The sequence below is a fragment of the Bacteroidota bacterium genome (assembly GCA_013696965.1).
In the GTDB taxonomy this organism is placed as follows: Bacteria; Bacteroidota; Bacteroidia; order JACCXN01; family JACCXN01; genus JACCXN01.
Map to the genome: position 1 here is coordinate 1 of JACCXN010000021.1, position 46,224 is coordinate 46,224.

Sequence of the window (46,224 nt, forward strand, 5' to 3'; positions counted from 1 at the left end):
AAAATTCCAAGATCCCTTCTGGCAAAATCAAGTTTGCCAAGCTGTGGTTTTCATCTCTTTGCACGTAGAATATTTTTTGCAAAGAAATGATTTTTGTTCATTCCCCCCAACTTTTCCGCTTGATCCCCGACTTCTTGTTATCCAAGCAATTGTAATTAAATAAAAAAAGCCTGAATTTTATTCAGGCTTTTTTTGAAGGGTGGAAGACCGGGCTCGAACCGGCGACCTCTGGTACCACAAACCAGCGCTCTAACCAACTGAGCTACAACCACCATAAATTTTGGAGTGCAAATATATTATTAAAACCAGATTATACCAAATCTAAGCTAAAATAAAACGTTATAATATTATTATATTTGACGATCAGTTGAAAATGACTAAAAACAAAGGACATATTACAAGTTCAACAGGCATAAATTGCCTGCCTTTTAAAAATTCCAATGCTTTTTGAGTTACAAAATAAAATGGCAGATAAAAACGAACATATAACACTCAACGTGGAGGGCATGACCTGCTCTAATTGTGCTTTATCAATTACGCGTACCCTTGCAAAACACGGTTTATCAAATGTAGATACAAATTTTAGCACGGGTGAAGTTACATTTGACATTATTGAAGGAAAAGACAAATTAGATGAGGCGGTTAATACAATTAACAAACTGGGTTACAAAGTAATTGAGAAGAAAGAAACGGATAAAAAAGGCCTTTCTTTGATAGAGAAAAAACTTTATTTCAGTTTGATTTTTACTGTTCCCTTGTTTTTTTCACACATGATTCTTTCCCATAATCATTTTTTAAATGATCCCTGGGTTCAGCTTGTACTTTGTATTCCTGTTTTTATTTTGGGTGTTTTACATTTTGGAAAAAGTGCTTGGGGTTCTCTTAAAGCAGGAATTCCAAATATGGATGTATTAATAGTTATTGGAACTTCAGCTGCCTTTTTATATAGCCTTGCCGGAACCATTATGTATTTTGGCACCCACCAGGTTCATGATTATATTTTTTACGAAACAGCTGGAATGATTATTTCCCTTGTTCTTCTTGGAAGCGTAATGGAATACAAATCGGTAAAACAAACAACAACGGCTATTAATGAACTTAGCAAAATGCAGGTTTTAACAGCAAAGAAAATAACAAGAAAAAACGAAAAGGAACAAATAAATGAAATAGCATACCATGAAATAAACAGGGATGATGTGTTAATGGTTAATACTGGTGATAAAATTCCAGTTGACGGTCAAGTAATATCAGGAACAGCCTCTGTTGATGAATCCATGATAACAGGAGAGAGTTTTCCAGTAGACAAGCAAAAGGATTCCCTGGTTATTGGTGGAACAATTTTGGTTAATGGAAATATCCGGATGGTAGCACAAAAAGTTGGTCGTGAAACAATGTTATCGCAAATTATAGAATTGGTGAAAAATGCCCAATTAAAACGTCCTGCCATTCAAAAGTTAGGGGATAAGATTAGTGCTGTATTTGTTCCAATTGTCGTATTAATTGCCCTTGCAACATTCTTTATATGGTTTTTCATTGTAGGGGTTACACTCTCCACTGCTCTAATGACAAGCATAGCCGTTTTGGTTATTTCCTGCCCATGTGCTATGGGGCTTGCAACTCCCACTGCCGTAATGGTAGGAATAGGAAGAGCTGCAAAAAATGGAATATTGATAAAAGGAGGAAGCACACTTGAAGAAATTTCAAAAATAAAAACTGTAGTTTTTGATAAAACCGGAACGCTTACAACAGGCAATTTTAGTATAAAAAAAATAATTCCAATTGAGGACGCTAATGAAAATGAAATACTAAATTTATTGTATAGCCTTGAAATCCATTCCTCTCACCCTATTGCCCGATCAGTTGTGGAAAGTTTAAAAAGCAAGGCGAATGTTATCGATTTTAAAGAGGTGTCCGAATTAAAGGGAATGGGAATAAAAGCAACAGATTTTACCGGAAATAATTATTTTTTAGGAGGAGCTCATGCAATCCCTCATTTGGGGGAGGATGAAAATTACAACCTTTACCTTACTAAAAATGACAAGCTAATTGCCGCGGTTGACATTGAGGATGAAATAAAACAAAATGCGGCTCTACTAATTCAAACATTAAAAGAAAAAAATATTCAAACAGTATTGTTAAGTGGTGATAAGAAAGAAAAATGTGAATCCTTGGCAAAAACATTGGGTATTGAGAAAGTATACAGTGAACAATTGCCCCAACAAAAACTTGATATTATTGATGAATTAATGAAAACAGGATATGTTGCCATGGTTGGCGATGGAGTAAATGATGCTCCCGCTTTGGCAAAGGCAACTGTTGGTATTTCTCTTGGCAATGCTACCCAGGTTGCAATACAATCAGCACAAGTTATATTGCTAAAAGGTAATGATTTAATGTTGGTGGATAAAGCATTAAATGTTGGGAAACATTCTGTAATAACTATCAAGCAAAATTTATTCTGGGCTTTTTTCTATAATATACTAGCTATTCCTATAGCCGCAATGGGCTTTTTAAGCCCTGTTATTGCAGCACTGGCAATGGCTTTTTCCGATGTTATTGTTGTTGGAAATTCCATAAGACTAAAATCCAAAAAGATCTTTTAATGAAGAATTACTCCATTTTTAAATCTTACAAAATCCTTTTCCTTTGCAAATGGTATCCAAACAGAGGGAATTTGTGTAACGGAATTTTTATTAAAAAACATGCCGAAGCAATTGCAAAACATGCAAAGGTTAGTGTAATATACATTGGGGCTGATGATCAAATGAGGAACCCTATGTATGAAATTGAGAATACTATTGAGGGAAATTTAAATGTTATTCGAGTTTATTATAAAAATTCAGATTTTGGTAATGGTATAATTGGCAAATCTGTAAAGGCTTTCAGATATTTTAAAGCATTTTATACTGCATTAAAAATTTATTCCAAAGAAAACGGAAGGCCACATGTGATACATGTAAATGTTTTAACTCGCCCTGCTATTGCTGCTTTGATCCTAAAAAAACTTAAAAATATCCCTTACATTATTACAGAGCATTGGACTGGTTATATGGCTGAACATGCAGAATATTCAGGTCTTTTAAAAAGAATAAGTACTCAGTTAACAGTTAAAAATGCAGCTGCTGTTACTACGGTTTCAGAAGTACTGTCAAAATCAATGCAAACTTGCGGTTTAAAAGGAAATTACATAACCATTCCCAATATAGTAGAAGTACAAAAAATTCCTTTTGGCAAAAACTCAATTCCTACGGCAATTAATGTTTCAGACATGGTAGATGAAATGAAAAACATTTCAGGAATTATTAAAGCAATGCCAGAGGTAATAAAAGAATTTCCTGAATTGAGACTGGAATTAATCGGTGAAGGTCCAGACAGGCAGGCTTTAGAACAACTTGCTCTAAATTTAAACCTGTTGAATAAAAATGTTTTCTTTTTTAATCAATTGGCCCACGAGCAAGTATTGAAAAGAATAGCCGTTGCATCCTTCCTAATAGTTAACAGCCATTACGAAAGTTTTTCTGTAGTTGCTGCCGAAGCTTTGGCTTGCGGAACACCAGTTTTATCAACCCAATGCGGAGGACCCGAAGAATTTATAAATGAGGACTGCGGGATTTTAATTAAGCCCGGGGATTTAAATGAATTAATCTGGGGAATTAAAACCATGGTTTTGACTTGTAAGAATTACACCTTAGAAAATCTACAAAAAAAAGCCGGGGAAAAATTTAGTCCATCTATTGTATCAAGCCAGTTTCTTGAGCTTTATCAAAAATATGCCGTAGTTTGGAAGGTAGGTAATTCAGAAAAAAAATTAATCATTGATCCTTTATGGACGGTACTTGATGTTGGAAGTGGAAACCGTCCTAATGAAAGGGCAAATGTACTACTGGAAAAGGAACTTGGTGAAACGATCCATAGATCAGGTGAAGTTGCATTAATTCCTGAGGGTAAAAAATTGGTTCAAGGTGATGCATTGGCAATGCCTTTTGAGAAAGATGAATTTGATTTTGTTATAGCCTCCCATATTGCAGAGCACATTGAGGATCCTGAAAAATTTTGCAAGGAATTATCCAGGGTAGGCAGAATGGGCTATGTTGAAACTCCCGGAAAATTATCGGAGTTGTTTTTCAATGAGCCTTTTCATAAATGGATTGTTTATAAAAAAGGAGATGTACTTGTATTTAAAGAAAAGACTGGTTTTAAATGCTTCAGTGAATTTTTCTACAGGTTTTATTATTTGAATGAAACCCGTGTGGGCCATAAACCTTTATATTCAAAATCATTTTTTATGATCCTGATTGTAAATCTCCTTCGAAAATCCTGGAAACACCTTCCAGCAACTTATACTAAATATGCATGGAAGGGAAATATTCAATACAGGATCATTCTTAAATAAAGCAATGTTAAAAAAGATTTCATCCACAATTGGGGTAAAAGCAATTACGGCAATATTCGCTTTTTTAACTCTAATTATAACGGCCAGAATTTTAGGTACGGAAGGCAGGGGTATTATAGGATTATTCATGGCAACAGTTTCTTTTGCTATCATGTTCAATTATTTGATTGGCGGATCCACCTTGGTTTATCTTTCATCCCGGCATCCAAACAATACGCTTATATGGTCTTCTTATATATGGGCTGTCTTTTCCAATGCACTTGCATTTGTTATTATTTCTCTTTCAAACTCCTCAATTGCTGAATATGCCAACCACATTTTTGTAATATCACTTCTTACCTCTCTTTTTCAAATAAATTTAAACATGCTTCTAGGTAGGGAAAATGTATTGAAATATAATTTATATAGCCTTTTAATGGTTTCTCTTAATTTTCTTTTGATATGCCTGTTATTTCTGATTTTGGAGTGGCATTCGATTGAATCTTTTATTTATTCTCTTTATGTGTCTTTGGCTGTATGTTTTATCCTAAGTTTGTTTGCATTAAAGGGATCTTTGGATTTGAAATTTGATAAAAACTTATGGATTACAGGAGTAACTGCAATGAGTTTTGGATTTATTTCTCAATTAGCAAACATCAGCCAGCTTTTAAATTTAAGGCTTAGTTTCTACCTAATTGAATATTATACTTTTACTGAGAACGTTGGAGTTTATTCAACCGGCACCACCCTAACCGAATCAATTTGGATGATTGCAGGTTCAATGGCACTGGTTCAGTATGCTATTGTTTCAAATTCAAGAGATAGAAGAGAATCCATGGAAATGTCAGCTAAAATGGCAAGAGTGAGTCTTATATTAACCCTTATGGCCTTAATACCATTGCTAATCCTGCCTGAAAGTTTTTATACTTACATCTTTGGAGAGGGTTTTAGGGGGATAAAAAATGTAATATATGCCCTTTCACCTGGTGTATTAAGCATTGGCTTTAGCATGGCTTTCAGTCATTATTTTGCAGGTGTAGGGAATTATAAAATCAATGCAATTTGTTCTGGCTCCGGTCTCCTTGTAACGCTTGTTTGTTCATTGTTAATGATTCCACTTTGGGGAATTGTGGGTGCTGGAATTGCCTCAAGTATTGCTTATCTTTTCATAAGCTTTTTACTGATTGTGTTTTTTATAAAGGATACAAAGATCAGTATTGGATTATTAATCCCTTCAACAAGAGATTTTGAAGCTTTAAGTGTATTAAAAAACAAGCTTTTGAGTTTTACCCGACCACCCCATCATTAAGGAAAATACTTTTTAAAATTCAGCATTTAGTTAGTTAAAATGCCGTTTGGATTAAAGGAAATAAAAAATTAGTTTCAATGTTAAGGATTGTAAAGCTTAATCTTTGGGATTAGTTATATAACTGTTTAATAATTTTCACTTTAGGAGTTGAAAATAGAGATGGGTTTGTTAGAAGAAAAAATTGACGATCTTTATTCTAAGCAACTTTTACATTAGCTAAACTTTTAGTTTACATAAAAGAAAACAGATCAGATAAGTGTTTAATAAAATTGCAAGTACGTTTATAACTCGTGGAATTTCGGCTCTGATTAGCTTTGCAGTGCTTATTATTACTGCAAAGGTACTGGGAGCAGAAATCAGGGGAAACATAAGTTTATTAATCCTAGGTATTTCATTCATCACAATGATAAGCCAGGTTGCAGGAGGACCTGCACTTATATATCTTATTCCAAAATCAAACATCTCCTCTCTGGTAGGTGTTTCCTATATATGGGCTGCTATAAGTTGTCTGGTTTTTTCATTTATTTTAAGCGCGACCAACTTTATCCCTGAATTTTTTTTCTATCATTTACTTTTCATTTCCTTACTTCAATGCTTAAGCCATCTGCATTTAGTTATATTACTAGGTAAAGAAAAAATAAACATACATAACCTGATTGTGTTGGCCCAGGTTTTTACACATATTATTTTTATGGCCTTTTTTGTTTTTATTTGGGATCAAAAAACCATAGAATCATTTATCTGGTCTATTTATATCAGCAACATTTTAACTTATATTTTAAGTCTCATTGCAATACAAAAATATTTTGTCAAGTTTAATTTATTTGAATTACCAGGGCTTTTAAAAACAATGTTTAAAAATGGCACTTATACATTAGTGGCTAACATTACTCTTTTGTTATCAGTTAGAATGAGTTATTATTATTTAAATTTATTTACAGGAACAGCTGCAGTGGGTATATTTTCAGCGGGAGTTTCGGTTACGGAATCTGTTTTATTATTAAGTTCAAGTGTTTCACTCATTATATTCATGCGAATTGCAAATTCCAGCGATACATTATTTGCACAGAATCTTACAATACGCTTATCCAAAATCTGTTTTATTTTAACACTGCCTTGCTTATTTCTCTTATTATTGTTGCCAAAAGATTTTTATAATTTCTTATTTGGTGAAGAATTCGCAACTATAAAAGATGTTATCATGGCACTGTCTGTTGGAATTGCTGCAATAAGTTTTTCCATGATTTACAGTCATTATTTTGCAGGTATGGGTAAATATCATATTAATGCCATAGCAAGTTCAATCTCCTTTAGTATTACCCTGGTAGCTGGTTATTTTATTATTCCAATATGGGGAATTACCGGAGCTGGGTGGGTTGCATCAATGGCATACCTTGCTTCTTCGGGTTTTCATTTTGTGGTGTTTTTAAAACATACGGGGGCTAATCCTTTGTATCTTGCCCCTACTTTGCGTGATATTTCTTTTTTCAATAAATATTTATTAAATTTCAACAGGAAAACTAATAGTTAATGTGCGGAATTGCAGGAATTGTAAATTTAAATAGAAGTGTAAATGTATCGAAGTCATTAAAACAAATGACCTCGACTATTGCCCACAGAGGACCAGATGACGAGGGGTTTGTGTTTTTTTCATCAAATGAAACATCCAAGGCAGGCAGTAAAAACACCCCTGAAAATATTTGGGCCACCAACCTGGATTATAAACCAATTGAACATATTGACAATGTAACCCGTGAATTTTCTATGGGCTTAGGTCACCGCAGGCTATCCATTTTAGACCTCTCACCTGCAGGCCATCAACCCATGTGCATCAACAACGAAAGCATTTGGATTACCTACAATGGTGAAATATATAATTTTATTGAATTAAGAACATCACTTGAAGAAAATGGTTATACATTCCATACCAATACAGACACTGAAGTAATATTAAATGCTTATAAACATTGGGGCTACAATTGCGTGGACCATTTCAACGGAATGTGGGCTTTTGTGATTTACGATAAGGCAAAGGACTGTCTTTTTGGATCAAGAGACAGATTAGGAGTAAAACCACTATATTATTACCTTGACCAAAATGCTTTTGTTTTTGCATCAGAACAAAAAGCCCTTGTTTCCTTGCCTTTTGTTAAAACAGGTATTAACCCAGCTGCTGTATTCGATTATTTTGTTTTGGATGAAATTGAATATGAAGAAGAAGGATTTTTTAAAAATATAATTGAACTTTCAGCTTCCAACTCTTTTACATTTGATTTAAAAACAGCAGAAATAAAAAAATGGTCCTATTATAATTTACCCTCAAATACGCAGCATGAATCCTATGGGGAGGAAAAAATGAAGGTATATTCCGAAAAATTATCCCAACTTTTGGATCAGGCAATTTCCTTGCGTTTACGCTCTGATGTTCCTGTAGGAACATGCCTTAGTGGTGGGCTGGATAGTTCTGCAATAACAGCCATTGCAACAAAGCATTTAAATGGAAAACCACTGGAAGTTTTCACAGCATCATTTAATGAAAAAAACATTGATGAAAGCCCTTGGGCACAAATGGTCGTAAACAGTACAGGAGCAATATGGAACAGGGTTTTTCCAAGCTCTGAAGAGTTAATGAATGACCTTGAAAATTTAACCTATTGCCAGGATATTCCCATTTGGTCAACAAGTACTTATGCACAATACCGGGTAATGCAACTTGTAAAAGAAAAAAACATTAAAGTTGTACTTGACGGACAAGGGGGTGATGAATTATTTGCAGGATATCCATCCCATTTGCCTTCTTTTTGGTGCGAATTATTAAACAATAAAAAGTACACACTTTTTTCAAAGGAATTATGCGCTCACAATGGTTTTTCAAAATCAGCAATTTACTTTATCAAGCAATATTTAAAGCAGTATGGAATTTACAAATTCCCCCCTTCCATTCAATCCTTTATCTTTAATAATTATTTTGATGAATTGAAATACTTAAAAAAAGATTTCAAGGAAAAAAATATTAACAGATTGAAAAAAAAGAATTCCAGGGAAAAAGTAAGTTTAAATGGCAGGCTGTTTTATGAGCTGAACAATAGTTTGTTAAAAAGTTATTTAAAATGTGAAGACCGCTGTTCAATGTATCATTCAGTTGAATCTCGGACCCCGTTTGCTGATGATCCAGCGCTCATTGAATTTTCTATGAATCTTTCGGGCTCATATAAAATTAAAAATGCAGTTCAAAAAGTTATTTTAAGAAATGCTGTTTCTTCCCTTTTACCTGAAAAAATAGTAAACAGGAGAGATAAAATGGGTTATGTGACCCCAAACAACAATTGGATTTCTGATTTAAAACCAAAAATTGCAACCATTTTTGACAATCCCCTGCTTTTGGATTTTCTTGATGTAGAAAAAATTAAAAAAGATTTTGACAAAATGTTTGACTCAAGAGACAAAAAGGAAAACGGTAAACTGTTTAAATTCATAAGTTTTGCAATGTGGGTAAATGTTTTTGAGGAAAACCTTAAAAAAACCTATTGAAATAAATTACCCTTTTTTTAGTTAACATACCCGGGAAACTCCAAGTGTTTGTTTTTTCTAAATTTGCATATTTATATTTATACAATGAAAAGACTAGCGCTTTTTTATATTCTTATACTTACAGTTAGTTTTTCCTGCAAAAAAGAAGATCCGATTCTTTCAAACAAAAACACCGCAATAACTATATCTTCCCCCGTTATTCGTTCACAATTGGAAAAAGGAAAAAAATATGATATTTCCTGGCATACTACCAAATCTGAAAAATTGAAAATTGAGCTGTTTAAGGGACAGCATTTTGTTCAGAATATATCCGTTTCTGAACCCAATACAGGTAATTTTCAATGGTTGATTACGCATGATTTAAAGCCGGATTCTTTATATAGGTTAAAAATAACCTGTTTGGAAAACAAAGAAATTACAGCATACAGCCATTTTTTTACCATTATTGGTGATAGTACTACAAAAAACATTATACCAGGAATAATTTATAACAACAATTGGATTAAAGGCAGCGATTGTTTAATTAACTGGGATGATAATATCAATGAAAATGTAAGGATAGATTTATTTTTAAATGGCATTTTATACATGAACATTGTTGAAGAAACCCTCAGTAATGGAACTTATGCCTGGTCAATCCCCACCAATTTACCTACTTCATCAAATTATCGTTTTAAGGTTAGCAGCATAATTCATACTGATTTATATGGGTTGAGTGATGTTATAAGAATATCCATGGAAAATGAGGTAAACCTTGTAAAAAATGGAAATTTTTCTAGCGATTCATTATGGTACTATTCTAATGCCCAGGTACCGGGGAGCAAAAGGTGGAATATACGTATTGAAAACAATTCAGGCGTTGCCCAGGTTGAATCTCTTCAATCATATGGGAGCATTTTGCAGGATTTGAATTTAATTCCTGGCAAGCAATACATAGTTAACTATACCTTAACTCCATTCAATGGTTTTATTGGAGGAGCAATCGTTAGTTCAAATAATATAAACAGGGCAGCAATTATCTGCATGATGGGTAGTAACACCGGAACAAGACGATATGCAACAGGTTCCTACAGTGATACAATAACTGCCAATGGAAGCTCTGTTAGTTTTAATATTATTGATCATCCTGCATCCTCACCAAATTCAGGGTTTTTATGCAAATTGGATAATGTTGAAGTCTTTGAAAATTAATCAGTTTATTAAAAACTACTAAAATGATAGAAGGAATAAAGCCAGATTTTAGTAAATTTAAAAAACAACATATAAAAATGGGTTTTAATCAAGCCGGAAACATTATTGCGAATATTCTTTTACTACTTGTTTTTATGACTTTAATTAATTCCTGTAAAAGGGATGAAATGATTTATGAAAACAATCATGATATAATTATTTCAACTCCCAAAGCACAATCAGTGCTTGAAAAAGGGGAATTTTACCAAATTAAATGGCAAACAGAAAAAGCTGAAAAATTAAGAATTGAACTTTATTTACAAAATACTCCGGTTCGGTTAATTTCTGTGTCTGAAAATAATTCAGGAAGTTATTCATGGCAAGTTCCTGATGACATAAAACCAGATACCAATTACCGGATAAGAATTACAGGAATTGACAACAATCAGCTTTCCGGATTCAGTCATTTTTTCATTATTTCAGGTGATTTTGGGACTAAATTTATTAATTGCTCTGATTTTATTTTCAACAATTGGGTAAAAGGAAGTGATAGCCTTATTTCCTGGACTGATAACATTGAAGAGGATGTTAAAATTGATTTGTTTTTAGATGGCGTTTTTCATTCAACCATTGCTCAGGCAACACCAAGCAATGGAAACTTTCTATGGTCTATTCCCCTTGCACTTGCTACCTCATCAAACTACAGCTTTAAAATAAGCAGCACAGTAAACCCTGGCATTTACAATTTAAGTGATGTATTTAGAATTTCATTAAACAGCGAAATTAACCTGGTTAAAAACGGCAATTTTATTAATGAAAACTTCTGGAATTATTCAAACCCGTTAACTAACCTTAAAAATCGCTGGAGCATTAACAGTGAATTAAAAACAGCAGAAATAATTTCTTTACAATCCAGTGGAAGTATTTTTCAGGAACTGGGATTAATTAATGGCCAAAAATATATCATTACTTATGCCTTAAGTAAATACAATGGTTATATAGGAGGGGCAAAAATAAATCCATCAGATACTTTCCGGGCTGCAATTGTTTGTTCCATTGGCACTAATTCCGGAGAAAATCGTTATTACGAAGGAATTTATACAGATACAATAATTGCTGCAGGATCTGCAATTAAATTTATGATATTTGAGCAGGCTTCCTCCTTTCCTAATTCAGGATTTTCATGCAAATTAGATAACATAGAGGTTTTTGCTGAATAATCTCAACATGATTTCTTTTTGACTGGAATTTGTTTCCTTCAAAATTCCTCATTTATGTTTTTGTAACTTTTTTTATGCCAATAATGCCTGATTCATCTGATACTTTGATAAAATAAATACCAATTGGAAATTCAACAATATTGACAATCATTTTTTCAGAAATTGAATATTTTTGATGGAAAACAACCTGGCCTAAATTATTAAGAATTTCTATTTCTTTTCCAACTATAAATTCTGACTCATAGACAATTACAATTTCGTTTTGTGAAGGGTTCGGAAAAACATGAATTTTATTCTCATTTAAATAGTATTTGGAAATATTTGTCTGTAAATCTTTGTTTGTAACAATATATCCACTGTCACCAACCGCAAACACTATTGAATCAGAATATGAGCTTATTGAATTTATAGGGTAATCAACATTTTGGAAAGTCCAAATTGAATTTCCGCTTGTTTCAAAAATCAATCCAGCCATTCCATTTGAAAAATTATCATAGGCAGCCCCTGAATAAAAAATGTAAAATTCATCCTTAATCTTGTATTTTTTGAAATTCAGAAGGAGTAATTCCGGTTTGATTTTTGAAAAATTTACTAAAATGGGCGGGGTCTTCAAATTTTAACTCGTAGGCCGATTCTTTAGCAGTTAAGCCTGAATTCAGAAGGCGTTTGGCTTCAAGGATTATTTGTTTATAAATCAGAAGACTTGCTGATTGATAGTTTTTCTAATACAAAACTACAGGGTTGTTTTTCCAACTTAATTTGATGAAATTAATTTATCTTTTGTTTAAATAAAATAGAAAAAAAGCAAAATTTGAAATTCTTTTTAAAGTTTTGTTAAGCAAATTAAGCCAGGCAGAAACATAATGGCCCAACCAGTTTATGTAAATAAAAAGAGAGGAAAAATCCTTTGATCTTCCCTCTCTTTTCTTTTGTAATCCTTTAAATATTACTCTTCAAAAGCAGCTAAAGTATTCTTAATAATGCTAATGCATTCCTGGATTTGCTCTTCCGTAATTACAAGTGGAGGTGCAAAACGAATTATATCTCCTTGAGTTTGTTTTGCAAGCAGCCCATTGTCTTTTAAAGCATAGCAAACATCTGCTGCATTTTTTCCACTTTTTGTAGGCTTTATAACAATTGCGTTCAACAAGCCCTTTCCTCTCACAGTAGTTATTAGTGGAGACTTTATTTCCAAAAGTCCTTTTCTTAATTGAGCACCAAGTTTTTCAGATTTGGCAGCAAGGTTTTCCTCAAGCACAACTTCAAGAGCTGCAATTGCCACAGCACCTGCAAGTGGATTTCCACCAAAAGTAGAACCATGATCACCTGGGCGGATGCAATTCATAATTTCATCATTGGCAAGAACTGCGGAAACAGGCAAAACTCCACCTGATAATGCTTTTCCTAAAATAAGTACATCCGGTTTCAAATTCTCATGGTCGCAGGCAAGCATTTTTCCAGTACGTGCAATACCAGTTTGAATTTCATCGGCAATAAACAACACATTATTGTCTTTGCATATTTTGGCACAGGCAGTTAAATATCCTTCATCGGGAACTACAACTCCTGCCTCACCTTGAATTGGTTCAACAAGAAATCCAGCCACATTTTTATCTTTTATTGCTTCCCTTAAAGCTTCAATATTGTTGTAAGGAATAACAACAAAACCTGGTGTAAAAGGACCAAAATCCTTTCTGGCACTTTTATCAGTAGAAGCAGAAATAATGGAAATAGTTCTTCCATGAAAATTCTTTTCACAAACTAAAATTATTGCTTGATTTTCAGGAATTCCTTTCTTTTCATAAGACCACCTTCTGCAAATCTTAATAGCAGTTTCAACAGCTTCAGCCCCGGTATTCATTGGTAAAACTTTATCAAAGCCAAAAAGTTCAGTTACATATTTCTCATATTGGCCAAGCACATCATTGTGAAAGGCCCTGGAAGTAAGTGTAAGTTTATCCGCCTGCTCCTTTAAAGCACTTATTATTTTTGGGTGGCAATGACCTTGGTTAACTGCTGAATATGCGGAAAGAAAATCAAAATATCTTTTGCCATCTACATCCCATAAAAAAACTCCTTCCCCCCTTTCAAGCACCACGGGTAATGGATGGTAATTGTGTGCTCCATGCTTTTCTTCAAGTTCAATAGCTTCTTTACTTGAAATGTTATGATTTATCATTGTTTCTCTGCTCATAAAAATAAATTTAAAAAATTATATTTGTTTCCTGCTTTTTTGCAGGGCTTTGTTCTTATTTTGGATTCACCTTATATCCCTTTTTTTCAAATTGACTTATTAAGCCATCTTCTCCTGCCAGGTGTGCAGCCCCCACCGCAATAAAAACAGATTTTTCTTTCATAATAACCTCTGCCCTTTCAGCCATGTTTATATTCCTTTTTGTAAGAAAAATTTCAACAAAATCATCCGACAATTCTTGATTTCTGGTCATTTCAAGCAATTTATCCAGGTCTGCGGCAATATAATCGGCCAACATTTTTTCCATTTCAAGTTCGCTCTGAACACTGTTTTTAACTGCATCAACAAGTCCTTCTGCCTGATCTTTGTATGAAATAGATCTAAAAGCATTAATTTGCTCCTCCATTGTTTCAAGACCTACAACAGGTTTATTTTGCTTTTTTGCCAGGGAATAAAAAAATAAATCAAGTGCTTCATTTTTGTCTTGCCTTAAATTGCGCTGTGATATCAAGCCAGCTAAAAACAAGGGCTGCATTTTATTGTATATTGCTAAATTCTGATTTAAAGAATCCTTGAAAAACCTACTTACTAATTTGTAATCGCCCTCAGATAAAAGTGATTGAATAGTAAAGCCGGAATCCATAACAAGTTTTTCCATCACATTTGAATGAATTACCTCTCCCATATCAAGTTCCATTGCAAAAGTCTGGCACTCATTAAAAGCTTCAATTACATTGTTTTTGAAATTAAACACGCGTTCATCGGCAGTATGCATAGTTCCATACAAAAAAGAAGAATATTTTAATCCATTTCCACTAATTTCCCATAACAATGATTTTTGGCTCTGTTGAGAAAAAACAGCAGGACCCAAAAGCATGAGTATCGGAAAAAACAACTGTTTTAAATTGCTATTCATCACTGTTAAATTTATCCTTTTTAAAGAAAATTGATTGTTTTTCTTTTACACTTCAAATTTAAGAAATAAACGTCAAAATAAAGTGTTTTTAATCTAATGAAAAGAAATAAGTTAAATTTGCCTCCATTATGAGAAGAAAAAGAGATAAAAAAGTACAAATACTGGAAAACATTACCATAACAGATGCTGGAAGCGAAGGTAAAACAGTAGCAAAGGTTGATGATTTAGTGATTTTTGTTGAGAATGCCGTTCCAGGAGATATAGTTGATTTACAAATAACCCGTAAAAAAAGCAGTTACAGGGAAGCCAGGGCAATTAAATTCCACCATCTGTCTGAAAAGAGAATTAAACCCGTTTGTTCTCACTTTGGTGTTTGCGGGGGCTGTAAATGGCAGAACATGAATTATGCAGATCAACTTTTTTACAAGCAAAAGCAGGTTTACGATAATCTAGAAAGGCTGGGAAGAGTAGAATTGCCTGCTATAATGCCAATTATTGCTTCAGAAGAAAGCCTTTTTTACCGTAATAAGCTGGAATTTACCTTTTCAAACAAAAGATGGATTACTGTGGAAGAAATGAAAACCGGTGCTGATTTAAAAAAGGATGCATTAGGATTTCATATCCCTAAAATGTTTGATAAAATCATTGATATCGACAAATGTTATTTACAAGCTTCGCCTTCCAATGAAATACGGGATGAGGTAAAAAAATATGCAATTGAAAACAATTATCCCTTTTTTGATATAAGAAAAAAAGAAGGCTTATTGAGAAATCTTATTATCCGAACCGCATCAACAGGTGAAATAATGGTTTTGGTTTCCTTTTTTTATGATGATATTGAAAAAAGGCAATCATTAATGGATCATCTGGCAGAGAAATTTCCAACTGTAACTTCTCTGCTCTACGTGATAAATCCAAAAGGAAACGATACAATTCATGATCTGGACATAATAACGCATAAGGGTGAAGGCTTTATTTTCGAGAAAATGGAGGATTTAAAGTTCAAAATAAGTGCTAAATCTTTTTATCAAACCAATTCCCAACAGGCATATAATTTATATAAAGTTGCCAGGGAATTTGCTGCCATTGAAAGCGATCAGATTGTTTACGATTTATACACAGGTACTGGTACCATTGCCAATTTTGTTGCATCCAAAGCAAAAAAAGTGGTAGGTATTGAATATGTTCCTGAAGCAATAGAAGATGCAAAAGAAAATTCAGAAATAAATAACATTAAAAACACCTCATTTTTTGCAGGTGATATGAAAGATATATTAAATGATGAATTTTTGGCAAAAAACGGAACACCTGATGTGGTAATAACTGATCCGCCACGGGCAGGAATGCATATTAATGTGATTGAAAAATTACTGGAAATAAATCCAAAACGCATTGTTTACGTAAGCTGTAACCCCGCCACACAAGCAAGGGATATTGCCTATCTCGATGCTAAATACCGGGTTGAAAAAATACAACCAGTAGATATGTTCCCTCATACCCACCATGTGGAGAATGTAGTGTTACTCACAAGCAGAAATTAATGGAATTAAACAACGAATTTTGGAATAACAGGTATATAAACAAAGATACAGGATGGGATTTAGGTTCTGTATCTACTCCATTGCAATATTATTTTGATCAGCTAAGCGATAAAAATTTGCGTATATTGATTCCCGGAGGGGGAAATGCTTACGAAGCTGAATATCTTTTTAACCATGGATTTAAAAATATTTTCCTGCTGGATTATTCAACCCTTGCTTTAGAAAATTTCCAAAAAAGAGTTCCTGATTTTCCAACAAATCATCTTATTTGTCAGGATTTTTTTGAACACAAAGGCCGCTATGATTTGATTGTTGAACAAACTTTTTTCTGCGCCATTGATCCTAGTTTAAGAAAGAATTATGTAAAGAAAGTTTGTGAATTATTATCTTCTTCGGGCAAAATTGCGGGTGTTTTGTTTAATGCTGTTTTGAACCAGGATAAGCCTCCTTTTGGAGGCAACAAAGAGGAATATGAAAAATTATTTCAAAACAACTTTGAAATAACAACACTTGAAATTGCTTACAATTCAATTAAGCCAAGAGCAGGGAGAGAACTGTTTTTTAATTTCAAAAGAAAAAGCTAAATCTTTAAGAATCATTGTTTTTATTTACATTTGAAAAAAATAAGGTTTATGTCAGTAACCCGAACACTTATACTTGATTCACATAAAATCAGTCAGAAAATTAACAGGATAGCCTGGCAGATATATGAGCATTATTACAAGGAAGATGAAATAATATTATCAGGCATTGTAGATAATGGATATATCCTTGCACAGCGTATTGCTAAGGTTTTAGAAGAAATATCTCCTATAAAGGTAAGTACAGTAAAAATTTCTTTGAATAAAACTTCTCCTTTAAGTGAAGCTGTTATTACAGAATTGAAAAGCGAGGATGTTGAAAACAAAGTTGTAATAGTGGTTGATGATGTACTTGACTCGGGCAAAACATTAATTTACGGAGTAAAACATTTTTTAAATTTTCCTATAAAGCATTTAAAAACAGTAGTTTTAGTTGACCGTAGCCATAGGATTTTCCCTGTACGTGCCGATTATGTTGGTCTCACACTGGCTACAACATTGCAGGAGCAGATAAGGGTTGAATTTCACGGTAACGGTGAAGATGGTGTTTACTTACAATAATTGAAATGAAAATAAAAGAAATCACATTGTTTCTAATTTTTCCCTTGTTATGTTTGACAGGCTGCAAGAATAATGAAACCGAAAAGGAAGTACTTGATTATACATGGAAAAGCGAACAAAAACTAGCTTATACAGATATTAACAATCCATTGCAAGGATATAGCCTGGGTGATAAAGAAGCACTGGATACAGCTTTTGCCGCATTTATATTACAATCAACCGGAAAAACTACTATCAATTATTCAGATGCAGAAGGAAATAAGATATCTCCTGAACAGGCTAAAGAACTACTTACACAAAGGTATGTTTTATTGGTTCCTGACCCTGAACAGCCGGAATTGAAAATTGAAGAAATGCAGGAAATACATTTAGCCCCAAATGATATAGTGCAGGTTTTATGCAGGGAAAACTGGTATTTGAATGAACCCGATTTCAAACTATCTAAAAAAATTACTCATATTGCTCCGGTGGTTTACGTTTATGATCACGATGGAGATGTAAGAGGAAAAAAAGTATTGTTTTGGATGGAGATGAAATAAAGTTGGAAAACTAAAAAATTTGCTTTGAATTTATGTTTCAAGCCATTTTATAGTCCTCTTTTTTTACTAAAACCTAGCCATTAAATAATAATTCTCAAATTAGCTAGTATCCTTGAAACCCTATATCAGGCTATTCGCATATCATTGGGTTTAAGAATTTGTTTATTATTCCTGCAGCCACAGCCAGGACTTTTTGGGCTATAGGTTCAATTGCTTCTTGAATTTTTAACCACAGCATTCCTTGTTAATTAAAATGAATGATGTTTTCTGTAAAAAAAATCATTAAAGAAAATTTTTATCAACATTAAAATTAAAAAAAGGGGCTCTTATGCTGTTAAAAGGAATGACACGTCCATTTAAAATAACTTTTAATAGCTAAAATGCGAATAAAAATGTACTTTTGATAGCTATACTATAAAGTTTTAAGCATTTAAAACTAGCGGAACATTTTCCCCTATTTTATTTGAAACATAATATGATGAGAGTGATGCTTAGGTGTTTTATTATCTCAGTATTTTTACTGTTGCTTTCATCCATTGTTAAATCCCAAACCTTTACTTCAGAAGCCGACATGAAAAAACATGTCAGAAAACTCTTTGATAATAAGGAATATGTTAATGCAGCTCCTTACTTTTCTCAATTATTAAGTCTTTACCCAAAGGATCCTGAGTACAATTTCAAATATGGCACTTGTCTTTTATTTTCTGATCATGATAAAGAAAAAGCTATAAAATTTCTTGAATTTGCTTCCACAAAAGAAGGTGTAGACCCAGAAGTGTTTTTTTATCTTGGAAAAGCATTTCATTTGGATTATAGATTTGAAAAGGCAATAACCGCATATAAAACATTTATTGAAAAGGGAACTTCTAAATCAAAGGCTGATCTTCAACCAGAAAGACAGATTGAAATGTGCAAGAATGGAAAAACATTAATTCGGAACATAACCGAATTAATTGTAATGGATAAAAAGGAGATTAAACAAATGGATTTTTTTAGAAGTTATGATTTGGATGACTTCGGTGGAAAAATAATTGTAAAGCCCGATGACTTTAAAACTCCTTTCGATATCAAGCAAGGAGAGAAATCTGTAATGTTTCTTCCAAATAATCCTGATAAAATATTTTTTGCTAGTTATGGTGAAAACAATAAAAATGGAAAAGATATTTATAATGTAATAAAGCTTGATAACGGTGAATGGAGCAAACCTAAAGCATTAGGACTAAAAATAAATACTCCCTTTGATGAGGATTATCCTTTTATGCACCCCAACGGCAAAACACTTTATTTTTGTTCTAAAGGCCATAATTCAATGGGTGGATACGATATTTTTAAATCGGAATATGATAAAGACAATGATTCATGGAGTACACCGGTAAACCTTGATTTTGCTATTAGTTCACCTGATGATGACATGCTTTTTATTACTGATAAAGAGGAGAAATTAGCTTATTTTTCCTCTTCCAGGGCGAGTATTGAAGGTTATATTACTGTTTATAAAATCAACATTGAAAGCAAGCCAGAGGAATATATTCTTGTGAACGGAAAGTTTTTCACAGAAATAAAGGATGTTTCAAAATCAGTTACTATTAAGGTGTACAGGATTTCTGACAATAAGTTAATTGGAAATTTTAGTTCGCAATCAGATGGTTCTTATGTTTTAAAAATTCCCAATGGAGGAAGGTTTAAATTTTTAGTTGAAGCAGCAAGGCATCCGGTACAAAGTGGAATTGTTGAAGTTCCATTTCAAAAAGATCCAAAAATGCTTAAGCAGGAAATGGAATTGGTGAGAAATGAAACTGGGGTTAAATTAACCATCCGGAATTTATTTGATGAAGAGATAAAAGAATCTGAGCAACTTCTTGCACTTGATATTATAAAACTCCAGGCAAAACTTGAAGTAAATTACAATCCTGATTTGGCAATAAGGTATGAAGAAAAAGAAGCGCATAAGGTTAATGAGATTAAGAAAAGTCAAGGGAATACCACCAACCAGGTAAAAGAAAATAATCCTTCGGTTTCTAATTCAGATATTACAAAAATAGCTTTTCAGGATGCAGAAGTTTTGAAAAATGAAGCAGAAGAATTCAGAAAAGAAGCTGACTTTGCTTTTGCTTTTGCAGAGAAGAAAAGCATTCAGGCTGATGAAAAACAAAAAGAATCTGAAAAAGCAAAAAAGGAAGCGCTTGCAAATCAGGATATGGCCCAAAGAAAAACAGGCCTGGATAAGGCTGAGGAACTTAAAAAAGCTTCAGTAAGCCTTACCAATCAGGCATCTGTAGCTCTAAAAATAGCTGAAAAATCAGACAATGATGCCAAAAGAAAAAAAGAAGAATCGGAAATTGCCTTGCAATATGCAAAGGAATTAGATTCTGCTGTTAATTCAACCTCCTCCAAAGAGGCGCTTGATAAACTAAAAACCCAAAAAACAAATCTCGAAAACTCTGCAAATGGTAATGGAGCCAAGGATATTTTAAGTCAAACACGTAATGAGCAAAAAGAAAAAAATAAGCAAGCTGAAAGAGCAAGGAAGGAAGCAACTGAAAGTAAAACTGAAGCTGATGAAATTAAAACTGAAATTCAGAATTTAGAGAAAGTAATTGAAAAAACAAAAGATAAAAAAGGCAAAGCCTCTCTTTCAGAACAACTCTCAACATTAAAGGAGGATCACCAAGAGGCTGAAACAAAAGCCAATGCAAATAATGAAAAAGCACTAATGCTTGAAAAGGAAGTAACGAGCTTAAACAACGAGGCAGGTTTAATAGAAAAAATGATAACAGAAATCAGTTTAAAAGGAAATCAAACTCTTTCCATGGATAAAAACCAGATTAAACAAATCAAGGAAAGAATTGATGAACAAAAGATTTCCGCTGCTAATGAACCCAACAAAAATTCTTTTTCTGAAAACAATACATTAACGGAAAATAATAAATCTAAAGAAGTACAGCAAAGCAAGCTAACAATAGAAGAAACGCCAGGAATTAATTCTGAAAAACAAAACAAGTTCAATGGTATTGTAAATAATAAGGGAGAAATAGTTGATTATGGAGCAGATTTCAAAAAACAATTGGAAGAAAACACAAATAAACCAAACGGAGTAGAAAAAGCCAAAACAAATGCAAGAATTACTAATCAGTGGGCAGAATCAATAAATGATGAAATAAATTTAAGAACCGAAAAAATTAAAAGCCTCAATGCAAGTGAACAAAAGCAAGAAGAAAAACGAATTGCTGAACTTGAAAAAGAATTGATTGTAAAAAAGAGTGAAGCTAAAAAACTCCAGGAAGCTTCAACAGCACTTGAAAAAATAGAATCTGAACAAGTGATTGCCAATAAAAAAGAACAAACAGAGAATGTTGAACCAACTTCGGAGGCTAGCAAAAAACATTTTGAAGGGGTTGCTCCGTTTGCAGAAAGAGTTGAAATTCCGAATCAACAAGGGGAAATTTCCGATTATAGCAACACCTACATTGATCAACTAGACAAGACTGAAACATTAGGAGATGATTTTAATAAGGAAAGAACGAAAGCCGAAATTTATAGTAACTGGTCCTCCACAATGCGTCAGGAGATGCTTATTCGAGAAGAAAACATCAAGAATTTGAAAGGCAAAGAAAAAAAGGCCGAACAAATAAAAATTGACCAACTGGCAAATTCAGCAATTTCCAAACAAATTGAAGCTGATGAATTTCTTGCAAAAGCTGAATTACTTCAAAAAAACAGGGAACAGGAAAAGGCACTTTCTTCCAGTAAAAAGATTGTGAACAGCAACGATAATCCTGAAAAAGAGGAAAAGAACACTAAAATTGAAAATCCTGAGGTTAATGAAATTTTTGAGGAAGAAATTAATTATAGCAATGAGGATGAACAGGCAGAAGTGAAAAAGGAAAATAATCCTAAAAAAAAGGAATTGCCAAGTGAAAACCTTAGTGCCGATAATCAAAACAAGGAAAAAACTAACATAGAAGAAAATCAGGATGCCAGGATAAAAGCAAACAATTCTGTTTTAAAGAATAATTATTCATCCACTTCTGCAAAAGAATCATTGAAAAAGGCTACATCGGTTATGGATGAAGCAAATAACCTAAGTGTTCAGGCTGATGCAATTAGATCTGGTGTTGCTTCTATTAGTGATCCTGATGAAAAAACAGCCCAACTCAAAAGGGCCAGTGAGCTTGATAAGCAGGCACAAATGAAAAAAAGTGAAGCTGCACTTGCTTTATCAGATGCAGGCAAAACAGAATTCAATGTGAATAAAATCAATATCGAAAAGAATTTTAACCCAAGCAAAGAAGGCCAGGAAACAGCAGTGGCTACAATGCTTTTAGAGGAGGCTGATTATTATATAAAGCAAGCTGAACAAACAAGACAAAAAGCATTAAGCAATGAAAATCCTGCTTCCCGGTTTAATTTTTTAACCCAGGCGATTGAAATGGAGAAAACGGCCATTGAAAAACAAGTAAAGGCAATGGAAATATTAAATATAAAACCTGATGCCTCATTGGCTGCGCTTGCATTAACAGAAAAAAACAATCCAATACAAACTGAGGAAGATGCCAATAAAATAAAGGTATTAAATGCAGAATCGGAAAGTGAATTTCAAAAAGCAGAGGAATTAGAACAAGAGGCAAAAGAACTTGAAAAAGATGCTCAATATTTATCTGAAAAGGCTGAAAACACAAAGAAAAAGAAAGAGAAGGAAGTTCTTGTGGAACAAGCCACTGAAAAATCAAAAGAGGCAAAGGTATTAAAAGATGAAGCCAGATTTACTTTTGAAAAGGCAGAGAAATTAAAAGAGCAGGCCGCAAGTATAAATCTTTCAAACAGCAAAACTAATTCATTAAATAATGAAAATACTTTTAAGGAAAAGGAAAATGCCTTAAACAATGAATTAGCAGCAAGTACTAAAAAAGAGAATTTGCGGGAAGAAAAATCACTTCAGCAAGAAAATGAAATTGAACTTAAGAAAGAGGAAATCAAAAAAGAAAATGAAGCTAAAAATGAATCTTCTAATGCAGTAAAAAAAGAAACCCAACAAATAAATCAAGAGCCGGTAAGGGAAAACCTCAATGCTATAAAATCTAAAATTGAGGAACAAAATCAAAAGGGAATACAATTTACTGAACAGGCTCAAATATTGGAAAAAGAGGCACAAGTATTGGCATTAGAAGCAGAACAGAGTAAAAAGAAAAAGGAAAAAGCTGAATTGTTGCAAAAATCGAATGAAAAGACAGAACAGGCAAACATAAAAAAAGCAAATGCTGGACGTGCTTTTGAGAATGTTAGAAATCTGGAAAAAGATGCAGCACTTGTAAAGGAATATAATGAACAGACGAATAATACTTCAAACAAGGAGAAGGAAACCCCTCAATCATCCATTCAGAAAAAAGAAGAATACAGGCAGCAAACAAATTCCTTGAAGAAAAAAACAGAGGAAGAAAGCAACAATGCAAAACAATATTCAGAGCAGGCCCAAGAGTTGGAAAAAGAGGCCGAGGCACTGGAATTAAATGCCCAAAAAAGTAAAAAGAAAAAAGAAAAAGAGGAGTTTAAACAAAAATCCATTGATAAAACAGAGCAAGCAAATTCGAAAAAGGAACTAGCTGAAAACGCCATGGATAATGTAAGGGAATTAGAAAAAGAAATGGCGCTTTTGAAAAAGAACAATCCGGAAGAAAATGGAACAGCTAATAGAGTAAACTCCAAATCTTTGGTTCAAAATCAAGAAGAATACAATAAAAACACAAGAATATTGGAGGGCAAAATAGCAGAAGAAAATAAAAAAGCAACACTATTTACAGAGAAGGCCCAAGAGTTGAAAAAAGAGGCCGAGGCATTGGCATTAAATGCCCAACAAAGTAAAAAGAAAAAAGAAAAAGAGGAGTTTCAACAAAAATCCATTGATAAAACAGAGCAAGCAAATTCGAAAACGGAACTAGCTGAAAACGCCATGGATAATGTAAGGGAATTAGAAAATGAAATGGTTCTTTTGAAAAAGAACACTCCGGAAGAAAATGGAACAGCTAATAGAGCCAACTCCAAATCTTTGGTTCAAAATCAAGAAGAATACAATGAAAATACAAGGGTATTGGAGGGCAAAATAGCAGAAGAAAATAAAAAGGCAACACTATTTACAGAACAGGCTCAAGAGTTGGAAAAAGAAGCGCAAGCAATGGCCTTAAATGCCGAACAAAGTAAAAAGAAAAAGGAAAAAGAGGAATTGACGCAAAAATCCATTGAGAAAGCAGAACAGGCAAATTCAAAAAAAGTACAGGCTGAAAACGCTTTTGATAAGGTAAGAGCATTAGAAAAAGATTTGGTGCTATTAAAAACAAATAAAACTAAAGAAAATGCTTCTATTAAAAATGGAAATGAGCATTCTAATTCTCCCATTCAGCAGCAAGAAGAATACAAGCAAAGAACAATTGTTTTGAAAAACCAAATTGTTGAGGAAAATAAAAAGGCAAGCCAACTAACAGAACAAGCTCAGGAGCTGGAAAAAGAGGCGGAAGTACTGGCATTAAATGCACAAGAAATTAAAAAGAAAAAGGAGAAACTGGAATTACAGCAAAAATCAAGTGAGAAAACAGAACAAGCAAATTCAAAAAAAGAACAGGCCAAAAATGTACTGACTCATGTGAAAATATTGGAAAATGAGGCTGCTGAAATAGTGGTTCTTTCGGAAAAAATAAATCAGGATGAAAAGGAAAAGGAAGAAAAGAAAATTGCCACGGAAGCATTAATTGCAAAATCAAGTATGCCTTCTGACATAAATAAATATGAGGTCCCAAAAATACTTACCGAAGAAATATTTGATAAAGCAGCCCCTACTGTTTATAATGCAAAAAATCCAATACCGGTTGATGCGGGATTTCCAGAGGGCTTAGTTTTTAAGGTTCAGGTAGGAGCTTTCAGAAATCCTATTCCTTACGATTTATTTAAAGGATTTGCCCCCATTATGGGTGAAACCACACCACAAGGTTTTACCAGGTATACTGCCGGAATGTTTAAAGCCCTTGCAACTGCTAATTTGGCAAAAGATGTTATTCGTGGAAATGGATATCCTGATGCATTTGTAGTGGTGTTTTACAATGGCAAAAGAATTTCAATGAATGAAGCACAGGCTTTAATTAACAGTGGGAAAATTAATGATAACAATGCATTGGCTGCCGGGAATTCTAAAACTAATTCCGAAACAACCTTAAATAAAAATGAAAGTTTGAATAATTCTCCACTTAACCAGCAGGAAAAAAACGAAATTAGTAAAACGGATGTGTTTGCAAAACAGGAAAAAACCTTTCCTCAGGACGTTGCACCTTATCATGAACTGAATGCTGTAAAAGGATTACTTTATACTGTTCAGGTTGGTGTTTATACCCGGCCAGTTCCTCCTGGACAGCTTTTTAATATTCAGCCACTTTATGTTGAAAAAACCTCAAATGGAATGTTAAGATACACTTCCGGAATTTTCAATAATACCACAAGGGCCAACGAAGCTAAAAATACAGTAGTTTCAATTGGAGTAAAAGATGCTTTTGTTTCTGCCTATTACAACGGGGCTAGAATATCTGTTGCAGAGGCAAGGAAAATTGAAGAATTAAATGGCAGTTCAGTTTTTATTCAATCAAATACAATGAATGTATTACCCGGTGTTTCAAACGATAATGCTGTTTTTGTTGGACCCATAGTTAATAAAACTGTTCAGGACGAAAGGCCATCAAAGATAACTAAAGCTAAGGATCAGGAAAGTTTAGTGGAACCTAAAGTGTACAATCAGGTTATAAACAATCAAGAAGAATTACCAAAGGAACAAAAGGAACAAATTTCCAACCCAATTAAAGAAAATAATCCAGTAAGTGATAGTAATGAAATAAAACCGAAAAACAATGCTTCATTACCTGAAAACAATGAATTCGAAAAACTACAATTGGATAAAAAAACTTTACCTGGCCTGGAATACAAGGTTCAGATAGGTGCATTTAAAGATGAAGTTCCACTTGAAATAGCTACGGTATTCTTTAAACTTTCATATCTGGGGATTAGCCATTATATAAATGATCAAGGTTTAACAGTTTACTCCATTGGAAATTATTTTGATTATTCTACGGCAAGCTCATTGAAAAGAAAAATTGCTCAGGACTACAATTTAAAAGATGCTTTTATTGTTCCATATTTGAATAAAGAAAAGATCAGTACAAACCAGGCTTTGGAATTGTTGAAAAAATAGTTAAATTTAAAGAAGTTAATTTTATGGTATCAGGTATTTTTAGTAGTAGCCAAATTTGTACAGAAGAACAAACCAGTATTGCCCAAAAAGTAACACTGAATAAAAATGTGGTATTGTACAATGATGATGTAAATACATTTGAATATGTTATAGAAGCTCTTATAGAGGTATGTAACCACAATAGCCTACAGGCTGAGCAGTGTACTTATCTTGTTCATTACAAGGGAAAATGTGCTGTAAAAACAGGAAAGATGATTGATTTAAGGCCAGTACAAATTGCATTGCTTGACAGAGGACTTACAGCATCAATTGAATAGCTAATTTATTAAAATCTATACGGATTATTAGATGAAAAAAAAAGCAATTGTTGCTACACTTTTTGTGTTTATTTTAATTGCTTGTTCAAAGGTGCCTATCTCCAACAGAAGACAGGTAAACATGCTTCCAGAGAGTACCTTGATGAGTATGAGTTTGACAAGCTACCGTGACTTTTTAAAACAAAAGGTAATTGTGCCTAAGTCAGATCCACAAGCACAAATGATAGAAAGAGTTGGAACCAATATTGCAAAATCTGTAACTACCTTTTTAAAAAGAAAAAAGAACACCAAACGGATAAAAAATTTCAAATGGGAATTTAATCTTGTAAATGATCCAACTGTAAATGCCTGGTGCATGCCAGGGGGAAAAGTTGTTTTTTATACAGGAATTTTGCCAATTACAAATGATGAAGCTGGTATTGCAGTTGTAATGGGACATGAAATTGCCCATGCTGTTGCACGCCATGGAAATGAACGCATGAGCCAGCAACTTTTGGTAGCAGCTGGTGGCATTAGCCTCGCAATTGCCCTTAACGAAAAACCAAAGGAAGCACGTGATATATTTTTATCCTCTTATGGTATAGGTACAACCCTTGGTGTTTTAAAATACTCACGTACACATGAATCTGAAGCCGATAAAATGGGATTGGTTTTTATGGCTATGGCAGGTTATAATCCTGAAGTTGCTGTTGGCTTTTGGGAGAGAATGGCAAACCAGGCTAAGGGAGCAAAACCACCTGAATTTATTTCAACTCACCCCAGTGATGAAAGAAGAATTAAAGACATAAAAGAGTTTTTACCCCAGGCGAAAAAATATTATAAGGTTTCCTGAACAATGCTAAGACAAATTGTATTGGACCTCCATTTTAATATTGGTTAAAATCCCTCCTAAGAAAAAAAATTAATTTCCGGATTGAAAAAATTAAAATTCATCCCTTAAATATTTATTACCATCGGTATTCTCCTATCTTTGTGCTTTTAAAAAGATATGACACTTACATTTATTGTTATACTCATTATAGCAGGTTTAATTCTTGTAATGCTCGAAATTTTAGTACTTCCGGGTATTGCCGTTGTTGGTATTTTAGGTGCAGCAATGATACTATTTGCAATTGTAAGTGCATATTCCATTAGTCCAACTCACGGGCATATTGCACTTGCTTCAAGCTTTTTAGTTTCTCTTATTCTAATTTATATAGCCATTAAAAATAAAACCTGGAAAAAATTAAGTTTAAATAAAGAAATAAGTGGAAGGGTGAACATTCGTGAAAACCTGGTGAAAGAGGGAGATTTCGGAATTACTGTTTCCAGGCTTAATCCTATGGGTACGGCTGTGATCAACGATAGTCTTTATGAAGTTGAATCAAAAGAAGGCTACATTGACGAAAACAAGGAAATCATAATAGTAAAAACAACTTCAAATAAAATCCTGGTTAAATTAAAACAGTTAAATTAATAATTAAATAAAATCAAAATTATGAATGAAGGAATTGGTATAATTATTTTAATAGCTTTTGCGGCTTTAATAGGTCTTTGGATGTTATTTTATTTCATCCCTGTTGGTTTGTGGTTCCAGGCAACATTGTCAGGAGTAAAAACATCTTTGCTACAGTTAATATTTATGAGATGGAGAAAAGTTCCACCTTCAGTTATAGTAAATGCAATGATTAACTCACGCAAGGCAGGATTAATATTAAACAGTGATGAACTTGAAGCGCATTATCTTGCCGGTGGAAGGGTGCAAGCAGTTGTTAATGCACTTATATCTGCTGATAAAGCAAATATTCCACTTGATTTTAAATCAGCCACGGCAATTGATCTTGCAGGAAGAGATGTTTTGGAAGCAGTTCAAATGTCTGTAAATCCTAAAGTAATTACTACACCTCCTGTTGCTGCAGTTGCAAAAGATGGTATCCAGCTTATAGCTAAAGCAAGAGTAACACTTAGGGCGAATATCCGTCAATTGGTTGGAGGAGCGGGAGAAGAGACTATTTTGGCAAGAGTAGGTGAAGGTATTGTTTCATCAATTGGTTCTGCAGTTTCACATAAACAGGTTCTTGAAAATCCTGATTCAATTTCCAAAGTAGTACTTGCAAAAGGACTTGATGCGGGAACTGCTTTTGAAATTCTTTCCATTGACATTGCGGATATTGATGTTGGAAAAAACATTGGAGCTGAACTTCAAATGGACCAGGCAAATGCAGATAAAAATATTGCCCAGGCAAGAGCAGAGGAAAGAAGAGCAATGGCTGTTGCTGTTGAACAAGAAATGAAAGCAAAAGCACAGGAAGCAAGAGCCAAGGTTATTGAGGCTGAAGCGCAAATCCCAATGGCAATTGCAGAAGCTTTCAGAAGTGGTAATCTGGGAATTATGGACTATTACAAAATGCAAAATATTCAAGCAGATACCGAAATGAGGGATTCTATTGCCAAACCAAGAAATGGTCCTAAAAAAGAGTAATTGTTTTTGAAATTAATTTCAATTGTTACTGGAATGTTAAAGAGGCTGACTGTAAAAAGTCAGTCTCTTTTTTTTATTAACCTGAATTCGATTTAAAAAACCCTGCAAGAGTAGCTGAAAGCTACCCAAATTTTCAGTCGTAGTTGAAAACTACGACCAGCAGTGGCTGACTAAAAAATTAACTCTTTTTTTTATTAACCTGAATTCGATTTAAAAAACCCTGCAAGAGTAGCTGAAAGCTACCCAAATTTTCGGTCGTAGTTGAAAGCTACGACTTAGCGGAGAAAAAAATAAATTTTGATTTTCTGCCAGCGGCTAGGTTAGTACTAGCGCTGGGCGTAGTTTCCAACCATAACTGTTCGAAATACTTTCATAAAATAAAAGTAAAGCCTTATCGAAAGTGGCTGTCAGAGTCTTTTAGATAGTTTTTAACTTTTGGATGTTAAATGTTTCGAACAGTTATGGTTTTCAACTACGTCCAATTTACCGGGTAGCTTTCAACTACTCTTGCAGCCTTTAATTTAATAATCGAATCAGGTTAGTATTAAAATTCAAATAACCTGAGAAGAAAAAAGTACGAATAAAGCTCTATTACCTCTGAATGAAGAAAATCTTACTGTTTTTAGAGGCAAATACACCCAGGCCATTTTGTACATTTGTATAAACAGGAGCGGGTTCGGCAAAGGGGTTCCCAGAGGTTTGCATATGTTTGGAAAGCGTTGTTTTATATTGAAAATACTCTTTACTAACAGATGAAAAATTAAGAAAAAGTTCATATTCTCCTTCCTCTTCCATATAACCTAACTCCGATGATCCAAACAAGATTTCAAATCTATATTCCTTTCCGCTAAAGTGATCATCGCCAAAAAGGATTTCTGTTGAACCATAACTATCTGATTCAATAGCCGGATCGTTGGTATGAATATAAACAGGGCTTACTCCCATATAGAGCAAAGTATCCATAAAAAAAACATTTGTAGCATAATAGTTTTTAATTCCTATCGGATCATGAATGCTAAAGGATATACTTGAAAGAATTCCAAAATTTGGATCGGTATAAGCAGATTTAGTATAAACAATATTGCTCACCTGAACGGATTGTGGAATCAGAATGCTTGCCTCTATTGGATCGTAAGGCACAGCATTAACAATAATTTTATAGTTGTTTCCAGAAATTGGTTTTTTATCATTTGAAATATATGTTCCCTCTCCTATAAATTCGAGCTTTTCAAGAAAAACATCATTTTCATAAACTTCAACCGAGGCAACATCTACATTTTTTATACTTGCCCTGTCTAGCACCCCAAGACTATTGCTAATATGGGCAATAAAAGTTTCGGAAGGATCAATTATAGAATTTACCACAAGTGTTGGTTTGTGTTCAGGAATATCCACAGTAACAATCATCTGGCAAGAACTGCTAAGAGAAACTACAATAAGGGTGATTAATGATTTTTTCAGCATAGCATATTAAAATTTAAAGTTGTAACTAATAGATGGCAATATGGGGAACAGGCTATATTGCTTTATTACCCGATTGCCCCCTTCATCATTACTAAAGGCGTAGAAATAGGGGTTCTTTCGGTTGTAGGCATTGTATACACTCACATTAATTGTTCTTTCTCCCCATTTTTTCACTTTTCTAAAATTCACACCCAGGTCCATACGGTGGTATGCTCTCATTCTAAATCCATTTCGGGATTCATAATGTTCAATTTCACTGCTATAATAATACGATGAATATTCAGGCATTGCTATATACCTGGCAATTGGTAATGTAATGGCATTTCCTGTCCCATAAACCCAAGTACCGGAAACATCGATATTATCCGTTATTTTATAATTTAACACAAAAGAAATATCGTGTCTCCTGTCGTATTTGTAAGGAAATTTTTCACCAAAGTTAATTTCAGGAAATTGCCTTTCTGTCCAGGATAAAGTATATCCAATCCATCCTGTAGTACGTCCTGTTTTTTTCTGAACAAAGAATTCAGTTCCGTAAGACCAGCCTTTTCCTGCTTCAACTTGTGATTCCCAATTTTGTGATTGATTGAAAAAATTTGCACCTCCTTTATAATCAATAATATTTTCCATTATCTTGTAATAGCCTTCAATACTCACTTCATAATCATTGTCCTTATGCCTTAATGTTCGTGCAAATCCAGCCGCAACTTGATCAGACACCTGGGGTTTAATTTTATCCGTTGAAGGAACCCATAAATCCGTAGGTAAACCAATTCCTGCATTTGCAAGCAAGTGGATAAACTGCATCATTTTAGCATAAGATGCCTTAAATGCAAGGTTTTCAGTAATAAAATACCTGCCCGAGAACCTCGGCTGGAAGGATTGGTAATAATTGTTTTTTACCGAAAACCCTGAATAATGCATACCAAAATTAGCTTTTAAACGGGCTGATATTCTATAATCATCCTCAATGTAGGCAGAAAGTTCATTTGCATATATTTTAGAAGTACCCAAAGTAGTATCAACTCCCGTAGACCCTGTACTTGCTGATTTATATTGAATGGCACCTGTATTAAAAGCATGATTAATATTACCAACACCAAACTTTATGTAATGGTTTGTGGATGGAATATAATCAAAATCAATTTTGCCGCTTATGTCTTCAATTCCGGTTAAAAATTTCAATGCGAAATCATTTGTATAGGTTTTATTAGGAGTAATTTCAGTGCTTTTGCTTAAAATTTCAGTATAAAAATTAAACCTGCTATAAATTAAGGAGGTGTTGCTGAATAATTTTGGTGTAATAATATGGTTCCAGCGAAGTGTGGAAGTAGAATTACCCCATCCAATTTTAAATTCATCGCTATAAATATTTTTATTTCCATCATAAGTATATTCACCTTTGTTTTTAGCATAAAACCTGTCATCACCGCTGTAAAAACTAAGGAATACATGGTCTTTTTCGGAAATTTTGTGGTTTATTTTGGCATTCAGATCATAAAAGTAATACCCTCCTGTGCCATTACCATCGGAGGCCTGATTAATAATTGGTCTTGCAAGTATATCAATATATGTTCTTCTTGCTGAAATTATAAAGGAAGTCTTGTCCTTAATTATTGGTCCTTCTAAGGTTAGCCGTGATGCAATAATGCCAACGGAACCTTCTCCTGAAAATTTTTGAGTGTTTCCTTCTTTAAGATTTATTTCAATAACCGAAGATAATCTACCTCCATATCTTGCAGGGAATCCACCTTTTGTCAATTGTACGTTTTTTATAGCATCTGCATTAAAAACAGAGAAAAAACCAAACAAATGTGAGGCATTGTATACAGGAGCCCCATCAAGTAGTATAAGGTTTTGATCTGGTCCTCCTCCCCTAACATATAGGCCACTAGCCCCTTCTCCTCCGGATTGAACACCCGGAAGAAGTTGTAAACTTTTTAGGACATCAACCTCTCCTAAAAATGCAGGAATAGACTTTATTTGTGAGATAGGTATTTCTATTACACTCATTTGAGATTTTTCCTCAATTTTTACTTCCCGCACCTCAACTATTTCAAATGTTTTTAATTCAATAGAAGGTGATAGTTTGAAATTTAATTGCACGTCTTTGGAAGACTGCATTGTAATTGCCTGGCTTTTATATCCTATATACCTTATGAGTATGGTTACAGAATCAGCTGATTGAACAGTAAAACTAAAAAAACCATAAAGATTTGTTGTAGTACCTGTTTTTAAATTAGGTTCATAAATGCTCGCCCCAATCAATTTTTCGCCAGTAGCTTCATCCGAAATATATCCACTAATGGTATATTTTTGAGCTTGGACCGAAAAAGAAAAAATAAGAGAAACTGCAATAAATACAAGGGAAACTTTATTTAGCATAGAATAACAAATAAATATATGTCAAATATAGTTATTTAATAGAAATGCTATATCTTTGCCAACTAATTTTAGTTGGGAAAGTTAAAATTCCCTGGTTAAGAAAAAAAATGCATTTGTAGCTCAATTGGATAGAGCACCTGACTACGGATCAGGAGGTTTGGGGTTCGAATCCCTACAAGTGCACTCTAAGGGAAAGCTCAGCAGCTTTCCCTTTTTTGTTGCACTTAAGTTGCTTGTTATCCAGGCAATCTGTTACTACTGAAGATGAATATATTGGTAAAGTTGTAGAAATTCCAGATGGTAATTTTTATATGGCTGGAGGTACTGGAAAATATGGTAATGGAAAATATAGTTACGATATAAAACATGATGGCAACCCTTATAATTTTTGGTCAATAATATCAATGGCATTTTCATTCCTGTTCCCCTAAATAGTATTGTATTTCCAGATTTTAATATATATGTTTGCCCGAACAATAAAAATCAAAAATATATGAATATTGCTATTATTGGAGCCGGAGTTTCTGGTTTAACAACTGCCTATTATTTAAGGCAAAATCCATTGTTAAAGGATGCTACAATTACCATTTATGAAAAAGCAGGCCAGGTTGGAGGTAATGCTGATACTTTCCAGGTTGAATTACCTGATGGTTCTGGTGGCAGTATACAAAGGTGGGTTGATATGGGAGTGAATGATTTTAATCTTGGAACTTATAAAGTTTTAACCCAGCTATGGCAGGAGTTTGGCATTATGAATAATAACATTCCCTGCCCAGGAAGTCCTTATTGCAGTCCATTAATTGATACAGAATCTTTTTCTTTGCCCGATAACAATTACACCTATCGATACTCTGTTGGTGCAGATGGTTGTGTAACTGTTCCTTATGGAAGCTCAGCGAATCAGTCAATTTTACAACAAGATATTGACAACTTTAAACAAGCCCTGGCAGATTGGTATAATAATAATTCTCAGGAAGGTGTAAACCCAATTACTGTAGGGGATTGGCTACTTACCCAAAAATTTTCGGAAGAATTTATTTTTTGTAATCTATATCCCCGCATCAACGGAATGTATTTTACATTGGAATCAAACCTTTCCCAATCCTCCACTCCTCCCCCATCAACTATGCCTTTATGGATGGTAGCTCATTATTATATTTTGCAAGAAGCATATGGCCAGGTAATCCAGCCATCCTTAGCTTGTTCAAGACAATACTTTGTGGATGGAAGTTCCCAATGGTTAAAGTTTCTGGCTAATAAGTTAACAACTGAATTGAATGTTACAATTAATTTTAATTGCCCTGAACTTACTGTTTCAAGAGTTGAATATTCAGAGAAAATAACTAAAATGGTGTTATCTAACAATGGCACAGGGCTTGGAATTTATGATAAAGTGATTTTTGCCACACATGCTGATGATACTTTCAATATGATTGACAACAGTTTTAAATCAGATGAAATGGTAGAAGCCTTGCAATCTTTTGAATTTTCATCCAGCAATATTATTGTCCACCAGGATCATTCCTTTTTAGCTCCTCAGGCCGATTGTAACAATACATACAATATTCATATTTACGATTATCAACCCACTACTGCTGAATATCCTTATACTATTTCCTATATAGCAAATTACCATCAGAACGATGTTGCCAAAGGAATTAATGACCCTCTATTTTTTATTACCCTTAATCCATATTGGGAACTTGATGCAAGTAAAATTCTTAAACAACCCGATGGATCTTTAGCTCAAACAACCCTCAGACATTGTAAATTAAATACAGCGGCAATGAACGCACAAGTTTTAATTGATGAAATACAATTAGAAGCCCAAACTGAAAGAAGTTATTATTTTGCAGGCAGTTTTGCCAGGGGTGCAGGATTGCATATGGAATGCATTATTCATGCCCAGGAATTAGCAAAAAAGATTGCAAATCCTTCTTATATTTCAAATCAAACGTATAAATTTAAGGGCGGGCAAAGGCATTTTGCACCTAAATATGTATTAGACGCACTTACCCGAATTAAAAAAGAGGAGATGATTTAATTTTTTTTAAAGTTAGAAAATATCCAATTTCTCATTACATCAAAAAGAAAGCCCACTAATGTAATGGGCTTTCTTTTTTTATCTTTATATAAGTTCTTAATTCACTATCGGAAGATAAACCCCACTCATTTTTTGAATATAGCCAGAGTATTTAATTTCTCAAGGAAATAGTTTCCATACAATTTAAAAAAGCATAAGGAAAAGTATTGTCTGGATCACCCGAATAAAAAGGTACAATTCCAAATTTATCCCATGGCTTATTCCTAAGTTAGAGGGCTATAATCCCACTTCGAATTCCAAACATAATTATTCCAACGCTGCACCTCTTACCCGTTTTTTTTAATATTGTTTGTTTGTGCCCTTCCACAGTTCTTGGGCTGATATTCAATTGCGTGGCCACTTCATGACTAGTAAACTCATGGGATAAAAGAGTAATGATTTCAACTTCTCTTTTTGAGAGTTTTACCTTGATTGTTTCATTTGGAGCTAATAATTCAAGCATAGTATTGAGTTTAATTTATGTTAATTGGCCCATACTATACATTTTTTACAGTCAACTGGTTATCCCAAAAAATATAATAATTCAAAGGTTTACAGCTTGATCTATTATAAGTATATCAAGGCTTTACAATTTATGATTACAAATTAAACGCATTCAAATTTATATTGCATGGACTAATTCCTGCATTTTGGGACATTGACTTTTGAAGGCTATATTCAAAACAGAGAACAATTTTCTTAAATAAAAAGGTTATTGGGCTATTTAATTACAAAAAGAAGGAATAAGTCAAAAAAACAATACACCGTATCTTGTACTATTTACGGGCATTTAAGCAAAGCAATGTCCCAAAGACAAAGTTTTAGTCCATAAAAAAAAGATGGCAATACTCTTATTTTGTCAAACACTTTAAAACCATATAAACATGAAAACTAGAGCCCTAATTTATTTGCTTTCATCAGCAGTATTGTTTTTTACTTTATCCGGATGTAAAAAAAATGATGACCTGTTTTTAAAACAGGAAAAACAAAGTATAAATGGACATGCAGTAATCACCTGTTTTGAAGAAGAAGAAGTTAAAGATTACCTTCTTACAAATAATTATTCTGATATCCATTTGGCTTTCAATAATACTTGTGATACCGCAATTGCTACAACATCTTTCCACTATAACACAAAAGTTTTTCTATCTGATGAAGTAATAACAGGACATGAAGATTTTTTTGATCCGGAAATCGTTTTACTAGTAACAGAATATTTAATTAATCGGGAATACGATGTTGTAGAAGTTAATTTTCCCACATCCATTGATACTGCTATTGTAAAAACGCAAAAACCCTATACTACATCTGTTTTTTTAGTAGGTGGTGGTATTGTTGGATCTGAAGATTCTTCCCAATAATCTTAATTATGCAACTTCTTCCATTGAAGAACTAAAGTGAGGATACTTTAATTTAAGCAAATTTTCAAAAGGAATCAGTTCTGCGGTTAAAGGTTCCCAAATTAAATCATCATTTCCTTTATGTAAATGATGATTTAATTTGTGTTTTTCATGCTCGTAATTAAATCCATTTTTATTTAATAAAAGAAGGAACCTGAATATTTGCAAATCACGTTTCCTGAAATCCTTATGTTTAGAAATACGTAAAATTTGCCTTTGTAAATTTTCAATACTTACAATTGCATCATCCTGCTTATTTAAAATAAGGCTTGTAATGATATAAAGAATTCTACTCCAAAAGTCCCAACCAATAGAGTCTTTTGAAACTTCTTCTTTAAACAGTATAGATTTTCTTGCTAACAAATAATCACCTTCAGCAAGGGCCATGTAAACCTTATAAATTCGAAACCTTGCAAGCTCAAATTCATTAAAAAGCAAGATATTGGTGTCATTAATTAGCTCGTTGATAATTTCTCGAGCTACTTTGTAATTTTCTGAATAGAAATAACATAAAAATTCATGTTCTAAAGCCAAATAAAAGTTACGAGTACCTGGATTCAAATACAATTTAGCATAATTTAAACATTTTAATGCTTCAGGATAGTTGTAAAGATGCATTTCTGATAATGTTAAATTAACATAAACAATTCCTAGCCTTTCTTTCCTTTTTAAAGATTTGTTTTCATTGATTAAACTTAGAATCTTATATCCTGTTTTCTTCGCATTTTCGAATTCTGAAGTTAAATTATATAAAGTAAATTCATGATAAAACTTATAATATTCTATTAATGCAGATTTTGTATAAATAACCTCTTTTCTGAGTAACTCTATTTCATATTGCAAATTATCTATTTTAGATTTTATTGCAGTCTTCCCATCCAAATGTTTCAAATAGTGATTCATTTGATCGGCCTTATTTAATGCATTATAACAATGCATGTAAAACTGAATTTTTTTGTCAATTTCTATAAAAACCTTTTCTCCTCCCTTTAGCCCTAATGTGGTTTTTTTTAATAATAAATACTCCAATAGGATTGGGTAAAATTCGAATTGAATGGAAGTGTTAATTATTTCATCGAGCAGCGTTTCAAGAAGTTTTATTTTTTTACCCTTAAAACGAAGTATTTGAAAAGCCAAAGCCTTTTTAAGTACATTCTTTTTTGCATTATCTACTGCATCAATGTGGGAATTACTTTCTTCTGAATAGGTATTGGTAAGAAAATCAATAATTTTATTCCTGGTACGGTAAACCAATTTCCTGTATTTTTCCTCTACGGCAACTGCTTTGTATAGTTTTTTCAGAACCTGTATTTTTTCCGGTTCATTTTCACTTACAGAAAAAATATCAAATAAGTTTTCAGTAAGTGAAAATTCTTTTGCAGATGATTCCGATTTGCTAATAGTGGCCTTAAACTCTACTTTTTCTTTTTCGGAAAGCAACTGTATTAGCTCATACAATTCTGTATAATACATCTTGGATAAATTTTAATTGATTTGAAGTAAAGTTTAAAAAAGCAGATAAAACTATTACAAAACAATCCAATTGTTTATATCAACAAGTAAAATTACATGTTTCTTTTTAAAAAACAACAGTAATAATAGTGAAAAGTCAATGGTAATGAGAAAAAAAGCAGCTAAAAAACAAAATAAAAGATAAACAGGATGCGGCATTTTTAAGTAAAAATGAACATGGCTTTGCTTTTATAACACAAATGCACTTTCAGTTTAAAAAATCAAAATATATGATTATTCTATTGGTTTTAAATAATTTACTGCAGAAAACAATCCCGTATTCTTAATAATTTCAGCATTAAAAAACAGGTAATTTTACCTATTTTTTAATTGAATTTATTGTTCCAATTTTGTCTAGTTTAAATCAGTTAAAATAACTGTGGTTATTAAGATAACAAACTAAAGGATGATTTAATTTATACGATGAAATAGCCAAGCACAAACATTCTACAAAAAGGAATGAATATTTCATGGCTATCCCCATAAATCGGGATGACAGTTAAAAAACAAATTATATACTTATGAAAGGTAAAGAAATCTATAATAGTACAGTTTCAATAACTTTTAGTATTAATAAAACCCAAACAATAGTTGAAAATATTGACAAAACTCATGCTTTGCAAATTTTCATTCAAAAAGCATTGGAACAAACTGGAAATACAGGAAGGCCGATAGATGATTGGCTGGTAACGTATAATGATTTAAATATAGATGCTAATAAAAAGGTAGAGGAATATAAATTCCCGGAAAATGCAGTGGTTTTTTTACGATTGAAATGTGGGCCAAGCTGGCCTGAAAATCCTCAGTACAAGATATTTTCATTGCGTCAGAAACAGAAACTTAAGCATTAAATATATTTATAAATTCAAATTTAAAAATCACCTCACATTGTGTTTAAATCCACCAAAAAAATTCCTTTTATCACTAACATGCTTGAATTTTTCCACACAATGTTGATGTGGAAATTATGATTTTATTTATTAATCTCTCTAATAGTGAGGCAAATTCAAATAACAGCAAGATGCCAAAGTACGATTCAACCATTTTGTATGATTTATTGGTAGCAAAAATCAAGACAATTTTAGTAAACTCGAAACACAATGAAGTGAATACTTTTAATCCTCCGGGAATCCCTGTATTGACAAATTACAGTTTAATTTATCCTGCAATAGAGTTTATTGTTTCAAATTTGAAAATTATAATTGATATTGAAGTTAGCAATACTCTAAGTGAGGCAATGAAAGAAAAATGGATAAGGCATGCTTCAAATTGCGATAATTTTATATTAATTGTACCCAAAGAAATGGAGAAAGAAGTTCAAAATTTTTGTGTTCATAATATTCCTAATTCTGAAGTAAGAACCTATACTTTTGAAATAAAAGACAATGAAATTGAGAATTTATTTATCAATTTTTAAAAATGATAAGCGGTGTTTTTCTCGAAAATCATTTGATTTAATTCAAATTATAAGAACTATAATAGAGTCATTCAAGGGAATCTCACCTTTTGTTAGAGTACTGCCAAGTTCTAGATTTTGCAAGCAAGGCATTTTCAATTCTTGCCCAATATTCCATGCTTCTATATACTTCGTGATTTTTAAACACTCTTTTTTTCAATCCACGAGCAGCCTATAAATCTGATTTTTTCAACTTTTGCATTTTTGCATTTAATGATTTGTTTCATGCTACTAGTTTTCTTTTTTACTTAGGCCACAAAAAATCAATAAAAAGCTTTAATTAAAAATAAGGAATGTGAAAATGGTTTGTCCAAATGTAATATTATTCGTTTTTTTGATGTCTGTATGCACAATGGTGCAGGAATTAAATAATAGAAGTGGCTTTTTTAATAAAACTTACTTCTTAAAAACTTAATTATAATTATTTCTCCTTTAGTCAGTTTATCCCATATCTTGTCACACCATTTCAAGCAGATAGTCATAAAAACCAATGTTAAAAAGCCTTCTTACTTATTCTGAAAATTTTGTTAAATCCTTTGCATCAGCAAATACACGGAATTTACTCCTAAATGAGATTGGCAGATATTATCAAAATTCGCTTAGCGATAAAACAGTTTCAAGTCAGGAAAAAGAAGAAGCTGTTGTAAAGGCTGTAAATTGGCTCTTAGAATCCCAGGAAAACATGAAAGATGCAGGATTTGGTTCTTATCATCTGGTAAAAGAATATTCTTCCTCTTATCCGGAAACCTCCGGCTACATTATTCCTTCCTTAATGGAGTATGCATTACTTCAAAAGAATGAACAAATAATTAAAAAAGTACTTCTTACAGCAGATTGGTTAATTTCCATTCAAAAGAAAAGTGGCGGATGGCAAGGTATGCGAATTGAGGATAACCGTCCTGAAACAGTTTTTAATACAGCTCAGGTAATTCGTGGGCTCATTACAGCTTATGAGTATACAAAAAAAGATGCGTATTTATCCTCAATTGTAAAATCATGTGATTGGCTTTGCAGTGTTCAATCTGAAAAGGGCTACTGGGAAAAATTTGCTTTTATGAATGTTCCAAGGGTTTACGACAGCTATGTTGATTTTCCTTTATTAATGGCAAGTAAGATTTGCGCAAACGAAAAATACAAACAGTGCGCCATTAATAACCTGTATTGGATCATTGAAAAAATGCAACTGCCGAACGGTTGGTTTTTAAATTGCGATAATACGATCAAACACAATGACAAGCCCATTCTACACACCATTTCCTATACAATTGATGGCTTACTTGATTCAGGTTTATTCCTAAGAGATGAAAATTTAATAAAAGCAGCAAGGATTCCCGCGGATGAGTTATTGGCCATATTTGAAAAAAAAGGGTATTTAAACGGACGGTTTAACAAAAACTGGGATGGCTCGGAATACATGATTTGCACAGGATCGGCTCAAATATCCATCGTTTGGTTAAAATTGTTTAAAGCCTTTAAAGATGAAAGATATCTAAAGGCTGCTCAAAAAATGAATAATTTATTGGTTGGCATTCAAAACCGGCAAGTAAAGGAATCATCCGCCACTTATGGAGCAATTCCCGGATCTTTTCCTTTATGGGGGAAATATGAACCATTTGCATTTCCAAATTGGGCAACAAAATATTTTATTGACGCCTTAATGCTTGAAGCAGATGTACAGGCAAAAGAAATTCTTCTGAAATAAATTCAATTTACAGCAACATTTTTAGTGGAATCTCAATTAAATAATCAATTATTATTCAGCGGTTTTTAAGAGAATAAAAGCACTTTAGTCTTTAAATAAAAAGGCAACAAAATATTTCAATGCAACGTTGATGCCTGATAGAGAAAATCAAACAGCATATTTTGAACAGGGATATGGCTTCAATGCTGTAAATATAATTATATTCGTGTTTTAATTCAAGGAACAAAGGAGTGGAAAATCTTCAAAATAACCAGATATTAATAAACGGGTTTCTGAATTCTGTTAATCAGCGCCCTGGATCCATTGCCCTGGATGTAAATAACTGTTTGTACACCTATGCAGAAATGCATGAAGCATCAGTTAATATTGCCAATGCAATTGTAAAACATCAACATAGTGCTAATAATTATACGGCCATATTGGCCTCCAATAGCTTAAGTGCCTATACCGGTATCCTTGGTGCATTACTTATTGGAAAGACATACGTTCCATTAAACAAAAAAAATCCAGTGTTAAGAACTTGGGATATGCTCAATCGATCTGGTGCAAACACATTGGTAGTTGGTAAAGAATGCCTGGAATATTTTATTGAATTATTACCGCTTCTAAAATCCGCCCTAACTGTGGTGCTTCCCGATACTGCAAACACCGATGATTTACAATTAAAATACCCACAGCACAAGTTTTGTTTTTCCAATGAACAAGACTTACAAAAAGAAGAATATAGTGAGTTAACACAGAATACCAATCCCATTGCTTATCTTTTATTCACCTCTGGAAGCACAGGAATACCAAAAGGAGTGCAGGTTACAAATGAGAATGTATGCGCTTATCTGAATTATATTTCCGATCGTTTTGATTTTAGTGCAACTGACAAATTTTCTCAAACATTTCCGCTTGCTTTTGATTTGAGTGTTCATGATATGTTTCTTTGCTGGAAAGTTGGCGCATGCCTGTGCGTTCCAAGTGAGGATGCCTCCCCTGCTCTATTATCCTCCTTTATTAAGGAAAAAAATATTACTGTATGGTTTTCAGTTCCATCCCTTGCATTGCTATTAATGAAAATGCGGTTGCTTAAAAACAATGTTTTTCCAAGCTTGCGCTTTAGCCTTTTTTGTGGTGAAGCCTTAACCGAAAAAGTTACTTTTCAATGGCAACAGGCAGCTTTAAATTCAAGAATTCTAAATCTCTATGGCCCTACTGAAGCAACTATTGCAATAGCCTGTTATGAGTGGAAAAAATCACAGGAATTGAATTTTTGCATCAATGGAATTGTGCCAATTGGTAAAGTATTTAACACACAAAATTTCTGCATTGTAGATGAAAATAAAAAACAGGTAAATTTTGGTGAAAATGGAGAACTTTTATTAAGTGGAACACAAATTAGCCCTGGATATTTAGACGACCAGGAGAACATTAAAAAACAATACATGAAATTACCCGGATTTGGAGATAACGTTTGGTATAAAACCGGGGATTTGGTAAGGGAAGATGAACAAAACAATTTGCATTTTTCAGGAAGAATAGACAGCCAGGTTAAAATCAGGGGATTTAGAGTGGAGTTATTGGAGATAGATAATGCAATAAGAAAAATAGTAAACAATGATTGGGTGGCAACAGTGGTTGAGGAGCATAATGATACATTATATTCGTTTATTTGCAAAAATCCATCTGAAACAGAAATAAGTGAAAGTGAAATTCTGGCATATTGCCGTACTGTTTTACCCTGGTATATGATTCCTGGCAAATTAGTATTTATTGAAAAAATGCCGTTGAATAACAATGGAAAAATTGACAGAAATAAGCTTAAAGATTTGATCAAATGCTAGATCATTGCTTTAATTTTAACAGAATATAAATAGTTCCTTTGTAATGAATATCCAAAGGAAACATAATACAGAGCGCAAATTTGTTCAGAACATAATGCAATCATGAATAAAATGGAAAAAGAAATAACAACATTTATTTTAGAACAATTGGATAAGAGATTAATACGCATAGGCATGCAGAGAAAGGAAATAACTCCAAATTTCGATCTTGTAAAATCCGGCTTGTTAGATTCCATGTCTTTTGTTGATTTGGTGGTGGAAATTGAAAAAAAATTCAATACAGAAATTGATTTCGAATTAGCCTTCCAAAATGCTGATTTTACAACAATATCAGGCCTTATTCAAACTATTGAAAAGCAATTAAAATGAGCATTAAAATAATAGATGATTCAAATGATCCATTGTTAATCCAGGTTAAACACTTGTTTCAGCAAATGTACGACCAACTAAACGATCAGATGCCTGAAAAGCAATTGAAAATTCCTTTGGTTGATAATGGCGCTGAATTGTGGTTAGAGGGAGTAAAAAAAATGCTTGGGCGACTGGGAAGAATTGTTGTAGCTATTAAAGATGATAAAGTAATTGCTTTTGCAAATGGGGTAATTTATTTTACTCCTGATTATTTAGGTGATTTAAAAGTAGGTTCAATTGCCAATGTTTTTGTTCTTCCACAAGCCAGGGAGCTAGGCTTAGGGCTGCGTTTAGTAACAGAATTAGAACAATGGTTTAAAAGCAAAAACGTACATTCAGTTAATCTTCAGGTTATTTTCGAAAATAACCAAGCATCTGATTTTTGGAAACACTGTAAATACCTGGAGGAAATTATTCAGTTTAGAAAAATATTTGCTTAGTGGAAATAAATAATATACCTTCTTCAAGCATTGCAGATATTCTGGATATTCATCCTGGAGATGTGGTAATGGTTTCTGCCGATGTTTCAAAACTTGCATTTTATGCTAAGAAAAAGGAAGGTGTTTTTGATCCCCAAAAATTCATTGAAAGTTTATCCAAAAAAATTAATCCCGGAGGAACTTTAGTTATTCCTACATATACACACCTTCTTGAATCAGGTGATAAATTTGATTTAAATTCTACCAGGCCTCTTACAGGAACACTGGCAATTGAAGCACTTAAAAACCCTGATTTTAAGCGGACGGCTCACCCCTTACATTCCTTTGCAGTTTCAGGAAAATACAGGGAAGAAATGTGTAACCTGACAAATAAAAGTTCGTTTGGCCCAGATTCTCCTTTCTCATTTTTACATCAAAAAAATGCGAAGCTGTTATTGGTTGACCTGGATTTACACAATTCATTAACCTTTACCCATTATGTGGAGGAAAATGAAAAAGTAAGATACAGGTATATGAAGAAAATGCATTTTCTATACACTGATATTTCTGGCATTACCGCAAAAAGGAATTACTTATTGTATAAAAAATTTCCCTGGATTACCATGGACTTTAATCCCTTGGAAAAAGTAATCAATCCGGCAGTTATTCAACAACAAATTATAAATGGAATTAATTTCAGAATACTTCAGCTTACAGAGGTATATGAAATAATTAAAGCAGATATTCATAAAAACCATGCAAAGCGTATTGCAAAATACAACTGGTCAATTTTTTTAAAGTTTATTGTAAAAAGCATTTTAAAGAAATTGAATTTATATTCCTCCTCCTCAGATAAAATTCGCAATGCTGATATATTGTAAACAAACAACCCCTCGCATTGAGTATATTTTCAGGTTTTTATTAACTGAAATGTCAGGAATCAGCCTTGATTTCACAAGTGATTTTGACTATTTTAATGCCTGCGATGGAGCAAAAATAAATTATTCTTCCCAGGCTTCAAAAACTGCTTACTCCATACATCCAGTAGGATTATTATTTGAATCAACAATTGAAAAACAACAAATTCAGGTATTTGAACACAATGGAGTAAAAGCTTTTTTCGAAACAGATAAAAGCGCTGAAATTCCTTTTGATTTATTTGCCGCTTCTTTTTATTTGATTTCCAGGTATGAAGAATATCTTCCTTTTAGAGCAGATAACCATCAAAGGTTTCCAGCCACTGAAAGCCTTGCTTTTAAAAACAATTTTTTAACTCAGCCTGTGGTAAATATCTGGCTTGAAAATTTAAAAAAAGTTTTATTAAGGCATTTTCCTGATTTGCAAATTCGTACCTCTGCTTATCAATTTATCTCCAGTATTGATGTGGACAATGGATATGCCTACATGGGAAAAAGTTGGTGGAAAACCTTTGGTGCATTTTCAAAACATTTTTTAAAATTCGATTTCAAAAAAATCAGGGAAAGAACTTTGGTTTTATGTGGATTTAAAAAGGATCCCTTTGATGAATATAATTTTCAACACGCCCTGCAGTTAAAATATAAATTTTCTTCCCTATACTTTTTGCTTTGCGGTAAATCCTCAAAAAATGACCATAACATTTTGCCTCAGGGAAAAGCCTTCAATAAACTTGTAAACAAGCTTGCCGGTTTTGCCGAAATTGGAATTCATCCTTCCTATACATCCAATAAATATCCTGAAAGGGTAAAAAATGAAAAGCAAGTATTGGAGAAAATTTCCAACAAAAAAATTACCAGGAGCAGACAGCACTTCTTAAAATTGAAATTGCCTAATACTTATTCTGTTCTAATTAATTCAGGCATTCAGGAAGACTACACAATGGGCTATGCCTCGCACCCCGGATTCAGGGCAGGCATTTGTACTGCTTTTAATTTTTATAATTTGGAACGGGAGCAAAGAACAGAATTGAAGGTTTTTCCCTTTGCAATTATGGATGTTACTTTTTCAGATTACATGAATTTAAATGCTTCTGAAGCCATTAACTTAATTATTCCAATTGTTGAAGAAATAAAAAAAGTAAATGGTCTTTTTATAAGCGTCTGGCACGACAGAAATTTTGAAAACAAAAACAAAATAAAAGGTTGGAATGAGGTTTATGAGGAAATGGTAACTGTTGCAAGAAGCAACCAATGTTGTCATTCCGAATGAATCGAAGCGCAATGGAGGAATCTCTTTCTGATTGCAGTGTTTGTTTCATGTACTATTTGCAAGAGATTCCTATGGTCTGAATGACAGTTTCTTTTTTTTAGAAAAAAAAAAGAAATTTTCCTCTAACATCATCTCATTAAATGCAGGGAACCTTGTTTAAAGGCTTCTCCATTTTCCAGAACTCCGGTTATGGTATAATAATAAACCCCCTGGCTGCATTCCTGGCCTGTAACTGTGTGGCCATCCCAGTGCATATCGTTTCCTTTTTCCCAAGCGTGAATTTGTATGCCCCAGCGGTTGACAATACTTACCTGGAATGTTTTTGCCCCTTTTACAACCAGAGTGAATGTATCGTTTTTGCCGTCACCATTGGGGGTGAATACATTGGGGGCAAGCACCAGTAAAGTGGAGGCTATGTTTATGGTATGCATTACTGTATC

Annotated in this window: 36 protein-coding genes and 2 tRNA genes; 28 read left to right on the forward strand and 10 right to left on the reverse strand. The window is 33.2% G+C overall.

The features are described from left to right. Window positions 1-197: 197 nt before the first annotated feature. Window positions 198-273 (reverse strand) — tRNA-His (locus H0V01_03795). Between the two features lie 191 nt (window positions 274-464). Here H0V01_03795 and cadA point away from each other — a divergent pair. The 7 genes from cadA (at window position 465) to H0V01_03830 (ending at window position 11,602) form a co-directional block, all read left to right on the forward strand. Next, on the forward strand, window positions 465-2,603 hold the full coding sequence (gene cadA, locus H0V01_03800) for a cadmium-translocating P-type ATPase (protein MBA2582496.1): 2,139 nt from the start codon (window positions 465-467) through the stop codon (window positions 2,601-2,603). Further along, a complete protein-coding gene (locus tag H0V01_03805) occupies window positions 2,603-4,393 on the forward strand; it encodes a glycosyltransferase (protein ID MBA2582497.1) in 1,791 nt (596 codons plus the stop codon). The genes cadA and H0V01_03805 overlap by 1 nt, the downstream gene beginning before the upstream one ends. A gap of 4 nt (window positions 4,394-4,397) precedes the next feature. Next, complete coding sequence (locus H0V01_03810; protein ID MBA2582498.1) at window positions 4,398-5,681, forward strand: polysaccharide biosynthesis C-terminal domain-containing protein; 1,284 nt, start codon at window positions 4,398-4,400, stop codon at window positions 5,679-5,681. A 256-nt stretch (window positions 5,682-5,937) separates the two neighbouring features. Next, on the forward strand, window positions 5,938-7,212 hold the full coding sequence (locus H0V01_03815; protein ID MBA2582499.1) for an oligosaccharide flippase family protein: 1,275 nt from the start codon (window positions 5,938-5,940) through the stop codon (window positions 7,210-7,212). Further along, on the forward strand, window positions 7,212-9,212 hold the full coding sequence (gene asnB / locus H0V01_03820; protein MBA2582500.1) for an asparagine synthase (glutamine-hydrolyzing): 2,001 nt from the start codon (window positions 7,212-7,214) through the stop codon (window positions 9,210-9,212). The genes H0V01_03815 and asnB overlap by 1 nt, the downstream gene beginning before the upstream one ends. Before the next feature lie 84 nt (window positions 9,213-9,296). Continuing rightward, window positions 9,297-10,403 carry a hypothetical protein gene (locus H0V01_03825; protein MBA2582501.1) on the forward strand — a complete coding sequence of 369 codons (1,107 nt, stop codon included), beginning with the start codon at window positions 9,297-9,299 and terminating at the stop codon, window positions 10,401-10,403. Window positions 10,404-10,426: 23 nt separating this feature from the next. Further along, window positions 10,427-11,602 (forward strand): hypothetical protein, encoded by a 1,176-nt coding sequence (locus H0V01_03830; protein MBA2582502.1) that lies wholly within the window; start codon window positions 10,427-10,429, stop codon window positions 11,600-11,602. 52 nt (window positions 11,603-11,654) lie between these two features. Here H0V01_03830 and H0V01_03835 read toward each other — a convergent pair whose 3' ends face one another. The 4 genes from H0V01_03835 to H0V01_03850 all read right to left on the reverse strand — a co-directional run bounded on the left by H0V01_03835 (window position 11,655) and on the right by H0V01_03850 (window position 14,712). After that, a complete protein-coding gene (locus H0V01_03835) occupies window positions 11,655-12,215 on the reverse strand; it encodes a T9SS type A sorting domain-containing protein (GenBank protein ID MBA2582503.1) in 561 nt (186 codons plus the stop codon). Then, window positions 12,133-12,300 carry an AraC family transcriptional regulator gene (locus H0V01_03840; GenBank protein MBA2582504.1) on the reverse strand — a complete coding sequence of 56 codons (168 nt, stop codon included), beginning with the start codon at window positions 12,298-12,300 and terminating at the stop codon, window positions 12,133-12,135. Before H0V01_03840 ends, H0V01_03835 begins: the two co-directional genes overlap by 83 nt. Window positions 12,301-12,548: 248 nt before the next feature. Next, window positions 12,549-13,781, reverse strand: coding sequence for an ornithine--oxo-acid transaminase (rocD, locus tag H0V01_03845; GenBank protein MBA2582505.1), 1,233 nt, complete (start codon window positions 13,779-13,781; stop codon window positions 12,549-12,551). 70 nt (window positions 13,782-13,851) lie between these two features. Then, the gene (locus H0V01_03850; protein ID MBA2582506.1) at window positions 13,852-14,712 is read right to left on the reverse strand and encodes a TraB/GumN family protein; all 861 of its coding nucleotides are present in this window, start codon (window positions 14,710-14,712) and stop codon (window positions 13,852-13,854) included. 128 nt (window positions 14,713-14,840) lie between these two features. On the opposite strand from H0V01_03850, the gene rlmD reads away from it, so the two are divergent. From rlmD to floA, 9 genes are all read left to right on the forward strand, one after another. Next, entirely contained in the window at window positions 14,841-16,253 is a 1,413-nt protein-coding gene (rlmD, locus tag H0V01_03855; protein MBA2582507.1) for a 23S rRNA (uracil(1939)-C(5))-methyltransferase RlmD, read from the forward strand. Further along, a complete protein-coding gene (locus tag H0V01_03860; protein ID MBA2582508.1) occupies window positions 16,253-16,837 on the forward strand; it encodes an SAM-dependent methyltransferase in 585 nt (194 codons plus the stop codon). Before rlmD ends, H0V01_03860 begins: the two co-directional genes overlap by 1 nt. Before the next feature lie 48 nt (window positions 16,838-16,885). Continuing rightward, window positions 16,886-17,395, forward strand: coding sequence for a phosphoribosyltransferase (locus H0V01_03865; GenBank protein ID MBA2582509.1), 510 nt, complete (start codon window positions 16,886-16,888; stop codon window positions 17,393-17,395). A gap of 5 nt (window positions 17,396-17,400) precedes the next feature. Continuing rightward, window positions 17,401-17,934, forward strand: a complete 534-nt coding sequence (locus H0V01_03870; GenBank protein ID MBA2582510.1) for a hypothetical protein — start codon at window positions 17,401-17,403, stop codon at window positions 17,932-17,934. Window positions 17,935-18,505: 571 nt separating this feature from the next. After that, the gene (locus H0V01_03875; GenBank protein MBA2582511.1) at window positions 18,506-26,158 is read left to right on the forward strand and encodes a PD40 domain-containing protein; all 7,653 of its coding nucleotides are present in this window, start codon (window positions 18,506-18,508) and stop codon (window positions 26,156-26,158) included. A gap of 23 nt (window positions 26,159-26,181) precedes the next feature. Continuing rightward, on the forward strand, window positions 26,182-26,475 hold the full coding sequence (locus H0V01_03880) for an ATP-dependent Clp protease adaptor ClpS (GenBank protein MBA2582512.1): 294 nt from the start codon (window positions 26,182-26,184) through the stop codon (window positions 26,473-26,475). Between the two features lie 31 nt (window positions 26,476-26,506). Then, window positions 26,507-27,307, forward strand: a complete 801-nt coding sequence (locus H0V01_03885; GenBank protein MBA2582513.1) for a M48 family metallopeptidase — start codon at window positions 26,507-26,509, stop codon at window positions 27,305-27,307. A 156-nt stretch (window positions 27,308-27,463) separates the two neighbouring features. Next, the gene (locus H0V01_03890) at window positions 27,464-27,931 is read left to right on the forward strand and encodes a hypothetical protein (GenBank protein ID MBA2582514.1); all 468 of its coding nucleotides are present in this window, start codon (window positions 27,464-27,466) and stop codon (window positions 27,929-27,931) included. A 21-nt stretch (window positions 27,932-27,952) separates the two neighbouring features. Then, window positions 27,953-28,936: a flotillin-like protein FloA gene (gene floA / locus H0V01_03895; protein ID MBA2582515.1), complete on the forward strand. Its 984-nt coding sequence runs from the start codon at window positions 27,953-27,955 to the stop codon at window positions 28,934-28,936. A gap of 591 nt (window positions 28,937-29,527) precedes the next feature. Here floA and H0V01_03900 read toward each other — a convergent pair. Beyond that, window positions 29,528-30,400 carry a DUF4249 domain-containing protein gene (locus H0V01_03900; GenBank protein ID MBA2582516.1) on the reverse strand — a complete coding sequence of 291 codons (873 nt, stop codon included), beginning with the start codon at window positions 30,398-30,400 and terminating at the stop codon, window positions 29,528-29,530. Window positions 30,401-30,406: 6 nt separating this feature from the next. Then, window positions 30,407-32,785, reverse strand: a complete 2,379-nt coding sequence (locus H0V01_03905) for a TonB-dependent receptor (GenBank protein ID MBA2582517.1) — start codon at window positions 32,783-32,785, stop codon at window positions 30,407-30,409. 109 nt (window positions 32,786-32,894) lie between these two features. Here H0V01_03905 and H0V01_03910 point away from each other — a divergent pair. The 3 genes from H0V01_03910 to H0V01_03920 all read left to right on the forward strand — a co-directional run bounded on the left by H0V01_03910 (window position 32,895) and on the right by H0V01_03920 (window position 34,829). Continuing rightward, window positions 32,895-32,968 (forward strand) — tRNA-Arg (locus tag H0V01_03910). A 50-nt stretch (window positions 32,969-33,018) separates the two neighbouring features. Then, the gene (locus H0V01_03915; GenBank protein MBA2582518.1) at window positions 33,019-33,216 is read left to right on the forward strand and encodes a hypothetical protein; all 198 of its coding nucleotides are present in this window, start codon (window positions 33,019-33,021) and stop codon (window positions 33,214-33,216) included. A gap of 62 nt (window positions 33,217-33,278) precedes the next feature. Continuing rightward, the gene (locus H0V01_03920; GenBank protein ID MBA2582519.1) at window positions 33,279-34,829 is read left to right on the forward strand and encodes an FAD-dependent oxidoreductase; all 1,551 of its coding nucleotides are present in this window, start codon (window positions 33,279-33,281) and stop codon (window positions 34,827-34,829) included. 268 nt (window positions 34,830-35,097) lie between these two features. On the opposite strand, the gene H0V01_03925 is transcribed toward H0V01_03920, so the two are convergent. Further along, window positions 35,098-35,331 (reverse strand): response regulator transcription factor, encoded by a 234-nt coding sequence (locus tag H0V01_03925; protein MBA2582520.1) that lies wholly within the window; start codon window positions 35,329-35,331, stop codon window positions 35,098-35,100. Between the two features lie 421 nt (window positions 35,332-35,752). Between H0V01_03925 and H0V01_03930 the strand changes: the two genes are divergently transcribed. Further along, on the forward strand, window positions 35,753-36,229 hold the full coding sequence (locus tag H0V01_03930) for a hypothetical protein (protein MBA2582521.1): 477 nt from the start codon (window positions 35,753-35,755) through the stop codon (window positions 36,227-36,229). A 6-nt stretch (window positions 36,230-36,235) separates the two neighbouring features. Here the strand turns inward: H0V01_03930 and H0V01_03935 are convergent, their stop codons facing one another. Further along, window positions 36,236-37,741 (reverse strand): hypothetical protein, encoded by a 1,506-nt coding sequence (locus H0V01_03935; protein MBA2582522.1) that lies wholly within the window; start codon window positions 37,739-37,741, stop codon window positions 36,236-36,238. Window positions 37,742-38,301: 560 nt separating this feature from the next. Between H0V01_03935 and H0V01_03940 the strand changes: the two genes are divergently transcribed. The 8 genes from H0V01_03940 (at window position 38,302) to H0V01_03975 (ending at window position 45,784) form a co-directional block, all read left to right on the forward strand. Next, on the forward strand, window positions 38,302-38,631 hold the full coding sequence (locus tag H0V01_03940) for a DUF2604 domain-containing protein (protein ID MBA2582523.1): 330 nt from the start codon (window positions 38,302-38,304) through the stop codon (window positions 38,629-38,631). Between the two features lie 170 nt (window positions 38,632-38,801). After that, window positions 38,802-39,197 carry a hypothetical protein gene (locus H0V01_03945; protein MBA2582524.1) on the forward strand — a complete coding sequence of 132 codons (396 nt, stop codon included), beginning with the start codon at window positions 38,802-38,804 and terminating at the stop codon, window positions 39,195-39,197. A gap of 529 nt (window positions 39,198-39,726) precedes the next feature. Continuing rightward, window positions 39,727-40,938, forward strand: a complete 1,212-nt coding sequence (locus H0V01_03950; GenBank protein ID MBA2582525.1) for a hypothetical protein — start codon at window positions 39,727-39,729, stop codon at window positions 40,936-40,938. Window positions 40,939-41,168: 230 nt separating this feature from the next. After that, a complete protein-coding gene (locus H0V01_03955; protein MBA2582526.1) occupies window positions 41,169-42,767 on the forward strand; it encodes an amino acid adenylation domain-containing protein in 1,599 nt (532 codons plus the stop codon). A gap of 111 nt (window positions 42,768-42,878) precedes the next feature. Next, complete coding sequence (locus H0V01_03960; protein MBA2582527.1) at window positions 42,879-43,136, forward strand: acyl carrier protein; 258 nt, start codon at window positions 42,879-42,881, stop codon at window positions 43,134-43,136. After that, on the forward strand, window positions 43,133-43,618 hold the full coding sequence (locus H0V01_03965) for a GNAT family N-acetyltransferase (GenBank protein MBA2582528.1): 486 nt from the start codon (window positions 43,133-43,135) through the stop codon (window positions 43,616-43,618). Before H0V01_03960 ends, H0V01_03965 begins: the two co-directional genes overlap by 4 nt. Then, window positions 43,618-44,478, forward strand: coding sequence for an AAC(3) family N-acetyltransferase (locus tag H0V01_03970; protein ID MBA2582529.1), 861 nt, complete (start codon window positions 43,618-43,620; stop codon window positions 44,476-44,478). Before H0V01_03965 ends, H0V01_03970 begins: the two co-directional genes overlap by 1 nt. 49 nt (window positions 44,479-44,527) lie before the next feature. After that, entirely contained in the window at window positions 44,528-45,784 is a 1,257-nt protein-coding gene (locus tag H0V01_03975) for a hypothetical protein (GenBank protein ID MBA2582530.1), read from the forward strand. A 128-nt stretch (window positions 45,785-45,912) separates the two neighbouring features. Here the strand turns inward: H0V01_03975 and H0V01_03980 are convergent, their stop codons facing one another. Beyond that, the gene (locus H0V01_03980; GenBank protein ID MBA2582531.1) at window positions 45,913-46,215 is read right to left on the reverse strand and encodes a gliding motility-associated C-terminal domain-containing protein; all 303 of its coding nucleotides are present in this window, start codon (window positions 46,213-46,215) and stop codon (window positions 45,913-45,915) included. Window positions 46,216-46,224 lie beyond the last annotated feature (9 nt).

Excerpts from the sequence above, each read along its gene's own strand:
- H0V01_03805 (MBA2582497.1), top strand. The coding sequence starts at position 2,603 with ATGAAGAATTACTCCATTTTTAAATCTTACAAAATCCTTTTCCTTTGC.
- H0V01_03965 (MBA2582528.1), top strand. The coding sequence starts at position 43,133 with ATGAGCATTAAAATAATAGATGATTCAAATGATCCATTGTTAATCCAG.
- H0V01_03950 (MBA2582525.1), top strand. The coding sequence starts at position 39,727 with ATGTTAAAAAGCCTTCTTACTTATTCTGAAAATTTTGTTAAATCCTTT.
- cadA (MBA2582496.1), top strand. The coding sequence starts at position 465 with ATGGCAGATAAAAACGAACATATAACACTCAACGTGGAGGGCATGACC.
- rocD (MBA2582505.1), bottom strand. The coding sequence starts at position 13,781 with ATGATAAATCATAACATTTCAAGTAAAGAAGCTATTGAACTTGAAGAA.
- H0V01_03935 (MBA2582522.1), bottom strand. The coding sequence starts at position 37,741 with ATGTATTATACAGAATTGTATGAGCTAATACAGTTGCTTTCCGAAAAA.
- H0V01_03810 (MBA2582498.1), top strand. The coding sequence starts at position 4,398 with ATGTTAAAAAAGATTTCATCCACAATTGGGGTAAAAGCAATTACGGCA.
- asnB (MBA2582500.1), top strand. The coding sequence starts at position 7,212 with ATGTGCGGAATTGCAGGAATTGTAAATTTAAATAGAAGTGTAAATGTA.
- H0V01_03980 (MBA2582531.1), bottom strand. The coding sequence starts at position 46,215 with ATGCATACCATAAACATAGCCTCCACTTTACTGGTGCTTGCCCCCAAT.
- H0V01_03960 (MBA2582527.1), top strand. The coding sequence starts at position 42,879 with ATGGAAAAAGAAATAACAACATTTATTTTAGAACAATTGGATAAGAGA.
- H0V01_03940 (MBA2582523.1), top strand. The coding sequence starts at position 38,302 with ATGAAAGGTAAAGAAATCTATAATAGTACAGTTTCAATAACTTTTAGT.
- rlmD (MBA2582507.1), top strand. The coding sequence starts at position 14,841 with ATGAGAAGAAAAAGAGATAAAAAAGTACAAATACTGGAAAACATTACC.
- H0V01_03850 (MBA2582506.1), bottom strand. The coding sequence starts at position 14,712 with ATGAATAGCAATTTAAAACAGTTGTTTTTTCCGATACTCATGCTTTTG.
- H0V01_03885 (MBA2582513.1), top strand. The coding sequence starts at position 26,507 with ATGAAAAAAAAAGCAATTGTTGCTACACTTTTTGTGTTTATTTTAATT.
- H0V01_03825 (MBA2582501.1), top strand. The coding sequence starts at position 9,297 with ATGAAAAGACTAGCGCTTTTTTATATTCTTATACTTACAGTTAGTTTT.
- H0V01_03875 (MBA2582511.1), top strand. The coding sequence starts at position 18,506 with ATGAAAAAACATGTCAGAAAACTCTTTGATAATAAGGAATATGTTAAT.
- H0V01_03880 (MBA2582512.1), top strand. The coding sequence starts at position 26,182 with ATGGTATCAGGTATTTTTAGTAGTAGCCAAATTTGTACAGAAGAACAA.
- H0V01_03905 (MBA2582517.1), bottom strand. The coding sequence starts at position 32,785 with ATGCTAAATAAAGTTTCCCTTGTATTTATTGCAGTTTCTCTTATTTTT.
- H0V01_03830 (MBA2582502.1), top strand. The coding sequence starts at position 10,427 with ATGATAGAAGGAATAAAGCCAGATTTTAGTAAATTTAAAAAACAACAT.
- H0V01_03925 (MBA2582520.1), bottom strand. The coding sequence starts at position 35,331 with ATGCTTGAATTATTAGCTCCAAATGAAACAATCAAGGTAAAACTCTCA.
- H0V01_03930 (MBA2582521.1), top strand. The coding sequence starts at position 35,753 with ATGAAAACTAGAGCCCTAATTTATTTGCTTTCATCAGCAGTATTGTTT.
- H0V01_03945 (MBA2582524.1), top strand. The coding sequence starts at position 38,802 with ATGCCAAAGTACGATTCAACCATTTTGTATGATTTATTGGTAGCAAAA.
- H0V01_03890 (MBA2582514.1), top strand. The coding sequence starts at position 27,464 with ATGACACTTACATTTATTGTTATACTCATTATAGCAGGTTTAATTCTT.
- H0V01_03975 (MBA2582530.1), top strand. The coding sequence starts at position 44,528 with ATGTCAGGAATCAGCCTTGATTTCACAAGTGATTTTGACTATTTTAAT.
- H0V01_03860 (MBA2582508.1), top strand. The coding sequence starts at position 16,253 with ATGGAATTAAACAACGAATTTTGGAATAACAGGTATATAAACAAAGAT.
- H0V01_03900 (MBA2582516.1), bottom strand. The coding sequence starts at position 30,400 with ATGCTGAAAAAATCATTAATCACCCTTATTGTAGTTTCTCTTAGCAGT.
- H0V01_03920 (MBA2582519.1), top strand. The coding sequence starts at position 33,279 with ATGAATATTGCTATTATTGGAGCCGGAGTTTCTGGTTTAACAACTGCC.
- H0V01_03865 (MBA2582509.1), top strand. The coding sequence starts at position 16,886 with ATGTCAGTAACCCGAACACTTATACTTGATTCACATAAAATCAGTCAG.
- floA (MBA2582515.1), top strand. The coding sequence starts at position 27,953 with ATGAATGAAGGAATTGGTATAATTATTTTAATAGCTTTTGCGGCTTTA.
- H0V01_03870 (MBA2582510.1), top strand. The coding sequence starts at position 17,401 with ATGAAAATAAAAGAAATCACATTGTTTCTAATTTTTCCCTTGTTATGT.